The sequence below is a fragment of the Streptomyces sp. NPDC007162 genome (genome assembly GCF_040634175.1).
Taxonomy (GTDB): Bacteria; Actinomycetota; Actinomycetes; order Streptomycetales; family Streptomycetaceae; genus Streptomyces.
On the sequence record NZ_JBEYFC010000014.1, the window covers coordinates 1 to 40,449 of the forward strand.

Genomic DNA, 40,449 nt, shown 5'->3' on the forward strand with positions numbered 1-40,449 from the left:
ACACCGGCACCCCCTGCCGCGCCTCGGCGCCGCGCGCTGACGCAGGCGCCGGCGAGTACGGCGGCCACGGCTGCGCAGCGCCGTACGCTGCCGTCGGCGCCGGGGACGGTGGTGGCGGACGAGGGCGATCGATCGGGGGGCGAAACAACCGGCGACGCGGTGGTGCAGCGTGCGTCCGAGGGTGCGGCTCCGGCGGTGAGCGGAAGGCGGCCTGGCCGGTCCGCAGCTCCCGCCACACCGGAGGCGGCACCACTCCCATCCGGACAGGGCACGGCCGCCGGCCAGGGTCCGGCACCGGCGGGTAGGCCGGCACCGCCGCCGCTCCCAACGGCGGCAGCGCGTCCACCTGTTGTGCAGCGGCGGTCGGCGGGCGCCGCCCCTTCAGCGAGCGGTCCTACGACCCCAGCCTCGGCCGAGTCGCGAGCCACCCCCTCGACGAGCGGTGCGTCGGTCAACGGCCGTACGACACCGGCGGCACCGGCGCTGCCGGACGTCTCACGGACGCCCACGCTGCCGTCGGCCTCCGGCCCGGTTGTCCAGCGGAAGCCGGGGCACGCGGCCTCGGACACCACCGGCTCGGTAGGTGGGGCGACGGCGGTGTCCGTCCAACGTCAGGGGGGCTCGGCGGCCGCGGTGCCGCCGGTGCCCGGTCAGAGCGACGGCGGTACGGCCGGCGCTGTGACGGGGGCGCCGCTCCAGGGCCGAGGTGACTCGGTAGGTGGGGCGTCGGCGGTGTCCGTTCAGCGTCAGGGTGGGTCGGCGGCTGTGGTGCCGTCCGGGGCCGGTCAGAGTGATCGTGGGTCGGCCGGTGCCGCGACGGGAGCGCCCTCGCAGGGCCGAGGCGGCTCGACAAGCACGCCATCGGCAGTGTCCGTGCAACGCCACGTGGACTCGTCGGGCTCGGTGGGGGCGCCGCTTCAGGGCCGAGGTGGCCCGGTGGGTGGGGCGTCGGCGGTGTCTGTGCAACGTCAGGGTGGGTCGGCGGCTGTGGTGCCGTCCGGGGCCGGTCAGAGTGATCGTGGGTCGGCCGGTGCCGCGACGGGAGCGCCCTCGCAGGGCCGAGGCGGCTCGGCAGGTGGGGCGTCGGCGGTGGCCGTGCAGCGTCAGGGCGGGTCGGCGGCTGCGGTGCCGTCGGTGCCCGGTGCCACGACAGCGCCCCTTCGGGGCCGAGGCGTCTCGTCGGGCGCGACGTCGGCGGTGTCCCGTCAGGGCGATGGTGGGTCGGCCGGTGCTGCGACGGGAGCGTCCTCGCAGGGCCGAGGCGGCTCGACAAGCACGCCATCGGCAGTGGCCGTGCAACGCCACGTGGACTCGTCGGGCACGGCGTCGGAGGTGTCCCGTCGGGGCGACGGTGGTCCGGCGGGTGCTGCTGGGGCAGCCGCCCTTCGGGGCCACAGCGGCTCGTCGGGCACGGCGACGACAGCGCCCCGTCAGGGGCGCGGGGAACTGCGCGACCAGCCCCCACCGGCCGACACCGGACCCACAACCCCGAACGCCCAGGTGGCGACCGGCGGCAGCACCCCCTCCGTGCAACGTGCCGTGTCATCCCCTGGCACCCCGCGCCCCGGCCTCGGTGCCCCCCTGTCCCCGTCCCCGACACCGCCGCGCGGAGCGCCCGCACGCCCCGCAGCCGACGACACCACCCACCCTCCGGTGCAGCGACCGGCGACGCACAGCACAGGGACTCATGCCTCCGCACCCGCAAGCTCGCCCGCACCCGCACCCGCACCCGCACCCGCACCCGCACCCATTGCGCGTACCCAGGCCCCCACGCCGTCGGCCCCGGCTCCCGTATCCGTCCAGCGCGCCCCCGGCACCCCCCGCCTCGGTCTCGGCGCCCCCCTCAAGTCCCCCGCTCAGCCCGTACAGCGGCAGCGGCAGCGACAGGCACCGTCCGGTCCAGCTGACCGCTCGGCCGCCCAGCCGTCCCCGGCAACCGCACCGAAGCCGCCCACGCCCCTGCCGTCGATCCCGGCCGGCGCCTTCCACCAGCCTTCCTTCGCCCCCGCCACACCCCCGTTCCTGACGGAAGCCTCGGCCCCCGTCCCCACCACCGACGGCGGCCCCCCGGCAACCGTCCAGCGACGCCCCGCCACCCCCTCCTCCAGCACGTCGGCCCACGTGTCCGGCATCGCACCGACCAGGACGTTCCCGCCCACGCCGGGTGTCACGGCGACCGCGGCCTCTTCCCTCACCGTCCCCGTACAGCGGGCGACCACCGCCTCCGGCACCTCGCAGCCGGTCCCCCTCCGAACCACCAACACCAACGCCAACACCGGCACCTCCACCGTCCGGCACACAACCGCTCCCCAAGGCGGCACCACCCCCCTCCCCGAGGCCGCCCCCCTTCCCGTAGCCCCCCTCAACCCGCCCACCGTCCAGCGCGACACCCTCCCCACCTCGCCGCCGCCGGTCCTTCCCCCGCACTCCGTGAAGAAGGCCCCCGTCACCGGCTCCACCCCCACCCGCTCCCAGGCCCCGCTCACCAGGTCCGAGACGCCGCCACCCCCACCGCCGCCCCCGTCCTCGCCCCCGGACGACCCCCCGCCGTCGTACTCCGCCTCGGCCACCGGTGACGGTGACGACCCGCCGGAGTACACGGCGATCGAGGAGGGCGGCTTCGACCCGCGGGCCCTGACCGAGTACCAGGTGGACGCACTGGTCCACCGGATCATCGACCGGATCACCCGGCAGGTCCGCACGGAACTGCGCCGGGACCGTGAACGCGTCGGAAAGCTCCGCGACTTCCGCCCCTGAACCCCGCCCACCCTCCACGCCGTACCCGCCCCCACCCATCCGAAGAAAGGCCCCCGATGGCTCGCCAGGACCCGGGAACCACGATCTGGTTCAGCCTCTCCATCGACGGCGAGAGCCTCGGCTACTTCAACGGGTGCCAGGGGCTGTCCTCGCAGGTGGAGGTCGAGCGCAGGCAGGAGGGCGGCAACAACGGCTTCGTGTGGCAACTGCCCACCCGCGTCACCTTCTCCACCATCCGGCTGACCCGTCCGCTCACCCCGGACACCTCCAAGGTCGCCAAGTGGATCTCCTCCGTGCAGACCGGCATCAAGCGTCCCACCGCCCAGATCACGGCGCTGCGGGCGGACGGCTCGGAGGTCGCCCGCTGGGGTCTCCTCGACGTCCTGCCCGTGAGCTGGCAGGGCCCCTCCCTCGACCCGGCCAGCCCCGCCGTGGCCACCGAGGTCCTGGAGATCACCCACCACGGCTTCACGGACTGAGCGGGACGAGAGAGACGAGAGGCAAGAGAAAGACATGGCCAGCAGCAGCCGGGGCGCCGGCAAGAGCCTCGTGCGCGCCACCCTGGAGATCCACCAGCCCCCGCCGAGCGGCAGCCGCACCCCGGGCGCTCTCATCAAGTCCTTCCACTTCGACTTCAACCCGGCGCAGCTCAGCATCGGCCGCCGCGCCGACTGGAAGTCCTCGTACGCGCCGATCGAACGCGACGGCCCGCTCCCGGAGTTCCTCGGCGCGTACCCGCGGCAGATGAACGTGGAGATCTTCCTGGACTCCTCCGACGACCCGACCGACAACACGGTGCTCAAGAAGGTCGAGTCGCTGCTGACCTGCTGCGAGGTCACCAGTCAGAGCATCGCGAACAAGCGGCCCTCGCCGCCGTGGGTGGTCTTCGAGTGGGGTTCGTTCTCGACGGCCCGCTTCACCGCGTTCGTCGCCTCCGCCGACGCCTCGTACACCCTGTTCGGGACCAGCGGGATGCCCATCCGGGCCACCTGCCGGCTCCAGCTCCAGGAGATCCCGACCAAGACCCCCGGGCAGAACCCGACCTCCGGGGCGCTCACCGCACAGCGCGTGCACCGGGTGGTCGCCGGGGACTCGCTGCAGGCGCTGGCCTGGCGGGAGTACGGCGACGCGTCGGCGTGGCGGTCGATCGCCGACGCCAACGGGATCGACGACCCCAACCGGCTGCCCACCGGCACGGAACTCGTGCTGCCCGCCGCCGAGGAGGTGCGGCGCTGATGGTGAAGTACGCGTATTCGAACATCATCAAGGTCACCGTCGACGGGAAGGACCTGAAGTCCGACCCGGTGTGGGGGTCGGCCCTGGTCGACGCCACCGTCGACCAGGGCGTCGGGGTGCCCGCCGCCTTCCAGCTGACCTTCCGCGACAAGGACCGCAAGCTCTTCGGCGACCTGGGCGTCAAGTTCGGCAGCGAGGTGGTGCTCACCCCGATGTCCGACGGCCAGGACACCGCGGGCCCGCTGCTGACCGGCGAGGTCACCGCGATGGAGGCCGAGTACGACGGCACCGGCAGCTACGCGGTGATCCGCGGCTACGACAACGGCTTCCGGCTGATGCGCCAGCGCCGGGTGGTCGCCTACCGCAACCAGACGGCCTCCGACATCGCCCGCAAGCTGGCCGGGCAGGACGGGGTGCCGATCGGCCGGATCGACGCGACGAAGACCGTCTACGAGTTCATCAGCCAGAGCAACGTCACCGACTGGGAGTTCCTCGCGCGGCTCGCCGACGAGAACGAGATGGTGATGTCGGTCGACGCGAAGGGCAAGTTCCAGTTCGTGAAGCCGAAGGACGCCTCCGGCGCGCCCTCGACGAGCACGGACGGCGACAAGAGCCCCTTCGTCCTGGAGGCCGGGCACGACATCCTGCGGCTGCGCTCCGCGGTGACCGCCGCCGACCAGGTCGCCACCGTCGAGTCCCGCGGCTGGGACGTGACGACGAAGAAGACGCTCACCGCGACCTCGAAGGCCAACGGGAACAAGGCGTACAGCATCGGCGCCACCCCCGGTGACGCCTACGCCAAGTTCCCGGCGGCCAAGCTGGTGGAGACGCGTACCCCCTACGACAAGCAGTCGGAGGTGAAGTTCGCGGCGGACGCCCTCTCCGACGACGTGACGAGCGGGTTCGCGGAGGTCGAGGTGATCGTCCGGGGCAATCCGCAGCTGCGGCCCGGGGTGCCGGTGGCGCTCAAGGACGTCGGCACGCCCTTCGCCGGCAAGTACACGGTGACCTCGGTACGGCACGTCTTCGGCGACGCCAAGCACTACGAGACCTGGGTGACGGTCAGCGGCCGGCAGTGGCGCTCCCTGTACGGGGTGGCCTCGGGCGGCGGGGCCACCGACGCCGGTTCCGACCGGCAGCTGAGCGTGGCCCCGGCGCTCGTCACCGACGTGCAGGACCCGCTCCAGCAGGGCCGGGTGAAGATCAAGTTCCCCTGGCTCGACGACACCTACGTCAGCGACTGGACGCGGACCGTGCAGATGGGCGGGGTGCGTGGCGGCGGGGTGTTCCCGATGGACGTCGGCGACGAGGTGCTGGTCGCCTTCGACCGGGGCGCCCTCGACCACGCGTACGTCATCGGCGGCCTCTACAACGGCAAGGACAAGCCGACCCGGGTGCGGGACGTCCCGCTCCACGACGGCCTGCGCGGCCGCGCCACCCGGCACACGATCTCCGACCGCGTCGGCAACCGCATGGACCTGCTCGACCAGCGGGGCCGCAAACAGGGCGTCCGGCTGGCCAGCGGCGACAACAAGCTGACCGTCCATCTCGACCGGCAGAAGACCGAGATCACCGTGGACAGCAAGGGCAGTGTCTCCATCAAGGGCAGCAGGTCGGTGTCGGTCGAGGCCGGCGCCAACCTGTCCCTGAAGGCGGGCGGCGCGCTCAGCATCAGGAGCGGCGGACCGCTCTCCCTGCAGAGCGCGGAACTCGTCGACATCAAGTCCCCCGCGGGCGCGGTCTCGGTGAACGCCGCCGCCGTGAACCTGATGGCGAACGCGGCCCTGTCACTGCGAGGCAACGCGGCCGTCGCGATCAGCTCCCTGGCCACCGTGGCGATCCAGGCACCCGAGGTGCCGGTCATCGGCAACCTGATGATGGGCGGACTGACCGTGATGGTGATCCCCGCATGAGCGGGCTCGAGGTCGTCCCCGAGGGGCGGGTGCGGAGCTGATGGCAGAACAGTTCGTGGGCTCGGGCTGGTCCTTCCCGCTGCGGATCGGCCCCACCGGTGGTATCGCCCTGGTCAGCGGCGAGAAGGAGGTGGAGGAGGCCATCCGCCTCGTCCTCTCCACGGCCCCCGGCGAACGCCCGATGCGCCCGGAGTTCGGCTGCGCCATCCACGACCTGGTCTTCGCACCGGTCAACGAACAGACCGCCGGCCGGATCCAGCACGAGGTGTACACCAGCCTGGACCGCTGGGAGCCGCGGATCGAGGTCGAGGACGTCGAGGTCAGCACCGGGGCCGACCCGAGCGTGCTGATGATCGACGTCCGCTACTCGATCCGCGGCACCAACAACCCGCGCAGCCTGGTCTTCCCCTTCTACGTCATCCCCTCCCACGACGAGCCGGACCTGCCGCCCGCCTCCTCGGACTCCTCGGAAAGCGACCGCTGATCCCCGATGGCCCTGCCCTCCCCGAACCTCGACGACCGGCGTTTCCAGCAGTTCGTCGACGACGCCAAGCGTTACATCCAGCAGCGCGCGCCGGAGTGGACCGACCACAACGTCTCCGACCCCGGCATCACGCTGGTGGAGACGGTCGCGCACATGGCCGACCAGATCGTGTACCGGCTCAACCGGGTCCCGGAGAAGAACCACCTGGCCTTCCTGGACCTGGTCGGCATCACGCTGTTCCCGCCGTCGGCGGCCCGCACCGAGGTGACGTTCTGGCTGTCGGCGGCCCAGGAGGACACGGTTCCGGTGCCGGTCGGCACGGAGGTGGCGACCCGCCGTACCGAGACCCAGGAGGCGGTGGTCTTCGCGACCGAACGCGACCTGGCGATCGTGCCGAGCGGGCTGCGGCACCTGATGAAGCAGGAGCGCGGCTCGGCCGTCGTGGACCTCACCCACGAACTCGCCGAAGGCAAGGACCTGTTGTGCTTCACCGAGTCCCCGAACCCCGGTGACTGCATGCTGCTCGGCCTGTCCGCGGCCGTCCCGCACTGCGCGGTCGCGCTCGACCTGGACAGCAGGGTCGACGGTGTCGGCGTGGACCCGCGGCAGCCGCCGCTGGTGTGGGAGGCGTGGACGGAGGACGGCTGGCGGGAGTGCGAGGTCGACCAGGACGGCACCGGCGGCCTGAACCGGCCCGGCGAGGTCGTGCTGCACGTCCCCGGCGGTCATGTGCTCTCCCGCAACGGCGGCCGGGAGGCGGGCTGGCTGCGCTGCCGGGTCACCGAACCCCACCCCGACCAGCCCTTCTACACCACCTCCCCGACGGTCCGGTTCGCCGAGGCCTGCACGATCGGCGGCACGACCGGCGCGGTGCACGCGGAGACCGTCGAGGACGAGGCGCTCGGCGAGTCCACCGGCCTGCCCGGCCAGCGGCTGCGCCTCGCCCACGCCCCCGTCGTCGGCGACACCCCGCCGCTGCTCCTGCAGACCGCCGAGCACGACGGCGAGGGCGGCTGGCTGGACTGGCAGGTGGTCCCGCACTTCGCGGCCTCCGGGCCGTACGACCGGCACATCACGCTCGACGCGACCACCGGCGAGATCGCCTTCGGCCCCGCGGTGCGCGAACCGGACGGCTCGCTGCGCCAGTACGGGGCGGTGGCCGCGAAGGGCGCCGTCATCAGGGCCCGCCGCTACCGCACCGGCGGCGGCCGGGACGGCAACGTGGCCCGGGGGGCCGTACAGATCCTGCGCTCCTCCATCCCGTACGTCTCCGAGGTCGTCAACCGGGAGGCGGCGCGCGGGGGAGTGGACGGCGAGACGGTCGCCGAGGCCAAGGTGCGCGCCCCGATCACGCTGCGCGCCCAGGAGCGGGCGGTGACCCTGCGGGACTACGAGGAGCTGGCCCGGCGCGCCGCCCCGGAGACCGCCCGGATCACCTGCCTGGAGGGCGAGGAGGGCGAGCACGGCGCCTACGCGGTACGGGTCCTGGTGGTCCCGCAGGCCGTCGCGGACCCCGGCGGGCGGCTGCGCTTCGAGCAACTCGTGCCCGGAGACGCCCTGTTGGACCGCATCACCCGCCACCTGGACGAACGCCGCCTGATCGGCACCAGGCTGGCCGTCGGGCCGCCCTTCTACCAGGGCGTCACCGTCGTCGCCACGGTGCACGCCTTCCGCGGGGTGGACGTGGACCGGGTCCGCCGTCAGGCCCACGACGCCCTCTACCGCCACCTCGACCCGCTGACCGGCGGCGCCGACGGCAAGGGCTGGCCGTTCGGGCGCCCGGTGCAGTCCGGCGAGGTCTTCGCGGTGCTGCAACGCGTTCCCGGCGTGGAACTCGTCGACGAGGTCGTCCTGCACCCCGCCGACCCGCTCACCGGCAAGCGCGGCGACCCGACGGACCGCATCGACCTGGACGCCCCGTCCCTGGTCTTCTCCTACGACCACCGGGTCCGGGTGATCGGCGAATGACGACCGCCAACGACGTGTCCGGAGGCCCGCGTTGAGAGGCTCGATCGACGGCCTGGGCTCCTCCACGCCCATCGGCCCGATGCTCCCCGCGGTCTTCGCCGACGACGACCTCGCCCTGCGCTTCGTCGCAGGCCTGGACGACGTGATCGCACCGATCCCCAACGTCCTGGACTGCCTGCCCAGTTACTTCGACCCGGCGCTGGCCCCACTGGACTTCGCGGAGTGGCTCGGCACCTGGGTCGGTGCGGAGACGGACGGCACCGAACCGGCACCGCTGCTCCGCGCGGCGGTGGCCGCGGCCGCCTACCTGCACCGCATCCGGGGCACCCGGCGCGGCCTGTCCGAGGCGGTCCGGCTGGCGTTCGGCGTGGCACCGGAGATCACCGAGAGCGGCGGCGCGACCTGGAGCGCCCGACCCCTCGGCGCGTTCCCCGGCACCCCGCGCCCCCACCTCCACGTCCACCTCACGCTGCCCGCGCCCACCCCGGCCGACGAGGTCCGCCTGGAACGCCTCGTGGCCGCCGCCCGCCCCGCCCACATGCCCTGCACGGTCCAGGTGACCGCGTCTTCCCCGTCCGCCGAAAGGACCCCGCAGCGATGACGACCACCCAGAACTGCACGGAGTGCGGCACGGTCGCCGAACCGGGCCAGTCCTTCTGCGACGCCTGCGGAGGGGTGCTGAGCTGGTCCGGCAACAGGGACACCCCGACCCCCGAGCCGACCCCGGCCACCGCGTCGAACTCCGCCGCCCCGCCCGACGGCTGGGACGCCTTCACCCGCCGCGACGGCGGCACCGGCCTCCCCCCACGGGACATCCGGACCCCGGCACCGGCAACGGCGACGGCAACCGCGACCGCAACCCACGACGACCGGGAAGAAGCCACGACGCCGGCGCCCCTTCAGGGGCGCGGGGCACTGCGCGACCAGCCACAACCCACCCGCACGGACTCCACGACCCCCGCCGCCCCCGAAGCCCCCACCGTCCCCACACCTCAAGCCGCAGACGAGACGACGCAGCCCCCCCAGGCCCCGCCCGCCGAAGGCGACGACGCCCACGACCGCGCCCGGCGCCTGCTCATCCCGGTGGCGGAACCCACCCCGACCCCGGCCCCCGCCACCGTCACCCCCGTCCTCCCCGGCCGCCCCACCCCCCAACGCCCCGCCTCCGTCCGCGCCCCCGGCGAAGACCTCGGCGCCCACGGCGGCACCCCCTGCCCCTGGTGCGCCACCCCCAACCGCCCCGACCGCCACTTCTGCACCCGCTGCGCCATGCCCATGGCCGGCCACCCCGACACCTCCCCGTCGGCCCCCCGCCCCTGGTGGCGCCGCATCCTCGACTTCCGCAACCGCGAGACCCCCTGGGCGGGCGACCGCCCCCGCCTGCGCCGCACCTTCGACCGCGTCCTCACCTGGATCGGCGTGGCCCTCCTCCTCACCGTCGTCGCGGTCCTCGCGGTCAACACGCCGAAGGCGATCAGCGCCACCCGCGACCACTTCGCCAAACGCGTCCAGGTGCCCCCGGACCGCGTCAGCGCGTCCCGCTCGTACGCCGGCCACAAGCCGGACCTGGCCTTCGACAAGGTGAACAACACCTGGTGGGGCCCGGGTGTGACGGAGTCCGGCCAGGGCGAGTGGATCGAGGCCCGCTTCGACGAGCCGACCCGGCTGCTGAACGTCATCTTCACCTCGGGCGAGTCGACCCACTTCGACCAGCTCAGGAAGTCGGCGCTGCCGCACCGTCTGAAGGCGACGATCAAGACGGCCGACGGGAAGACGGAGGACCGCGAGGTGACCCTGGACCAGACGGCCGGCGGCCAGACCCGCGGCTTCCGCGCGGCGGACGTCGTCTCGGTCCGCTTCACGATCGAGTCGTCGTACCAGGCGTCGCGCGAGACCCAGGTCGCCATCGCCGAGATCGAGTTCTTCGGCCCGTCCAGCGCCGGCTCCTCCTGACGCGCCCGACCCCTCATCCGCCTAACTCCTCATCAGGGAGCGGTACACAGCCGTGGACCTGGGGTTGCTTCGGCACCCCCAGACCCCGTGCGGGCAGTAGTCGGTGAGGGTCTGGTACACCGGCCGGGCGCTCGCGAACCAGTCCAGCATGCCCCGCAGGTACGCGGGGTCGTCCCCGTTCTCGTACAGTCCCCACTCCGGGTACGAGACGGGCTTGCCGTGGGCCCGGGCGAAGCCGACCTGGGCCCGCAGCCCGTAGGGCTCCGCCACCTGCTCGGGGAAGGTGAGCCCGCGCGGGGAGTCGTAGGCGTCCATCCCGACGATGTCGGCGTACCGGTCCCCGGGGTAGCACCGGGTCCAGGGGACCGCGTCCCGCCCCCGGTTGGGCGCGAAGTCGAAGCGGAACCGCTGGCCCGGCACCGACCGCATCGCCGTGACGATCCGCACCCAGTACGCCTTCCAGGCGGCCGGGTCGGGGCCGCAGCGGTGGGTGTACGTCATCCCGTTCATCTCCCAGCCGAGGACGACGACGGTGTCCGGCGCGCCGACCGCCACCAGCCGCCGGGCCAGCGTCCGGAAGTGGCCGTCGTACGACCCGCCCGCCCCGAGCCGCAGCAGGCGGCGGACCTCGGCGTCCGGCAGGTGGTCCTCCGTCCGTTCCAGCATCGGCACGTTGAGGACGAGCAGCCGGTCCGGTTCCGCCCGCCGCCAGCGCGCCCACAGCCGGACGAAGCCGGGGGCGCCCTCGATGTTCCGCCACACGTCACCGGGCAGGTAGGTGTGCCCGACGCGCGGCTCGTCGCGTCCCAGCCACGCGCCGAGCGCGCTCACCCGCCGTACGCCGTCGGCGCCGTAGCCGAGGTAGGCCCCGAAGGGACCGGGGGCGGCGGCGCGCGGGGTCTCCGGGCGGGAGACGGGGAGCAGCAGGAGGGCGACCAGTGCGGTGACCAGGACGAACCTCAGACGAGCCATGGGGTGCAGTCTGTCCGTTGCGGCACGGCGATGCGGGTGGTGCGGACATCTTCGAACTTTGTGCGATACGCCGGCCCGGTCTGAACGGATTCCCACCGTCCGCCCGTACCTCCGGGCACGTCAGCGTTCGACCGCAGATCGGAGTCCCCCGTGAACGCATCCGCAGCCATCGGCGTGACCGGCCTGGGCGTGATGGGCCGCAACCTGGCCCGGAACTTCGCCCGGCACGGCTACCCGGTCGCCGTCCACAACCGCACGCCCGCCCGCACCCGTGCGCTGCTCGACGAGTACGGGCACGAAGGCACGTTCGTCGGCGCCGAGAGCGCCGCGGAGTTCGTCGCCGCCCTCGAACGCCCCCGCCGCCTCATGATCATGGTGCAGGCGGGCGCGGCCACCGACGCCGTCATCGACGAGTTCGTCCCGCTCCTCGAACCCGGGGACATCGTCATCGACGGCGGCAACGCCCACTTCGCCGACACCCGCCGCCGCGAGGCCGCCCTGCGTGAGAAGGGGCTGCACTTCGTGGGCGTCGGGGTGTCCGGCGGCGAGGAGGGCGCGCTGCACGGCCCCGCCGTCATGCCGGGCGGGTCCGTCGAGTCGTACGCCGCCCTCGGGCCGATGTTCGAGGACATCAGCGCCGAGGTCGGCGGCGAGCCGTGCTGCACGCACGTCGGCGCCGACGGCGCCGGGCACTTCGTGAAGATGGTCCACAACGGCATCGAGTACGCCGACATGCAGCTCATCGCCGAGGCCTACGACCTGCTGCGGCAGGTCGGCGGATACGCGCCGGCCGAGATCGCGGACATCTTCCGCCAGTGGAACGACGGCCGGCTCGGCTCCTACCTCATCGAGATCACGGCCGACGTCCTCGCCCACGTCGACGCCGCGACCGGGGCCCCCTTCGTCGACGTCGTCGCCGACGCGGCCGGGCAGAAGGGGACCGGGCGCTGGACCGTGCAGACCGCGCTGGACCTGGCCTCGCCGGTCACCGCCATCGCCCAGGCGACGTTCGCCCGCGCGGCCTCCGGGCGCCGTGAACTGCGGTCCGCCTACGCCGGGTTGCCGGGCGGCACCACGCCACCGCTCAGCGCGACCGAGGCCGACCGCTTCGCGTCCCGTGTCGAGCACGCCCTGTACGCGTCGAAGGTCATCGCCTACGACCAGGGCTGGACGATGATCCAGGACGCCGCCGCCGAGTACGGCTGGAAGATCGACCTCGGGGCGGTGGCGCGGATCTGGCGGGGCGGCTGCATCATCCGCGCGTCCTTCCTGGACCGGATCCGCGCGGCGTACGGGGCCGACCCCGACCTCGTCAGCCTGCTCGCGGAGGGGGAGTTCGCGAAGGAGATCGCGGACGCGCAGGTGCCGTGGCGGGAGACCGTCGCGTCCGCGACCCGCCGGGGCGTCCCGGTGCCGGCGTTCTCGGCGGCCCTCGCCCACTACGACACACTCCGCGCGAACCGCCTCCCGGCGGCCCTCCTCCAGGGCCAGCGCGACTACTTCGGCGCGCACGCCTACCGGCGGACGGACCGGGAGGGCACCTTCCACACCCTGTGGGCAACAGACGGCCGCCCGGAAACAGAGGCCTGAGCGAAGCGCACCGTGAGGGGGGCGGGGAACTGCGCGATCAGCCACGACGAACCGCCGCGGGACTACGGTGCTCAGCCGTCCGCGGCGCCGTCGTGGCTGATCGCGCAGTTCCTCCCCCAGCCTTCGGCCGGGGGGACCCCAGCGCCCCTTACGGGGCTCTCACCGTCTCCGCCGGCGGCACCCGCAACGCCCTTCTCGTCGGCAGCTCAACAGTCACGTACGCCGTCACCACCACCGTCGCCGCCGCCGCGGGCAACAGCCACACCGGTCCCGCCGGCCACGGCCGCCCCAGGAACCCCTGGCCCAGCAGCACCAGCGGCAGCGTCGACAGCACCACTCCCGAGACCAGCGCGGCCACCGCGATCACCCCCGCCTCCCTCCGCATCATCGCGAGGATCTGTCCCGGCGTCGTACCCACCAGCCGCAGTGCGGCGATCTCCGTGCGGCGCTGGGCCGTCGCCGCGACCAGCCGGTTGGCGATGCTGAGCAGGAGGTAGCCGAGCAGGACGACGACGACCGCGAGGTTGATCCAGACCTCCGGCGGGGTGCCCGCGCCCGCCCGGGGCGCTGCGTCCGAGAGGACGAGGCCGGGCCGGGCCGCGGTCAGGGCGGTGAGGGTGCGCTCGGCGGTGGCCGTGCCGTCCGTGCGGACCAGCGCGCTGTCGTCGAGGCCCGTGGTGGTGTGGCCGGCGGCCAGGTCGTGGGAGAGCACGACGGGGCCGAAGCCGAGCCCCCGGTCGTAGACGGCGACCACCCGGGCGGAGACCGGCGTCCCGTCGCCGAGGAACAGCCTGATCCGGGCACCGAGTCGCGCGTCACGCGGTCCGGCCACCTCGCTGCTGACGGCGACCGTGGCGCCGGTGAGGGAGGACAGGCTGCCCTGTGCCACCCCCGGGTCGAGCACGTCCTTCGCCGCCGGGGTCAGCACCAGCGCGGAGGCGGACTCGGTCTCGGTGTCGCCGAACATGCGGTACGGCCACACCACGGTGGTCGTCCTGACGGGAGCCGCCGCCTCGACGCCCGGCAGGCGCCGCACGGCGTCCGGCGTGCCGGCCGGCAGCCCGCCGAGCGCCGGCGCGCTCAGCCGGTACTGGGCCGGCGTCCCGGTGCGGGTGTCGTCGGCGGTCGCGGCCAGCACGGTGGTCTGCGCGAGGGTGTACGTCAGCACGAACACGACCGCCATGGCGAGCGGGCTGACCACCCCGGTGACGCGCTGCGCGTACGCCCGCACGTTGGACAGGGCCAGCCAGGTCGGCGCGGACACCCCGGGGCGCAGCCGTCGTACGACCGCCTCGCCCGCCGTCCGCACGAGTGCGGGGCCGGCCAGCGCCAGGCCGATCGCGGCGACGATGCCCGCGATGGAGGTGGCGGAGGCGCCGAGCGGGGTGCGTTGCAGCAGCGGGGGGACGGACAGGGCGCAGGAGGCGGCCATGAGGAGGAGGCCTGTGGCCGTGCGGGCCCTGGACGGGGTGCGGGGTTCGCTGCGGGACTCGGCGACCGCCTCGGTGGCCGGCATCCGCGAGGTGCGCCAGGCGGCGCAGCGGGCGGCGAGGCCGACGACGGCGAGCAGCAGGACGACGGTCGCCAGGGCCGGGAACGGGCTGAAGGTGAGGGGGAGTTCGGCGGGCAGGACGCCCCGGTGGACGAGGAGGGTGCGGAAGCGGCCGGCCAGCAGGTGGCCGAGGGCGACCCCCGGGACCAGGGCCACGGCGGCCACGGCCGTCGACTGGGCCGCCGCCAGCCGGCGGATCTGCCTCGGCGTCGCCCCGACGGCCCGCAGCAGTGCCAGGTCCCGGCGCTGCCCGGCGATCGCCACACCCAGGGCGCCGGCCGTGACGAACCCGGTGATCAGCAGGACGATCCCGGCGAGCGAACCGGCGAGGAGGACCAGCAGGGAGCGCGCCGAACCGGCACCGGGAGCCACGGCAGTACCCCGGCCGGCACCGGTGAGCACCTGGAGCCCGCTACCGGCAACGGCCCGGCGGACGTCCGCGGCGACCCGCTGCTCGGCACCGGGGACGACCCGCAGCCCGACGAGATCGACGCCACCGCCGCCCAGCGCCCCACCGCCCGCACGCACGCCCACCGTCGCGCTCGTGCCCGCGGCCGAACTCGTACCTGCGTCCGTGCCCGCGTTCGCCTTCGTGCCCGGACTCGTACCTGTGGCCGGGCCCGTGCCCCTGTTCGCGGTCGGGGCGGTTGCCGTTTCGCTCGGCCGGTCCGCCAGTTCTTCCGCCCTCGGGTCCGGGAAGTAGATGCCCGCGTCCGGGGCGTGGACCAGGGCCGTGATCCGGTAGGGGGCGGGGGCGCGGCCGTTCGCGGTGATGTGGACGCGGTCGCCCACGGACAGGCCGGTCGACGCGTCCACCGCCACCTCGGCCGGGGTCCTCGGGGGCCGGCCCTCGATGCGCGGGTGGGCGAGCAGTTCCGTCGAGGACCAGCCGTGTCCGGCCGTCGCCGGGTCCTGGTCGGCGACCGGGACGAGGCGGCCGTGCGGCCCCCACACGGCGGCCGGGAACCCGAGGTCGCCGACGGCGGCCGTGACGCCGGGCAGTTTCGCCAGGCGGGCGGTGAGGGCGGCCGGGACCGTGGCCCGTTCGGGCAGCGCGATCGGCAGGTCACCGGCGACGTGGTACTCCTGGTCGGCGGCGACCACCACGTCCGCGCCGCCGAGCCGCCCGGGTGGCAACCGGGAGCGCAGCCCGGACTCCGCCAGCACACCCGTCGCGGTGATCAGCGCGGCGGCACCCAGGACCGCGCAGGCCACGGCGAGCAGTGAGGCGATCCGGTGGGCGGCCATCCGCAGGGCGAAGTGCAGCATCGCGCTCACCTCTCGCCCAACGCGGCCAGTCGGGCGGCGAGTCGGGAGGCTCTGGGCTGGTCGAGGGACTCCACCACCCGGCCGTCGGCCATCACCAGCGCCGTGTGGGCGCGGGCCGCGGCGGCGGGGTCGTGGGTGACCATCACGACCGTCTGGCCGAGTTCGTCCACGAGGTCCCGGAACAGGTCGAGGACCTGGTGGGCGCTGCGCAGGTCGAGCGCGCCGGTCGGCTCGTCGGCGAAGACGACGGCGGGACGCGCGGCCAACGCCCGTACCAGTGCCGCCCGTTGCTGCTGACCACCGGACAGCTCGGCGGGACGGTGGCGGAGCCGGTCGGCCAGTCCGACGCGTTCCAGCAGGGTGCGGATCCAGTCCCGGTCGGGGCGGCGGCCGGCCAGCCGCAGCGGCAGCGTGATGTTGTCCTCGACGGAGAGGGACGGGATCAGGTTGTACGCCTGGAAGACGAACCCGACCCGCTCCCGGCGGAGTTCGGTGCGCCGGGTCTCGTTCAGCCCGGCGATCTCCCGGCCGTCGATGCGGACACTGCCCGAGGTCGGCGAGTCCAGGCCCGCCGCACAGTGCATCAGCGTGCTCTTGCCGGAGCCGGACGGACCCATCACGGCGAGGAAGGTGCCGCGTGCCACGGTGAGTGACACGTCGTCCAGCGCCCGTACCCCGCCGGTGTACGTCTTCCCGACGCCCGCCAGCGCGATGGCCGGAGCACGCCGGGCACCGTCCGGGCCGGTGTGGTCCGCCCGTGCCCCCGGGGCCGGGCGTGTCCGCGGCTTCACCGGCGGCCGCGCAGCCGGCGCACGGCCAGGGCGCCCGCGCTGAGCAGGGTCACCCCTCCACAGGCCACGTTGACCCAGGGGTCGACGCCGCCGTAGGAGGCCGCCATGTTGGCCGCCGCGCTGAGCACCAGCAGCGTCCAGAGCAGGGCGCGGACGAGGTCCACGCCGCCGCCCGGCCCCGCCGCGGGCGGTGGGCCGGTGAGTCGGAAGGGATCGGTGCCGGCCAACGGTGCCTCCTACGGGACGTGACGTGCTGCGCTCTCGGGCTTCCTGCTCCGACGGGTTCGACGCTACGGACCGCTACCGGCCCCGGCCGATCCCGCAGGCGGGCGCTTCCGGGGTAGAGCAGGCTGTACTTTCCGGCTGCGGATGACGTCGGCAACCGGTGGACGTCCTAAGGTCGTTGGCGACCGAAAGGGGTGCGGATGGCCGTCACCGGGGTGCGGGCCGAGGGGGCCAGGGGCCTCGCCGCGCGGACGCTGCGGGCCGCGGGCGGTGCGCTCGCCGAACTCGTCGGCGGGGTGGGTACGGCCGCCCCGGCGTTCGCCCTGCTGCTCCTGCTCGCGGTGACGGTGGTGACCGCGCCGCTCGGCGTGGGCCTGCTCCTCGCTCCCCTCGCGCTGCGCGCGCTGCACGCCCTGGCCGGACGGGAGCGGGCGCGGCTGGCCCGGCGCGGGCCCGAGGTCGTCGCCCCGCAGTCGCCGCCGGTCCGGCTCCGGCTCGCGCTCGCCGACACCACCACCCTGCGCGAACTCCGCTGGCTGCTGCGGCACGGCACCCTCGGGCTGCTCCTCGGGCTCGTGGGGCTGTGGCTGCCGCTGTCCGCCGTACGGGACACCACGTTCCCGCTGTACTGGCGGTTCGCCCCGCAGGGCCTGACCGCCACCTCCTTCGGCTACGGCGTGGCGCACTCCTGGGCGGACGCGTGCGCGGTGTCGATGTCCGGCGTCGGCTCCCTCGCCGTCCTCCTGGGCCTGAGCCCGGCCATGGCCCGGCTCCAGGCGGCCCCGGGGCGGCGCCTGCTCGCTGCCGGACCCGACCAGGACCTGTCCCTCAGGGTCGCCGAGCTGACCGCGACCCGGGCCGCCGCTCTGGACGCCCACGCGACCGAACTGCGCCGGATCGAAAGGGCGTTGCACGACGGCACGCAGAACCGGCTGGTGTCGGTCACCGTGCTGCTCGGGGCCGCCCGCCGCCAGGTGGCCCGTGATCCGTCCCGGGCCGACGAGATCCTGGAGCGCGCCCAGTCCGCCGCGGAACAGGCACTGGCCGAACTGCGCACGGTCGCCCGCGGCATCCTGCCGCCGGTCCTCGACGACCGGGGTCTCGCGGGGGCGCTGTCGGGGCTGGCCGCCGAGTCGCCGGTGCCGTGCCGGCTCGACGTCGACGTGCCCGCACGGTGTGCCGCATCCGTCGAGGCCACCGCCTACTTCGTGGTCGCCGAGGCCCTCACCAACGTCGCCAGGCACAGCGGTGCGGAGCGGGCCGAGGTGACCGTGCGGGCCCGCGACGGCCGACTGACCCTGACCATCAAGGACGACGGCCACGGCGGCGCCGACGACACTCCCCGGGCTCGCGCCCCCCAGGCAGCCGCGCGAGCCGACGAGCCCTCCGCCACCGCGGAAGGCGACGGAGCCTCCGGCACCGCGAAACCCGGCACACATTCCGGCACCGCCGAAGTCGGCCCGGTGTCCGACACCGGGGAACCCGTCGAGCTTTCCGGCACCGGGAAGACCGACGACCCTTCCGGCGCCGGGAGACCCCGCGTCGGCGGTTCGGGCATGCCCGGCGAAGCCTCCGGCACCGGGAAACCCGGCGCACATTCCGGCACCGCCGAAGTCGGCCCGGTGTCCGGCACCGCGGGACCCGTCGGGGTTTCCGGCGCCGGGAAGGCCAACGGCGCCTCCGGCAGCGGGAGACCCGGCGTCGGGGGTTCCGGCATGCTCGGTGGGGGCTCCGGTACCGGGGGAGCCGGTGGGGGTTCCGGGCTGGTCGGGATCCGGCGCCGGGTCGCGGCGCACGACGGCACCTTCCGCCTGACCAGCCCGGTGGGCGGACCGACCTGTCTGGAAGTGGAACTGCCCTGTGGAACGTGACGAACCCCTGCGGATCGTGCTGGCCGAGGACGACCCGCTGCTGCGCGAGGGCCTCGCCCTCCTGCTGCGCGCCGAGGGCCTGGACGTGGCGGCCGCGGCGGGCACGGCCGAGGACGTGCTGGACGCCGTCGACGCGCACCGCCCCGACATCGCCCTCCTCGACGTCCGGATGCCGCCCACCCACACCGACGAAGGCATCCGCGCGGCCGTCGAGGCCCGGCGTCGCCACCCCGGCCTCGCCGTGCTCGTCCTCTCGGCCTACGTCGAGCAGAGCTTCGCCACCCAGCTGCTCACCGCCGGCGTCGGCGGGCTTGGCTACCTGCTCAAGGAACGGGTGGGCCGGGTCGAGGAGTTCCTGGACGCGCTGCACCGGGTGGCGGCCGGCGGGACGGCGATCGACCCCGAGGTGGTCGCCCAGCTGTTCACCCGCTCCCGCCAGGACACCCGTCTGGAACGGCTGAGCCCGCGCGAACGGGACGTACTCGCCCTGATGGCGGAGGGGCTCGGCAACTCGGCGATCGCCGAACGCCTCGTCGTCACGGACGGCGCCGTGCACAAGCACATCCGGTCCATCTTCGCGAAGCTCGACCTGTCCCCGGCCGACCGGGTGGACCGCCGGGTGGCGGCGGTCCTGCACTACCTGGAGGACGCCAGGGCCCGCGCCCGCTGACCGGAGGTCAGACGCGGACGCCGAACATGAACGGGCCGCCGATGGTGCTCATCGACTCGTAGCGGACGACCGTGCCGGTGCGCGGGGCGTGCAGGATCTGCCCGTTGCCCGCGTACAGGCCCACGTGGTGCAGGTCGTTGAAGAAGAAGACGAGGTCGCCGACCTGGAGCTGCGAGGCCGAGTAGATCTTGGTGCCGATGGTCGCCTGCGACTCGGAGGTGCGCGGGATGGAGACGCCGGCCTGCGCGTAGGCCCAGGACGTCAGGCCCGAGCAGTCGTAGGAGGACGGGCCGGTGGCGCCGTACACGTACGGGGTGCCGATCTTGGTCTTGGCGGCGGCGAAGGCGGCGGCGGCCCTGCCGGTGGCGGAGGTGTCGTCGCCGAGGTCCACACGCTCGCTGGAGGAGCGGCTGGCGCGGTCCTGCTCGGCGGCGAGGGCGGCCTTCTCGGTGGCGGTGAGGCTGTTGAGCAGCTTCTGCGCCGCGGCGAGCTTGGCCTGAACTTCCTTCTTCTTCTGGCCGAGTTCGGTGCGGGTGGCGGCCAGGTCCTTCAGCTTGCCGGACGCCTCGGCCCGCTCCTGGGCCAGTTCGCGCTGCTTGGCCTGGATCTTCTTCAGCGTCTCGACCTGCTGGCTGCTCAACTGGTCCAGTGTGGACGCCTTGTCGAGGTAGCTGTCCGGGTCGGAGGAGAGGAAGAGCTGGAGGGACGGGTCGAGGCCGCCGCTGCGGTACTGGGCCGTGGCCATCGAGCCGATGCCGTCGCGCAGTTCGTTCAGCTCGTCCTGGCCGCGTGCGACCGAGTCCTGCAGCGCGGATATCTGCTTCTGGAGCTTCTCCTGCTTCTCCTTGGCCCCGTTGAACTTCTCGGTGGCCTGCTCGGCCTCCTCGTAGAGCTTGTCCACACGGGACTTGACCTCGTTCTTGCTCGGCTTCTCGCTGGGCGCCGCGTCGGCCGCCTGGGCGGAGAGGGCCACGGCCGCAGCGGCGGCGGAGGTGAGCACGGTGACCCGAGCACGGCTCGGCTGCTTGGGACGACGGTGGGACGCCACGGAGGCGAACTCCTTCCGAGCAGAGGTTCGGGGCAACAGACACTAATGACTCTCTTATGTTCAGTTCAAATCTTCGCTCGAAAATTCTTGGCCGGAAGTGATCGGGGCGAGCTGTTGTAAAGAACCTTGACAGTTAATTGGTCTAGTCCAAACATGGGCGTCCATGAGACGCACCCGTGCCCTGCACGCCCTGACGGCAACTGCCTTGTCCGCCGCGCTCGTCGCCCTCGGGTCCGGCGCCGCGCACGCCGCCCCGCACTCCCCGGTCGCGCGGCCCGTGCCCGCGCACGTCGCCGCCCCCTACGTCGAGACCTGGACCGGCCAGAGCCCCGCCGCGCTCGCCGCCGACTCCGGCAACAAGTACCTCACCCTCGCCTTCCTCCAGGCCCCCGAGGCCGGTTCCTGCACGGCCGACTGGAACGGCGACCCCACCCGGCCGGTCGACCCGTCGGTCCTCGGCGCCGACATCGCCGCCCTCCGGGCCCGCGGCGGCGGCGCGATCCCCTCCTTCGGCGGCTACAGCGCCGACACCACCGGCACCGAACTCGCCGACAGCTGCACCGACGTGCACGCCATCGCCGGGGTGTACGAGAAGCTCGCCACGACGTACGGCATCTCCCGCATCGACCTCGACGTGGAGGCGGACTCCCTCGCGAACACCGCGGGGATCGACCGGCGCAACAAGGCCGTCGCGGAGGCCGAGCGCTGGGCCGGACGCACCGGCCGGCCGCTCCAGTTCTCCTACACCCTGCCGACGACCACCAAGGGCCTGGAGGCCGACGGCCTCGCCGTCCTCCAGAACGCCGTCGCCAACCACGCGCGCGTGGACGTCGTCAACATCATGACCTTCGACTACTACGACGGCGCCGCCCACGACATGGCCGCCGACACGCAGACCGCGGCCGAGGGTCTGTACGCCCAACTCCACGCCCTCCACCCGCACCAGAGCCCCCGGCAGCTGTGGGGCACGGTCGGCGTCACCGAGATGCCCGGCATCGACGACTACGGCCCCGCGGAGACCTTCACCACCGGCAACGGGGCGCAGGTCGCACGCTGGGCCGCCGCCCAGGGCATCGACACCCTCTCCTTCTGGGCCCTCCAGCGCGACAACGGCACCTGCGTCGGCACCGGCGGCTCCGACTCCTGCTCCGGAATCCCCCAGGACCCCTGGTACTTCAGCCACACCTTCGCCCGGTTCACCGGGGCGCGCCGGTAGGCCGCGCGGACGGCCCGGGTGTCCACAGGGTGTGGACACCCGGGCCGTGCCGGGCTACGGGTTCACGACGCTGCCGCCGAAGGTGACGTTCAGCTTGCCGCTGGAGGCGAAGGACCAGCCGAGGGCGCCCGCGTAGGAGGAGCACCGGGAGCCGTTCGTACCCGTCCAGAACTGGTTGGAGCTGTCGGCGTCGCCGACGGTCTTGTCGTTCGAGCCGCTGACGGAGAAGCGGCACGAGGTGTTGGTGCGGAACACCGAGGTGCCCTTGTCGAAGGAGAAGTTGCGCTCGGCGTTGTCGATGCCCACGTTGTTCGAGACGGCCATCGTGCCGGGGTTGCTGTTGTAGGTGAACCCGTGGTGTCCGTTGCCGTAGGCGATGTCGTGCCGCACCACGTGGTTGACGGCGATGGCGTCGCCGCCGAGCTTGTAGCCGTTGCGGTCACCGTTCGCGTTCTGTGTGCCGTCGGTCAGGGTGCCGTTGCCGTAGGAGAGCGAGTACTCGATGGTGACCGGGCCGATCGCGCCGGTGTCGGTCTTGGTGTACAGGTCCCAGCCGTCGTCGATGTTGTTGTGCGAGACGTCGTACCGGAAGACGTTCCCGGTGCCGGTGGTCAGCTTCGACGCGAACCCGTCCGCGTTCTCGCCGCCGCTGTCCTCGTTGTCGTGCGACTCGGAACTGACGATCAGGTTGTTCGCGGGCCACCCGCTGCTGGGCGTGGTGGAGGAGATCCGGCCGAGCTGGAGGCCGGTGTCGCGGTTGTACGCGGTGACCGTCCGCTCGACGACGTTGTTGCTGCCGCCGACGTAGATCCCGTTGTCACCGGCGTGCTCGACCGTGAGTCCGTACAGGTGCCAGTAGTCGGCGAAGAGCTGGATGCCCCGGTTGGACGAACTCTCGCTCTGCGCCGAGAAGTCGAACACCGGGGTCTCGCCCGGGTAGGCGGAGAGCGTGGTGCGGGCGCCGGCGGTGCCGTCGGAGCCGGCCGGGATGGTCACCGTGGCGGCGTAGTTGTACGTCCCGCCGCGCACGTAGATCGTGCCGCCGGCGGCGATCCGGCTGATCGCGGAGGTGAGCGTGGTCGGCGCGGACTGGGTGCCGGCCGCGCTGTCGGTGCCGCTCGGCGATACGTACAGCACCGTGGACGCGGCCTGCGCGGGGGTGCCGGACAGCGCGACGAGCGTGCCGGCGACCAGGCCGACGGCCGTGATGACTGGTCTCACGTGCATCGTTGTCTCCGTTCGGATGCGTTCCCAGAGGGCGCGGTAAGCGCTTTCTAAGGGAAGCTAGAAGCGTGTCGTGGGCGCGTCAAGGTTCACGGATGTAAAGAAAATTCAGAGATGTGATCGACGGGGTGACGGAATACGCGTCAAGGCCCTCCGGTTGTGCGTCGTATGACCGAGATCACGGACAAGATCGACCTTGGTGCCGTCGGTGTCTGGCGCCACTCGAAGACCGGGCCCGAGGTGGCCGTCGAGGTGGAACGGCTCGGCTACGGCACCCTCTGGCTGGGCAACGTGACCGACCCGGACCTGGCGGTGGTCGAACGGCTCCTCGACGCCACGCAACGGCTGGTGGTCGCCACCGGCATCGTGAACATCTGGTCCAACCCGGCCGACCGGGTCGCCCGCGCGTACCGGCGCATCGCCGAACGTCACGCGGACCGCTTCCTGCTGGGCGTCGGCGCCGGACACCCGGAGGCGACCAAGGAGTTCGTACGGCCGTACCAGGCGCTGAACGACTACCTGGACGTCCTCGACGAGGGTGGCGTACCGGTGGCACGCCGGGCGCTGGCGGCGCTCGGTCCCCGCGTCCTGCGCCTGGCCGGCGCGCGCACGGCGGCCGCGCACCCCTACCTCGTCACCCCCGAACACACCCGGCAGGCGCGCGGGATCCTGGGTGCGGGACCGCTGCTGGCACCCGAGCAGAAGGTGGTCCTGGAGAACGACCGTACCCGGGCCCGCGCGGTCGGCGACGCCACCCTGGGCATGTACCTGGGGCTGGGGAACTACGTCAGCAACCTGCGCCGTCTGGGCTTTGACGACGCCGACTTCGCGGACGGCGGCAGCGACCGCCTCTTCGACGCGTTGCTCCTGCACGGCACCACGGCCCAGGTGGCGCGGGGCCTACGGGCCCACCTGGACGCGGGCGCCGACCACGTGGCCCTGCAACTCGTACACCCCGACGACACCGACCCCCTCCCGGCGTACCGGGAACTGGCGTCGGCACTGGGGCTGGTGGCCGGGTAGCGGGCGCGCTCCGGGGAGCGACCGACGGGGAGAGGCGGCGAGGAACCGCCGTCTGTCGTCCGCCGGGGATCCGCCGGGGATCCGCCGGGGATCCGCCGGGGTGTTACGGCAACCGCGTGCCGGCATGGGCCGGTTGCCGTTCGGATCGAGTGGGGGCCGGTGCGGGCGGGCCCGCCGGACCCTGCGCCGACGTGACGGTAGTGGCGGGCGGCGGTGGACCGGCCCGTCGTGGTCGGAGGGCGGGAGCAGGGGCCGGTTCCGGCGGGGAGGTCGGGGGATCTGCGCCGGAACCGCTGCCCGGCAGGGGCCTCAGCCGATGCGGGCGCCGGTGCCGCTGACCCGGACACGGGGGTCGCCCGCGCGCAGGGTGACCGTGAGTTCGCCGGGGCGGCCCAGGTCCTCGCCCTGATGCAGGGTGAGGACCGCGTCCTCGGGAACCAGGCCGAGCTCACGGGCGTACGCACCGAACGCGGCGGCCGCCGCACCGGTCGCCGGGTCCTCGACGACCCCGCCGACCGGGAACGGGTCCCGGACATGGAAGACGGTGGCCGACGCCCGCCACACCAGCTGGACCGTGGTCAGGTCCAGGCGGTGCATCAGGGCTTCGAGGCGCGCGAAGTCGTAGGCGAGGTCGGCGAGGCGGGCCCGGGTCGCCGCCGCGAGCACGAGATGGCGGGCGCCGGCGAACGCGATGCGGGGCGGGAAGGCGGGGTCGAGATCGGCAGCCGGCCATCCGAGCGCGGCCAGCGCCTCCGCGAGGTCGGCGGCGGAGATCTCCTCGGTGTGCGGGTCGACACTGGTGAGCGTGGCCCGGACCGCGCCGCCCTCCACGGTCACCGTCACCGGGACCGTGCCGGCGCGGGTGGCGAACACCAGCTCGCCGGGGCCCGTCCGCTCGGCGAGTGCCACCGCGGTCGCGATGGTGGCGTGCCCGCAGAACGGCACCTCGGCCCTGGGGCTGAAGTAACGGATGCGGTAGGCCCGTTCCGACCCGTCGGCCAGACCGTCCGGGGGCGCGGTCAGGAACGCGGACTCCGAGTACCCGAGGTCGGCGGCGATGGCCAGCATGTCACCGTCGTCCAGGCCGGTCGCGTCCAGTACGACCCCGGCGGGGTTGCCGCCGTCGGGGGTGCCGGAGAAGGCGGTGTAGCGCAGTACCTCGGGGCGTGGCGCGTTCGTCGTCATGACCGGGGCAACGTGGGGCCGCGCGGCGGCTATTCCTCGGCGCGGGCGGGGGTGTGGCCGGCCGCGGTGACGGTGATGCCGGTGAGGATGAGGTCGATCCCGGCGAGGAACTGCTCGCGGTCGTCGTGGTCCCGGGCCTGGGCCGCGACGGCCCGGGTGAACGGGTAGTCGTCGGGGTCGAGTTCCTCCCACGCCGTCGACGTGGCGTCGAGGAACGCGGCGCGGTCCAGGCCGGGTCCGAGCGCGCGGCCGTGCGCGGCGTTCACGGCGTTCTGGCCGGCGGCGCCGAGGACGTAGTGCACCAGGGCCGAGGTGGCCGTGAACCAGCTGCCCTCGGGCACGCCGAGCGCGCGGACCTGACGGCCGACGCTCTCGAAGATCCGCGGCGTCACCGATCCCCAGGGCGTGCGGGAGAGCTGCGCCGCGAGCTGGGGGGCGAGCCACGGGTGCGCCTCGATGGCATCGAAGAGACCGAGCGCGACGCGACGGATCCTGTCCTGGGGAGAGCCGGGGGCGGTCTGGGCGGTCGGGGACCCGGCGGTGTCGGCCGCGGGTTCCGCGGACCCGGTGGGCTCCGCAGCTGCTGTGGGCTCGGACCGTCCCGGTGTCACCGCCGCGGCGACCACCGCGTCCGTCGCCGCGCCGAGCAGCTCGCCCTTGTTCGCCACGTGCCAGTAGATCGCCCCGGGCCCGGTGGCGAGGCGCTCGGTGAGTGCCCGGAACGTCAGCCCGGTCTCGCCCGCGGTGTCGAGCAGTTCGACGGCGGTCTCGACGATGCGCTCGCGGGAGAGCGCATCCGTGCGCCGCTGCGGCCGGCGTGTGCGGGGTGGCATGGGCCCATCTTGACATGACTGGAGCGCCGTTCCAACATGGAACGATGTTCCAGACTGGAACGACGTTCCATCCGCGTGCCGAAGGAGCCTCATGCCCACCCCCGTCACGATCGTCGGAGCCGGACTCGGCGGCCTCACCCTCGCCCGTGTCCTGCACGTCCACGGCATCCCGGCCGCCGTCTACGAAGCCGAACCCTCCCCGTCGGCCCGCGCGCAGGGCGGGATGCTCGACATCCATGAGCACAACGGCCAGTCGGCCCTCCGGACGGCAGGCCTGTTCCAGGAGTTCCGCGCCCTCGTCCTGGAGGGCCGCGAGGCCACCCGGGCCCTCGCCCCCGACGGGACCGTCCTGCACGACGAACCCGACGACGGCACCGGAGGCCGCCCCGAGGTACTGCGCGGCGAACTGCGCCGGATGCTGCTCGACTCCCTCCCGGCGGGCACCGTCCGCTGGGGTCACAAGGCCACCGGCGTACGGGCCCTCGGCTCCGGCCGCCACGAGGTGACGTTCGCCGACGGCACCACCGTCACCTCGCGGCTCCTGGTCGGCGCGGACGGCGCCTGGTCACGGGTCCGCCCGCTGCTCTCCGCCGCGACACCCGTGTACTCCGGCATGTCGTTCGTCGAGACCTACCTCTTCGACGCCGACACCCGGCACCCCGCCGCCGCCAAGGCGGTCGGCGGCGGCGGGATGTTCGCCCTCGCCCCCGGCAAGGGGATCCAGGCCCACCGGGAGGACGGCGGGACCCTCCACACCTACGTCGCCCTGCGCAGGTCCGAGGACTGGTTCGCCGCGATCGACTTCACCGACGCCACCGCGGCCGGCGCGCGGATCGCCGCGGAGTTCGACGGCTGGGCCCCCGAGCTGACCGCGCTGATCACCGACGGCGAGACCGCCCCGGTCCTGCGCCCCCTCCACACCCTGCCCGCCGGACACCGGTGGGACCGGCTGCCCGGGGTGACGCTGCTCGGCGACGCGGCCCACCTCATGGTCCCGAACGGCGAGGGCGCCAACCTCGCCATGTACGACGGCGCCGAACTCGGCAGGGCCCTCGCCGCGCACCCCGACGACCCGGAGGCGGCGCTCGCCGTGTACGAGCCGGCCATGTTCGCCCGCAGCGCCGCGGAGGCCGAGGACACCGTCCGCCTCCACGAGCTCATGTTCGGCGACGACACGCCGTACGGCCTGATCGCCATGTTCACCGCCGACGGCGGCCCCGTGAACCGAGGCCGCCCTGGAGCATGACGAGCGTCATGGCCAGAGGGGAGCGCCAGCCACTGCTTCCCCGACGGCAAGCAGCAGCGGGCCACGGAGGCGGTGCGGTTCGCGGGTACGGCCGTCGAGCGGCTGCTGACCGAGGAGCCGGCGGCCGGACCGGTCGCCGGGCTGCGTGCCTTCCTCGACCTGTGGCGCGGAATCGTCGTACGGAGCGACTTCCGGGCCGGCTGTCCCGTACTGGCGGTCCCCGTGGAGGAGCCACCGCCGGGTGACGAGGTCCCGCCCGCGCTCCTGGCCCCCGAGGTGGTCACCCCCGTCGTGGCCTCGGTGGAGGGCGCCATCGCCGTGTGCCGTGCCCGGCGCGGTCCGACCGTCTCGCCGGCATCCTGGACGACCCGCTCGACCCGGCCCCGTGAACGAACACGGCGCCCCGACGCCGTACCTCGACCCGGCCCTGCGCCGCCGCCGGCCGTCACCCCGTCACGCAGTCACCTCGGCTCTCCGCCACCCCCGTTTCCCCCGAACCGCGCGAGGGCGGCGAGGATCGTGTTCCGCATCGTGGGGCTGCCGGTGTGGCCCGAGTCGTCGATCACCTTGAGCTCCGCGTCGGGCCAGGCCTTGGCGAGTTCCCAGGCCGTCTTCAGCGGGCTGCCGATGTCGAGACGGCCGTGGATGAGGACCCCGGGGATACCGGCCAACCGGTGGGCTTCCCGGAGCAGTTGGCCGTCCTCGAGCCAGGCGTCGTGGGAGAAGTAGTGCGCGCAGATGCGGACGAAGGCCACCAGGGCGTCGTCGGGCCGGTTGCTGTACGCACCGGGATTGCCCAGTGTCTCGTGGGCGATGACCGCGTCCTCCCAGGTCACCCATGCGCGGACGGCCGCGGCCCGGACCGCGTCGTCAGGGCTGTTGAGCAGCCTGTCGTAGGCGGCGACGAGATCACCGTCGCGGTCGGCGGCCGGCACGGCGTCGCGGAAGGCCTCCCAGGGGCCGGGGAGCAGACGTCCGACACCCCGGTAGAGCCAGTCCGTCTCCTCCGGCCGGGTCATGGTGACACCCTGGATGACGATCTCGGAGACCCGCTCGGGGTGGCGTTCGGCATAGGCGAGGATCAGGGTGGAGCCCCAGGAGCCGCCGTAGAGGAGCCAGCGGTCGACGCCCAGGTGCTCGCGGAGCCGTTCCATGTCGGCGATCAGGTGGTCGGTGGTGTTGGCGGCGAGGCTGACCGCCGGGTCGGAGGCGTGCGGCAGGCTCTCGCCGCAGCCGCGCTGGTCGAAGAGGACGATCCGGTACACCTCGGGGTCGAACATCCGGCGACTGTGACGGCGCCCGCCGCCACCGGGGCCGCCGTGCACGCACAGGGCGGCCTTGCCGTCGGGGTTGCCGCTGGTCTCCCAGTAGATCCGCTGCCCGTCACCGACCTCGAGGAGCCCACGGGCGTACGGTTCGACGGGCGGGAACTGCTCGGGCATGGCGCTCTCCTGCTGACCGAGTGAGTGAACAGTCATGTCTACCAGCAGAGTTGGAAGGGGGCTCGGGAAGAGGAGGTCTCCCGCACCACGGCCTGCGGCCTCCCGGACCCACGGGACGCAGCACGTGGTACCGCGCGTGCGAGACCAGGTCGTCCGCCGCTCCCCACAGCGTGCCGAGCCCGGCGTCGACGATCAGTACGATCCGGCCCCACCGCGCCCGCCCGACCGTACGGCGGCGGCCGATCCGGCGGAGGACCACCCGCCCGACGAGTGCCACGACGAGCAGCACCACAGCCCCCCGTCCGCGCCGCGCCCGGGCCGCCACCGACACATCGCGGCGCGGCCTGCACCAGCACCGACCCACCGCCCGCGAACCGGGCCCAGCCGCCGGCGCGGTAGGCCCTCATGGCGACACCGGCCCACTGACGTCAGGTGTTCACGCCGGCGCGGGGAGCGTTTGTTCCGCCCAGATCGTCTTGCCGGTCGGGGTCTGGCGGCTGCCCCAGCGTTCCGAGAGCTGCGCGACCAGGAGCAGGCCCCGGCCGCCCTCGTCGTAGACCCGGGCGCGGCGCAGATGGGGGGCCGTGTTGCTGCCGTCGGAGACCTCGCAGATCAGGGACGCGTCGCGGATCAGGCGGAGGGCGATGGGGCCTTCGCCGTAGCGGACCGCGTTGGTGACCAGTTCGCTGACGATCAGTTCCGTGGCGAAGGCCGCGTCCGTCAGCCCCCAGGCCTCCAGCTGTTCGCCGGCCATCTTGCGGGCCCCGGCGACCGCCGCCGGGTGCTGCGGGAGCTGCCAGGTGCGCACCCTCGCGGTGTCCAGGGCGGACGTGCGGGCCAGCAGGAGCACGATGTCGTCGGCGGGGCGGTCGGTCAGGACCGTGCGCAGTACCTGGTCGCACATGTCCTCCAGGGGCACGGCCGGGCCGCCGAGGGCCCCGCGGAGCAGGTTCAGGCCCACCTCGATGTCGTGGTCGGCGGCCTCGACCAGACCGTCGGTGTAGAGGGCGAGCAGGCTGCCCTCCGGCAGGTCCACCTCGACGGACTCGAAGGGGAGACCGCCGAGACCGAGCGGGGGGCCGGCCGGCAGGTCGAGGAAGCGCACGTGGCCGTCGGGGGTGACCAGGGCCGGCGGCGGATGGCCGGCCCTGGCCATGGTGCAGCGGCGGCTCACCGGGTCGTAGACGGCGTAGAGGCAGGTCGCACCGACCTCCCCCAGCGACGCCCCCGCCTCACCCGCCCCCACCCCACCGGCCCCACCGGCCCCACCGGCTCCCCTCGGGTGGCCGGGGAACACCGGGGCCTCCTCGGGGTCGAGGCGGATGACCAGGTCGTCCAGTTGGGTCAGGAGTTCGTCGGGGGCGAGGTCCACGTCCGCCAGGGTCCGTACCGCCGTACGCAGCCGCCCCATCGTCGCGGACGCGCCGACGCCGTGGCCGACCACGTCGCCGACCACCAGGGCGACCCGGGCGCCGGACAGCGGGATCACGTCGAACCAGTCGCCGCCGACGTCCGCACCCGAGCCGGTGGGCAGGTAGCGGTACGCCACCTCGGTGGCCGCGAGGCCCGGCGGCGGCCCGGGCAGCAGACTGCGCTGGAGTGCGAGGGCGGTGCGGCGCTCGCGGGTGTAGCGGCGGGCGTTGTCCACGCTCACCGCGGCCCGCGCGACGATCTCCTCGGCGAGCCGCTGGTCGTCCTCGGTGAAGGACTCGGACGTACGGTGCCGCAGGAAGTGGACCAGGCCCAGGGTGACGCCCCGGGCGCGCAACGGCACCATCAGCACCGAGTGGATCATGTGCCGGGCGACGGCGTCGGCGCGGGCCTGGGAGGCGGCGATCCACTCCCGCATCCCGGGGTCGCCGGGGCTGTTGCGGGTGGCACGGCCGCCGGTCAGGGCCCACATCGGGGGCGTGTCCACCGGGTAGTGGACCGGGTCGCCGGGGGCGGCCGCCGACTCCGGGCAGCCCGGCAGGACCGACCGCTGCGCGGTACGGCGTACGGTCAGGGACCGGCCCGGCGGCAGCGGTTCCGGCTCGTCGCCCAGGGCGACGGACTCCAGCAGGTCGACGGTGACGTAGTCGGCGAACTGGCCGACGGCCACCTCGGCCAGTTCGTCGGCGGTCCTGACCACGTCCAGGGTGGTGCCGATGCGCATGCTCGCGTCGTTGAGGACGGCCAGGTGGCGGCGGGCCCAGTACTGCTCGGTGGTGTCGAAGACGACCGCGGACATGCCCTGCACCGCGCCGGTCTCGTCCTTCAGCGGGGAGAAGAACATCGACCAGGCGTGCTCGCGGGTCTCGCCGGGCGCCTGGCCGTGCTGCTCGTGGAAGACCCTCTGTCCGGTGCGCAGCACCTCCCGCTGGAGGCGGTCGTACTCGTCGAAGGGCGGTCTGGGCTCGATCTCCCGCAGGGTCAGGCCGCGCATCTCCGCGACGGACAGGCCCATGATGCGGGTCATGACCTCGTTGGCGGTGACGAGCCGGGCGTCCCGGTCGTAGATCGCCACCGGCATCGGCAGCTGGGCCAGCGTGAGGTCCCACAGGGCCGCCGCCCCCGCCTCGCCGCGTCCGCTCACGGCCGTCCGCGCCGCGCCGGTCACCAGCCAGAGCGGCCGGCCGGGCCCGGCGGCCAGCGGGGTGCCCTGGAGGCGTACGACGACCCGGTCGCCGTTGCGGTGCCGCAGCGCCACCTCGGTGGACCAGCGGTTCCCGGCGGCGAGGTGGCGGCGCGCGGACGGGGGCAGGCGCCCGGCGAGCAGGGTCCGGGCCGGTCGGCCGACGACCTCGGCGGGTTCGTAGCCGAGCAGGTGCCGGGCACCGGCGCTCCACACGAGGACCGCCCCGCCGGCGTCGACGACGACCGCCAGGTCCTCCGGTACGCGTGCGTCCATGGTGCCTCCGGGTGTCCGGGTACCCGCACCCGCTCCAAGGATCCCGCCGCGTCCTTCTCCGCTCAACCGACGGCGAGCGGCCCCCGGCCCCTCCAGTCGGTGCAGACGGACGAGCGCTCGCCGAGGAAGACATGGCTCCTGCTGTCGAAGATCCACTCCTCGCGCTGTCCGCTGGTCGCGCCGGGTCCCCGGCAGGGTCCCGCCGGGGCGGTGGCGTGGCTCCGCCGGTCAGTGGTCCGGCCCTGCGGTCCCCGGCCCGCCCGCCGGCCTGTGGCTGATCCCTGCCGGTTCCTGGCCCACAGCCCTCGCCAGTGGCCGGCAGCCCTCGGCCAGTGGCCGGCCCTCGCCGGTCCCCCCGGCCGCACCCCGCGCCTCGTCAAGGGCGTACGCCCGCCCGTGTGGCCGCTAGGCCCGTTCCCGGGGCGACGCCCCAGGGCGGGTCAGGGCGTCGGAGACGACCGCGATCAGCAGGACGCCGCCGGTGATCATGAACTGGACCGCGGGCTGGACCCCCAGGAGCGCCATGCCCGAGGCGATCGACTGGATGACGAGGACGCCCAGCAGCGCCGACCAGGTCGAGCCGCGGCCCCCGAAGAGGCTGGTGCCGCCGATGACGGCGGCGGCGATCGCGTTGACCAGCAGCATGCCGGAGCCGGGAGCCGGGGTCGCCGAGGTGAGCCGGGAGGCGACGAACAGCCCGCCGACCGCGGCCAGCGCCCCGGACACCAGGAACACCGAGATCCGGACCCGCGCCACCGGGACCCCGGCGCGCAGGGCGGCCTCCGCGCCACCGCCGAGGGCGAGCACCTGCCGCCCGTAGGAGGTGCGGCGCAGCAGGAGATCCGAGCAGACGAGGACCACGAGGAAGATCAGAAGAGCGAGGGGCAGGCCCTCGAAGCGGGACAGGACGTACGCGACGGCGAAGGCGACCACCGCGAGCAGCGCGGCGCGGACGCAGATGACGCCCGTCGGCCGGTGCGGCAGCCCGAGGGCGGCGCGCCGTCCGCTGTCGCGCAGGCAGGCCCCGAGGTAGCACGCCGTGCCGAGCACCGCCAGGCCCCAGGTGGCGGCCGCGGCGCCGAAGTACCGGCTGGTCAGTGCGGCGACCAGACCGTCCCCGCTGAAGCCGATGGAGGTCTCCGGGCCCAGCAGGTAGAGCATCAGACCGTCCCAGGCCAGCAGTCCCGCGAGGGTCACGACGAAGGCGGGCACCCCGGTCTTGGTGTACACGAACCCGTGGAAGGCGCCGGCGGCGGCACCCGCCGCCACCGCGACGAGCACGGCGAGCCACTCCGGCATCCCCTGGTTCACGTTCAGCGTCGCGAACAGGGCACCCGACAGACCGGCCAGCGAACCCACCGACAGATCGAGTTCGCCGATCAGCAGGACGAAGACGACCCCGACGGCGACCGTCCCGGTCCCCACGATGTCCACGCTGAGCACGGAGAGGTTGCGCGGCGAGAGGAAGTTGGCGTTGAGGCCCTGGAAGACCGCCCAGATCACGGCGAGGGCGAGCAGCACCGGGGCCGGTCCGAGGCCGCCCTCGCGCAGCCGTCGGCGCGCCGTGCCCGCGGACGCCGTGAGCCGGCCCCGGTACCCGCCCCTCACGGCCAGGTCTCCTCCGGGTCGGCCGGGCGGCGGGGCCGGCCGGAGTGGTCCGCCGCCCCCGTGATGGCGCCGATGATCTGTTCCTGGGAGGTGGTCCCCACGTTGAAGAGGCCGTTGTTGCGGCCGAGGCGCAGCACGGCGACCCGGTCCGCGACGGCCTTGATGTCCCCCATGTTGTGGCTGATGAGCAGCACCCCGGCACCTCGGTCGCGAAGGTCCTCGATCAGGTCGAGGAGCTGGTTGGCCTGTTCGAGGCCGAGGGAGGCGGTGGGTTCGTCGAGGAGCAGCAGGCGGGGCTCGCTGAGGAAGGACCGGGTGATCGCGACGACCTGCCGCTGGCCGCCGGTCAGGGTGGCGAGCGGGGCCCGCAGGTCGGGGATGTGCAGGGGCAGTATCCGCAGGACCTCGCGGGCACGGTGCTCCATCTCCGCCTCGTCCAGGATGCCGTGGTGGTGGATCTCCCGGCCGAGGAAGAGGTTGCCGACGACGTCGAGGTTCCCGCACATCGAGAGGTCCTGGTAGACGGTCGCGATGCCGAGGGAACGGGCGTCGTGCGGGCGTTTGATCTGGACGGCGCGGCCCTCCCACTCGATGGTGCCCTTGTCGGGGGTCACGACCCCGGAGATCACTTTGACCAGCGTGGACTTCCCGGCGGCGTTGCCGCCCACCAGCGCGACCACCTCTCCGGCCCTGATCTCCAGGTCGACGTCCACCAGCGCCTCGACGGCAGCGAACCGTTTGCAGACGCCGTGCAGCGCCAGCAGGGGCTGAACCACGGAGCCACCACCTCCCTCACCCGTGGAGCGGGCTCATCGGGTGAGTCCCGCCTTGGCGCAGGCGGACCGGAGTTTAGGCGTACATATCTGGTCGATACGGTATATACCGTCCGTCACCAGCGTGTCCTTGATCGTGCCGGCTGTCACCGGGTACGACGGCAGCAGTACCGACGGGATCTTCCTCCTGGTCGGGCCGGCCACGGTGCCGGTGGCCACCGAGGTGACCGGGTCGCCGCGGCCCAGGGCGACGGCCATCCGGACCGCGGCGGCGGCCTCGGCCCGGTAGGGCTTGTAGACGGTCATGTACTGGCGGCCCGCCACGATCCGCTGTACGGCCGCCAGGTCCGCGTCCTGCCCGGTCACCGGGGGCAGCGGCCGGACCGCACTGGCGTCCAGTGCCGAGATGACCGCGCCGGCGAGGCTGTCGTTGGCGGCGAGGACACCGTCGATACGGCCGGCGCCCAGGGCGGCGATGGCACCGGTCATGTCGGTGTAGGCGTTCTCCGGCCGCCAGCCCGCGGTGTCGTACGACTTGCCGATCCGCACCTTGCCCCGCAGGACGGAGAGCGCGCCCCGCTCGTACCACCCGGCGTTCGGGTCGGAGGTGGCGCCGTTCATCATGACGATCCGGCCGCCGTCCGCCTTCTTGCCCATGGCGGTCAGCAGCGCCCGGCCCTGGAGCCGGCCGACCGTCGCGCCGTCGAAGGTGACGTAGCCGGAGATCGGGCCCTGGGCGAGCCGGTCGTAGGCGACGACCGGAATGCCGGCCCGGTGTGCGGCCTCCACCGACGAGCGCAGCACCTTGGGGTCGATGGCGGCCACGACCAGGACGTTCACGCGCCGGGTGATCAGGGCCTGGAGCTGTTGCTGCTGGACGTCGGCGTCGGGGGTGGCCGCGACGACCGGCGCCGGGCAGTGCGGGCACAGCCGCTTCAGCTCCTGCTCGATGAGCGGCCGGTCGAACTGCCCGAACCGCGAGGCCCCGCCGCCCGGCAGCAGTACGCCGACGCTGAGCCGGTCGCCTCCACTCCCGCCGCCGCCACCGCAGGCGCCGCTGAGCACAAGCCCGGCCCCGACCGCGACCGCCACGCAGGCACGGGCGAGGAATCCGCGCTGCGCGCCCGCAGGCCCGACGCCGAGACCCATGACCGGTTCCTTAGGGTGTTTCGTCCTGACTCGCCCCGTAAGAGGAGTCTGACATCAGCCGGTCGGACCGTCACCCGCCCTCCACCTGAACGCCCGGCCGGCCGGACGTGGCCACCGACGGCGAACGGCCCGCCGAAGAACACCTCCGGGGCCTGGTACCAGCGGCCCCGGAAGCGTGGCCGGGTCAGCCCTTGGGCCCCGCGGACTGCACCACCTCGAAGGACCACAGCGTCGACCCGGAAGCCGCCGGCCTGGGCCGCTCACCCTCGGCACCCCCCTGGTGCGCCGTCTTCATCGGCCCCTCCATCCACGCCTGGAAGGACTCCTCGTCGCGCCACCGCGTGTACGAGGACGACGACGAGCCCGCAGGCGAACCGTCCGAGAGCGGCGCCCAACGACGCGGCCCCATGACCGGCCGCGACATCAAGAGCACCAAGGAGCAGGAGCGAGACGGCCGGGACTAGATCGCGCGGCACGGCGGCACCTGCGTGCACATCTACTACGAGCCGGACACCTCGGCATGGCGCAAGAAGCGTGTCCGCCTGCCGGACGGCCGAGTGGTCTACCGAGTGGTCCGCCCCGTCTTCGAAGGCGCTTTGGAAGACCTCAAGTCCGGCCGGACGCCCGACGGCCAGAGCCTTGATGGCCTGATCGTCTACGACATCGACCGCCTGACACGCGACAACCGGCACCTTGAAGACGCCATCGACGTGGTGGAGCGTCACCGCCGGCCCGTCATCGACATCAACGGCAGCCTTGACCTCCTCACGGAGAACGGGCGAGCCACGGCGCGCGTGGTCGTGGCGATGAGCAACAAGCAGTCCACCGACACGGCCAGGCGCGTACGGCGTAAGCACAGGGCGTTGGAGCGTGAGGGGATCCCGACAGGGGGAGCACGGCCGTTCGGCTGGTTGGACGACAAGCGGACCCTGCACCCGACCGAATCAAAACTCCTACGGGAAGCTGCACACGGCATCCTCGGTGGTGCTCCCGTGCGCGCCTACCCGGTCCGCTGGAACGAGACCGGGGTGACGACGCCGCGTGGAAGCACGTGGAACCCCACCAAGCTCAAGATGGTGCTGCGTAATCCGCGTATCTGTGGAATCCGTTCACGCAAGGTACGCGTTCTCAACCCCGACACGGGAACCGAGAACGAACGCTGGGAGATCGTCTACGGGGACGATGGCGAACCGGTGCGCGGGCAGTGGGAGAGGATCATCTCCGTCGAGCAGTGGGAAGCCCTGCTCGAAGTCATCGGCGAGAACATGCAGCCCGGCAACGGGCACAACTCCCGCAAGTACCTTTTGACCGGGACTCTCCGTTGCGACAAGGACGAGTGCGGCGCTCTCCATCGAGCGATGAAGGCCCCGAAGAGCGCCAACAAACCCGAAGGGTTCTTCTACTACGCATGTCCGGACAAGGGGCAGGGCGGGTGCGGCGCCGGAACAAAGATCCCCGGCCCCGAGGCCGACAAGGCGGTGACAGAGCTTGTGATCGCCAAGTACGAGGAGGAAGCAGCAGCCCGCCAGGCCGAGGCCGCGCCGCGTGAGTGGGACGGCGAAGAGAGGCTTGCTCGTGTCCGTGAGGACATCGAGGAGGCCAAGGAGGCCCGCCAACAATGCTTGCTCACCAAAGAGCGCTACTTCGCCATGCTCCAGGAACTCACGGCTCAGGAACGGCGGCTGACGCGAGATCGCAACCGGTGGATCAAGCAGCAGACCGCCGCACACGGAAAGCCGGTCGACCTGCGCGCGGAGTGGGACGGCCTCACCCTGCCGGAACAGCGGGCGTACGTGGAGCAGACACTTACAGCGGTGCTGGTCAGCCCGGCAATCGGCCGCCGCAGGCCGGTCCAGACGAGGTTGACCCCGCTCTTCCGGACGGAGGACGACGCCTAGCTCGGGCCAGGGCCTGTTGCGGAAGTGGGTAGTGAGATTCTCCTGGGTACGGAGCTGGGTGAGCCTTCATTGTTGGGTGCGCCGCGGCCGGCGGGTCGGGCATTCGCCAACCCGACGACATCACGCGGGCCACGGCCGTGGCCACTCGACAACTACGACGCCGAGATGCGTACATCCAACGAGTAATCCAGCACCGAGGCGCCTTCGTCGTTTCTGCGCGGGCTCCGCCCGCGCGGGGCGGGGGGCTTCGCCCACCCACACCCCCTGGCGGAGGCGGCCTGTCGGCGGTTGCGGCATCACTGGGCCACGTACGCGCCGTACTGGTCTGCGAGGACGTTCACGGCCGCCGAGCCGCCGTTGTAGATGTCGACGTACCCGTCCGAGCCGACCGGGGGCGTGATCTCGTTCGGTGTCGTCCGCCCGGTGCCGTAGTCCAGGCTCGCCGTACCCGGCCGGGTGGTTCCGTCGGCCCAGGCGGTCAGGTAGCCGCCGGTGGCGGGGCTGACGGCGGTCAGCACCAGGTCGGCGGCCGTAGTGCCGGACGACGGGATGCCGTGGACGCCGCTGAACCTGAGCTTCAGCGTCTGGTGCGCCCCGAGTCTGGCGATGCGGCCACCGGTTCCGGTGCCGTTCCGGGTATCGAGGATCCGGGTGGGCGTGGACGGCAGGTAGACCGAACCGGTGCCGGTCGCGTCGGCGTAGCCGAAGACGTCGGTGACCATCTGCACGGAGCCGCTGCTGCTGTTGTGCAGCACGACCTTGCCGTCGGCGAGCGGCACGACGGTCAGGTTCGACACCGTCTGCCCCTTGGCCCAGTACGACGTGGTGACGGCCGAGTCCGCCATGCCGTGCGAGGTGACACTGAGCGATCCGGACGCCTGGGCGCTCGTCGTCTGGACGTCGAGGACGACGGCCGCCGCGTCCGCCGGGATGCCGTGGGTCCCGGCGACACTGACTGTGATCGACTTCCCGGACGTCACCGGGCCGGTGACGCCACCCGTGCCGCTTCGTGTGTCGAGCACGCGGACGGGGGTGACGGGCGTGTAGGTGTGCCCGTACTGGGCGTGGCTGAAGATCCCGGCGGTGACGACCTTCACGCTGATGGAGGCCGCGCTGCCGTTGAAGAGGTATACGTCCCCGGAGGGGCTTGTCCTGACCGTCATGCCGTTCTCGGTGGTCTGGTGCGCGGCGAAGTTCAGAGCTGAGACGGACGGCCGCGTGGTGCCGTACGGATCGAGGGTCAGATAGCCGCCCGCGGTGCCGCCGGTGACCGTGACCCTCAGGGCGGCCGCGTCGACGCCGTTCGAATCGGTGTGCAGGGTGCTGCTGGTGAGGTCGAGGAGGCCATGGGCCTTGACGGTGCCCTGGTAGTCGTACTCCGGCGGCGTCAGCGGCGTGTAGGAGTCGGCTGGCCGGAAGGTGGCGGTGGCGGTGGCGGTACGCCCGAAGATGTCGGTCTGCGTCAGTGTCAGCGTGTAGCTGCTGAACGGCTCGTAGTCATGCCCCGTGGCTCCCGCGGTGACGGGCACGCTGCTGGACGAGGCGTCGCCCCAGGAGATCGTGCGCGAGGCGAGCTCCCAGTTGTCCGAGTGGTCGAGCGTGAGGGAGGCGGTTCCCGCGTCGACGGTGCCCTGGGCGATCTCCGGGCTCACGGTCAATGACGTGGCCGGGGGCGTCGCCGTACCGACGGTGACCTTCGCCGTCCGGGTCGCGCTGGACCCGTTGGCGTCGGTGACGGTGACCTTCTCCGCGTAGACGCCGGGGGTGGTGTACGTGTGCGTGACGGTCCCGGAGGCGTCCGTGACGGCCGGGCTGCCGTCGCCGAAGTCCACCGTGTACGTCTGCGGCAGACCCCAGGAGCCGGGCTTCGCGCTGCCCGGCGTCACCGACACGCTGAGCGGGCCAATACCGCTGGACGGCGTGGCACCGCCGAGCGCGGAGAGGGTGTCCTGCCGCTCGAAGGCCCCGCGGTCGTACGTCGTATGGGCGCCGGTGCCGGTGTCCGCGACGAGGGGGTCGTCGACCCGGGGCGTGCCGTTCACGTCGGTGGCCAGTTCGCCTGGCGCATCGGCGTCGGCCGAGTCGATCACCGGGGAGTTCTCGTCCGTGGCGTCTGGGTATGCGTAGCCGACGTGGTCGAGGTCGTGGGCGCCCTGGCCGGTGGCCGCGGTGAAGGCGGCGGCCGTGGTGTAGCCGATGCCGCCCCAGGAGTACTCGGTCCGGCCGTTGCCGGGCGCGAAGGCGTTGTAGTCGGCGGTCACGGAGGCCGCCGAGTCGGCGGCGGCGGAGAACACGGGGGCCGTCGGGGCGGGACAGACGGTGCCGTGCCCGGCGCCCGTGAAGACGTTGTTCTCCACCGTCGCGGAGGAACCGCCGTCAATGGTGAGGCCCGGCCCGCACGCGTCGTCCAGCGTGTTGCCCGTCAGATCCGCGGTGGCGGTGCCGCTGACCGCGATCTCGGCGTATCTGCTGCCTTCGAGCTCGTTGGTCGTCACGGTGACGTCGTGCGCGCCGGACGCGACCTGGACGGCGTTCCCGTGACTGTCGTAGATCTGGCTGCGGGAGACGGTGACATCCGACGAGGCGCCGTCGACGGAGACCCCGTCGGTGGCCTCGGTCCCGTCCTGGGGGCCCTGCTGGGCGATGAACAGACGGTCGAGCACCACGTCCTGCGAGCCCCTGACGTCGACGGCGTCGGTCGTGGTGTGGTCCAGCTGGAGGTAGGAGACGTGGACGTCGTGCACGCCCGACAGGGTGATCGTTCCGCCCAGGAGCGGCGGCAGGATCAGGGCGGCCGAGGTGCCGATGGGGTCGGAGGAGACGCCCTGGAAGGTGATCGGCGCGGAGGAAGTGCCGGACCGGGTGAGGGTCACCCTCCCGCCGTGGCGCGGGGGGCCGACGATGTCGACCGTCTGGCCCGGCACAACCACGTCGGCGGCGGCCTGCACCGAGCAGAGCGGCACGCCCTGCGTGCCCGGGCCCGTGTCGCTGCACCAGTCGACGTCCTGCACGTACAACGTCCTGGGCTGCCCGGTGTCCGCCGCAGCGGCCGGCGCTCCGGCCAGAACGCCCACGATGACCAGCATGCTCGCGGCCAAGGCGACGAAGCGTGACGAGCCCACCATTCCCCCAATAGATCAGGTGTACGGAGGCGCAGTCTGGCACCGGCATCACAAAGAGGGGGTCTTGCGTTGCCCTTGATCGTCTATCCGTTTGAACGTGTTCGGTCAGGCCGCCCCTCGCGCGGAAGACCGCTGCACGGCGGTCAAGTACCGTCCGGAGCCGGTCGGCGTCGGTCGGGGCCTGGATGCCGCGCTTGGGCAGCATGGTGAGTCCTGTGGCGTTCATGTCGGTGCTGAGCATGACGAACAGCTCGGCCGTCTCCGCATAGCGCGGCAGCGACCCCCACCCCACGATCGTCGGGGTGTCGCCCGTGGTGACCCGCACCGGAATCGTCCACCCGGACCCGGAACTCACCGCGCAGCACGCTGATCTTCGCGAGCCGGCGTGCCTGCAGCCGGGGCAGCAGCACCAGTACCAGCGTCAAGATCCACTTTCACAACACGCCTTAGCACTGCAACGGTGCTTGCCGTGACTGGTGGCCAGTTGGGTCGTTGGTCTGGTTATGGGTGGGGACCTTGGGCGCCCCGGCCGCCCGCCTGG

Annotated in this window: 28 protein-coding genes and 3 pseudogenes; 16 read left to right on the top strand and 15 right to left on the bottom strand. The window is 73.1% G+C overall.

Features of this window, described 5'->3' with window-relative positions; genetic code table 11:
- The first annotated feature begins 2,121 nt into the window (after positions 1 to 2,121).
- Genes ABZ646_RS03170 through ABZ646_RS03205 form a run of 8 tightly spaced genes read left to right on the top strand, consistent with a single transcriptional unit; the run spans position 2,122 to position 10,311 of the window.
- Complete coding sequence (locus tag ABZ646_RS03170) at positions 2,122 to 2,757, top strand: hypothetical protein (protein ID WP_360512385.1); 636 nt, start codon at positions 2,122 to 2,124, stop codon at positions 2,755 to 2,757.
- A 56-nt stretch (positions 2,758 to 2,813) separates the two neighbouring features.
- Positions 2,814 to 3,236, top strand: a complete 423-nt coding sequence (locus ABZ646_RS03175) for a phage tail protein (RefSeq protein ID WP_132888528.1) — start codon at positions 2,814 to 2,816, stop codon at positions 3,234 to 3,236.
- 34 nt (positions 3,237 to 3,270) lie between these two features.
- A complete protein-coding gene (locus tag ABZ646_RS03180; RefSeq protein ID WP_360512387.1) occupies positions 3,271 to 3,993 on the top strand; it encodes a LysM peptidoglycan-binding domain-containing protein in 723 nt (240 codons plus the stop codon).
- Entirely contained in the window at positions 3,993 to 5,906 is a 1,914-nt protein-coding gene (locus ABZ646_RS03185) for a VgrG-related protein (protein WP_360512389.1), read from the top strand. Before ABZ646_RS03180 ends, ABZ646_RS03185 begins: the two co-directional genes overlap by 1 nt.
- Positions 5,907 to 5,946: 40 nt before the next feature.
- On the top strand, positions 5,947 to 6,390 hold the full coding sequence (locus ABZ646_RS03190) for a GPW/gp25 family protein (RefSeq protein WP_132888531.1): 444 nt from the start codon (positions 5,947 to 5,949) through the stop codon (positions 6,388 to 6,390).
- A 6-nt stretch (positions 6,391 to 6,396) separates the two neighbouring features.
- Positions 6,397 to 8,358: a putative baseplate assembly protein gene (locus ABZ646_RS03195; RefSeq protein WP_360512391.1), complete on the top strand. Its 1,962-nt coding sequence runs from the start codon at positions 6,397 to 6,399 to the stop codon at positions 8,356 to 8,358.
- A gap of 31 nt (positions 8,359 to 8,389) precedes the next feature.
- A complete protein-coding gene (locus tag ABZ646_RS03200) occupies positions 8,390 to 8,959 on the top strand; it encodes a phage tail protein (RefSeq protein ID WP_360512393.1) in 570 nt (189 codons plus the stop codon).
- On the top strand, positions 8,956 to 10,311 hold the full coding sequence (locus tag ABZ646_RS03205) for a zinc ribbon domain-containing protein (protein WP_360512395.1): 1,356 nt from the start codon (positions 8,956 to 8,958) through the stop codon (positions 10,309 to 10,311). Before ABZ646_RS03200 ends, ABZ646_RS03205 begins: the two co-directional genes overlap by 4 nt.
- A gap of 21 nt (positions 10,312 to 10,332) precedes the next feature.
- Here the strand turns inward: ABZ646_RS03205 and ABZ646_RS03210 are convergent, their stop codons facing one another.
- Positions 10,333 to 11,283 carry a glycosyl hydrolase gene (locus ABZ646_RS03210; protein WP_360512397.1) on the bottom strand — a complete coding sequence of 317 codons (951 nt, stop codon included), beginning with the start codon at positions 11,281 to 11,283 and terminating at the stop codon, positions 10,333 to 10,335.
- 150 nt (positions 11,284 to 11,433) lie between these two features.
- Between ABZ646_RS03210 and gndA the strand changes: the two genes are divergently transcribed.
- Positions 11,434 to 12,873 (top strand): NADP-dependent phosphogluconate dehydrogenase, encoded by a 1,440-nt coding sequence (gene gndA / locus ABZ646_RS03215; RefSeq protein WP_360512399.1) that lies wholly within the window; start codon positions 11,434 to 11,436, stop codon positions 12,871 to 12,873.
- A 148-nt stretch (positions 12,874 to 13,021) separates the two neighbouring features.
- On the opposite strand, the gene ABZ646_RS03220 is transcribed toward gndA, so the two are convergent.
- From ABZ646_RS03220 to ABZ646_RS03230, 3 genes are all read right to left on the bottom strand, one after another.
- Positions 13,022 to 15,694, bottom strand: a complete 2,673-nt coding sequence (locus tag ABZ646_RS03220; protein ID WP_360512401.1) for an ABC transporter permease — start codon at positions 15,692 to 15,694, stop codon at positions 13,022 to 13,024.
- A 5-nt stretch (positions 15,695 to 15,699) separates the two neighbouring features.
- Positions 15,700 to 16,407: an ABC transporter ATP-binding protein gene (locus ABZ646_RS03225; RefSeq protein WP_360512431.1), complete on the bottom strand. Its 708-nt coding sequence runs from the start codon at positions 16,405 to 16,407 to the stop codon at positions 15,700 to 15,702.
- 74 nt (positions 16,408 to 16,481) lie between these two features.
- Positions 16,482 to 16,712 carry a hypothetical protein gene (locus ABZ646_RS03230; RefSeq protein WP_360512403.1) on the bottom strand — a complete coding sequence of 77 codons (231 nt, stop codon included), beginning with the start codon at positions 16,710 to 16,712 and terminating at the stop codon, positions 16,482 to 16,484.
- 198 nt (positions 16,713 to 16,910) lie between these two features.
- On the opposite strand from ABZ646_RS03230, the gene ABZ646_RS03235 reads away from it, so the two are divergent.
- Both ABZ646_RS03235 and ABZ646_RS03240 read left to right on the top strand, forming a co-directional pair.
- On the top strand, positions 16,911 to 18,581 hold the full coding sequence (locus tag ABZ646_RS03235; protein ID WP_360512405.1) for a sensor domain-containing protein: 1,671 nt from the start codon (positions 16,911 to 16,913) through the stop codon (positions 18,579 to 18,581).
- 7 nt (positions 18,582 to 18,588) lie between these two features.
- Positions 18,589 to 19,251, top strand: coding sequence for a response regulator transcription factor (locus tag ABZ646_RS03240; RefSeq protein WP_360512433.1), 663 nt, complete (start codon positions 18,589 to 18,591; stop codon positions 19,249 to 19,251).
- Positions 19,252 to 19,258: 7 nt separating this feature from the next.
- On the opposite strand, the gene ABZ646_RS03245 is transcribed toward ABZ646_RS03240, so the two are convergent.
- Positions 19,259 to 20,299, bottom strand: a complete 1,041-nt coding sequence (locus ABZ646_RS03245; protein ID WP_360512407.1) for an NlpC/P60 family protein — start codon at positions 20,297 to 20,299, stop codon at positions 19,259 to 19,261.
- A gap of 163 nt (positions 20,300 to 20,462) precedes the next feature.
- Here ABZ646_RS03245 and ABZ646_RS03250 point away from each other — a divergent pair, with 163 nt between their 5' ends.
- Positions 20,463 to 21,515 carry a chitinase gene (locus ABZ646_RS03250; protein WP_360512409.1) on the top strand — a complete coding sequence of 351 codons (1,053 nt, stop codon included), beginning with the start codon at positions 20,463 to 20,465 and terminating at the stop codon, positions 21,513 to 21,515.
- A gap of 54 nt (positions 21,516 to 21,569) precedes the next feature.
- On the opposite strand, the pseudogene ABZ646_RS03255 reads toward ABZ646_RS03250, so the two are convergent.
- Positions 21,570 to 22,652: pseudogene (locus tag ABZ646_RS03255) on the bottom strand (right-handed parallel beta-helix repeat-containing protein); the annotation flags it as partial.
- Positions 22,653 to 22,907: 255 nt separating this feature from the next.
- Here ABZ646_RS03255 and ABZ646_RS03260 point away from each other — a divergent pair.
- Entirely contained in the window at positions 22,908 to 23,762 is an 855-nt protein-coding gene (locus ABZ646_RS03260) for an LLM class F420-dependent oxidoreductase (RefSeq protein WP_360512411.1), read from the top strand.
- A 309-nt stretch (positions 23,763 to 24,071) separates the two neighbouring features.
- On the opposite strand, the gene ABZ646_RS03265 is transcribed toward ABZ646_RS03260, so the two are convergent.
- Positions 24,072 to 24,947, bottom strand: coding sequence for a PhzF family phenazine biosynthesis isomerase (locus ABZ646_RS03265; RefSeq protein ID WP_360512413.1), 876 nt, complete (start codon positions 24,945 to 24,947; stop codon positions 24,072 to 24,074).
- Between the two features lie 29 nt (positions 24,948 to 24,976).
- Positions 24,977 to 25,780, bottom strand: coding sequence for a TetR/AcrR family transcriptional regulator C-terminal domain-containing protein (locus ABZ646_RS03270; RefSeq protein WP_360512415.1), 804 nt, complete (start codon positions 25,778 to 25,780; stop codon positions 24,977 to 24,979).
- 91 nt (positions 25,781 to 25,871) lie between these two features.
- Between ABZ646_RS03270 and ABZ646_RS03275 the strand changes: the two genes are divergently transcribed.
- Together ABZ646_RS03275 and ABZ646_RS03280 are read left to right on the top strand one after the other, a co-directional pair.
- Positions 25,872 to 27,026 carry an NAD(P)/FAD-dependent oxidoreductase gene (locus ABZ646_RS03275; protein WP_360512417.1) on the top strand — a complete coding sequence of 385 codons (1,155 nt, stop codon included), beginning with the start codon at positions 25,872 to 25,874 and terminating at the stop codon, positions 27,024 to 27,026.
- A 12-nt stretch (positions 27,027 to 27,038) separates the two neighbouring features.
- Positions 27,039 to 27,362 (top strand): annotated as a pseudogene (locus tag ABZ646_RS03280) (TetR/AcrR family transcriptional regulator); the annotation flags it as partial.
- Positions 27,363 to 27,487: 125 nt separating this feature from the next.
- Here ABZ646_RS03280 and pip read toward each other — a convergent pair.
- The 6 genes and pseudogenes from pip to ABZ646_RS03310 all read right to left on the bottom strand — a co-directional run.
- Positions 27,488 to 28,468: a prolyl aminopeptidase gene (gene pip / locus ABZ646_RS03285; RefSeq protein WP_360512435.1), complete on the bottom strand. Its 981-nt coding sequence runs from the start codon at positions 28,466 to 28,468 to the stop codon at positions 27,488 to 27,490.
- A 436-nt stretch (positions 28,469 to 28,904) separates the two neighbouring features.
- Complete coding sequence (locus ABZ646_RS03290; protein WP_360512419.1) at positions 28,905 to 31,358, bottom strand: SpoIIE family protein phosphatase; 2,454 nt, start codon at positions 31,356 to 31,358, stop codon at positions 28,905 to 28,907.
- Between the two features lie 405 nt (positions 31,359 to 31,763).
- On the bottom strand, positions 31,764 to 32,966 hold the full coding sequence (locus ABZ646_RS03295; RefSeq protein ID WP_360512421.1) for a sugar ABC transporter permease: 1,203 nt from the start codon (positions 32,964 to 32,966) through the stop codon (positions 31,764 to 31,766).
- Entirely contained in the window at positions 32,963 to 33,742 is a 780-nt protein-coding gene (locus ABZ646_RS03300) for an ATP-binding cassette domain-containing protein (protein ID WP_360512423.1), read from the bottom strand. The genes ABZ646_RS03295 and ABZ646_RS03300 overlap by 4 nt, the downstream gene beginning before the upstream one ends.
- 33 nt (positions 33,743 to 33,775) lie before the next feature.
- Positions 33,776 to 34,888 (bottom strand): substrate-binding domain-containing protein, encoded by a 1,113-nt coding sequence (locus ABZ646_RS03305; RefSeq protein ID WP_360512425.1) that lies wholly within the window; start codon positions 34,886 to 34,888, stop codon positions 33,776 to 33,778.
- Between the two features lie 184 nt (positions 34,889 to 35,072).
- Positions 35,073 to 35,234 (bottom strand): annotated as a pseudogene (locus ABZ646_RS03310) (antibiotic biosynthesis monooxygenase); the annotation flags it as partial.
- Positions 35,235 to 35,376: 142 nt separating this feature from the next.
- Here ABZ646_RS03310 and ABZ646_RS03315 point away from each other — a divergent pair.
- Positions 35,377 to 36,786, top strand: a complete 1,410-nt coding sequence (locus ABZ646_RS03315) for a recombinase family protein (RefSeq protein ID WP_360512427.1) — start codon at positions 35,377 to 35,379, stop codon at positions 36,784 to 36,786.
- Between the two features lie 296 nt (positions 36,787 to 37,082).
- Here the strand turns inward: ABZ646_RS03315 and ABZ646_RS03320 are convergent, their stop codons facing one another.
- Complete coding sequence (locus ABZ646_RS03320) at positions 37,083 to 39,911, bottom strand: right-handed parallel beta-helix repeat-containing protein (protein WP_360512429.1); 2,829 nt, start codon at positions 39,909 to 39,911, stop codon at positions 37,083 to 37,085.
- Positions 39,912 to 40,449: the final 538 nt, after the last annotated feature.

Bases quoted from the DNA above. Each gene is read 5' to 3' on its own strand.
- ABZ646_RS03235 (WP_360512405.1), top strand. From the start codon at position 16,911: ATGGCCGTCACCGGGGTGCGGGCCGAGGGGGCCAGGGGCCTCGCCGCG.
- ABZ646_RS03190 (WP_132888531.1), top strand. From the start codon at position 5,947: ATGGCAGAACAGTTCGTGGGCTCGGGCTGGTCCTTCCCGCTGCGGATC.
- ABZ646_RS03250 (WP_360512409.1), top strand. From the start codon at position 20,463: ATGAGACGCACCCGTGCCCTGCACGCCCTGACGGCAACTGCCTTGTCC.
- pip (WP_360512435.1), bottom strand. From the start codon at position 28,468: ATGCCCGAGCAGTTCCCGCCCGTCGAACCGTACGCCCGTGGGCTCCTC.
- ABZ646_RS03260 (WP_360512411.1), top strand. From the start codon at position 22,908: ATGACCGAGATCACGGACAAGATCGACCTTGGTGCCGTCGGTGTCTGG.
- ABZ646_RS03270 (WP_360512415.1), bottom strand. From the start codon at position 25,780: ATGCCACCCCGCACACGCCGGCCGCAGCGGCGCACGGATGCGCTCTCC.
- ABZ646_RS03320 (WP_360512429.1), bottom strand. From the start codon at position 39,911: ATGGTGGGCTCGTCACGCTTCGTCGCCTTGGCCGCGAGCATGCTGGTC.
- ABZ646_RS03305 (WP_360512425.1), bottom strand. From the start codon at position 34,888: ATGGGTCTCGGCGTCGGGCCTGCGGGCGCGCAGCGCGGATTCCTCGCC.
- ABZ646_RS03265 (WP_360512413.1), bottom strand. From the start codon at position 24,947: ATGACGACGAACGCGCCACGCCCCGAGGTACTGCGCTACACCGCCTTC.
- ABZ646_RS03205 (WP_360512395.1), top strand. From the start codon at position 8,956: ATGACGACCACCCAGAACTGCACGGAGTGCGGCACGGTCGCCGAACCG.
- ABZ646_RS03195 (WP_360512391.1), top strand. From the start codon at position 6,397: ATGGCCCTGCCCTCCCCGAACCTCGACGACCGGCGTTTCCAGCAGTTC.
- ABZ646_RS03290 (WP_360512419.1), bottom strand. From the start codon at position 31,358: ATGGACGCACGCGTACCGGAGGACCTGGCGGTCGTCGTCGACGCCGGC.
- ABZ646_RS03180 (WP_360512387.1), top strand. From the start codon at position 3,271: ATGGCCAGCAGCAGCCGGGGCGCCGGCAAGAGCCTCGTGCGCGCCACC.
- ABZ646_RS03275 (WP_360512417.1), top strand. From the start codon at position 25,872: ATGCCCACCCCCGTCACGATCGTCGGAGCCGGACTCGGCGGCCTCACC.
- ABZ646_RS03175 (WP_132888528.1), top strand. From the start codon at position 2,814: ATGGCTCGCCAGGACCCGGGAACCACGATCTGGTTCAGCCTCTCCATC.
- ABZ646_RS03210 (WP_360512397.1), bottom strand. From the start codon at position 11,283: ATGGCTCGTCTGAGGTTCGTCCTGGTCACCGCACTGGTCGCCCTCCTG.
- ABZ646_RS03220 (WP_360512401.1), bottom strand. From the start codon at position 15,694: ATGCTGCACTTCGCCCTGCGGATGGCCGCCCACCGGATCGCCTCACTG.
- ABZ646_RS03185 (WP_360512389.1), top strand. From the start codon at position 3,993: ATGGTGAAGTACGCGTATTCGAACATCATCAAGGTCACCGTCGACGGG.